Below are 57,671 nucleotides of genomic sequence, written 5' to 3' on the forward strand. Positions count from 1 at the left end.
AGTCCCGAAGAGAAGTTTGCTCGTGTCCTGCAATTTTTCCGTCTGCTTACCCGTAATGACACGCTGGAATATGACCAGGATGTCTACGATTCGGAATCTGCAACAGGCCATTTGAACCGTTCTCTTGCCTACTTTTTGATGGAAAAAGGAATTCTGCGCGGACATGTTGAGGACGTGCTGGAGGTTTACTTCAGGCATTGCGCTGTAAAATTGAACTGTACGGATTTGGCGCGTATGGGACTCGTATTAGCCTACAATGGACGTGATCCGGTCACGGATGTACCACTGATTCCCCGCCGCTATGTACAAATCGCCAAAACCTTTATGACCACATGCGGCATGTATGACGCATCCGGAGAATTCGCCATTCAGGTCGGACTGCCCGCCAAAAGTGGCGTCTCTGGCAGCATTATGACGATGGTGCCCGGACGATATGGCATTGGACTGGTCGGACCTTCTCTGAACCGCATGGGCAACAGTACAGCGGGTGTACACTTGCTGGAGACCATGTCGCGGGATTTGGATTGGAGCTTGTTTTAGTTAACGAATAAAAGGGTACTCCCAGCCTTCGCAGCTTACGGGAATACCCTTTTTTACTTACCAGATATGTTAAACGGTTTGGCCATTAACCAGCTTGATATGAATGCGGAACGGATCAGCTACATACTTGGTACCCTCACGTTCCTCTACTCCATAGCCTGCCGTAGTCAAACGGGCAACAACGGCCTCCAGTTCCTTTTGATCCGGCACAATTAACTCAAAATAATCCAACCCTGCGGCATGCTCAGGAGCTGGGAGAGCCCCTTCCCCTGCCCATATATTCAAACCCATATGGTGGTGGTAACCACCTGCGGATACGAACATAGCAGACGAGCCATAGCGACATGTAATATCAAAACCGAGCACATCGCAATAAAATTGCTGCGCCTTGAGCAAATTAGACACATGGAAGTGAACATGCCCAATTACCGTTCCTTCGGGCAATCCTTGCCAAGGTAGGTTCTCGGAAATAGCGACCAAGCCTTCTGCATCCACAGGATCTGTTCCCATAATGTAATATCCGTTAGCATCTTTCTTCCACTGATCACGAGGACGATCCGCATAGATTTCTATCCCGTTATTATCCGGATCATGGATATACAGAGCTTCACTTACATCATGGTCCCCCTGTCCGATTTCAATCTCATGAGCAAGCAGATTACGCAGTGACAGGCCCAGAACCACGCGGTTCGGTACAAGAATAGCAAAGTGATACAATCCGGCTGCGGATTGGCGTGGAAGAATAACTGCATTTTCAATAAACTTAAGGGTTAGCAGCGGTTGCTTTCCATCGACTGTCAATTCAGCGGTATCCGCCGTTTGACGCAGCAGTTGAAAACCAACGACCTCGGTATAAAATTGAATAGAGCGCTCCAAGTTACTAACCTTTAATGAAACCTGCCCGATTCTGGTGTTGTCATGGATATGTGCTCTCATGAGATTTCCCTCTTTCTACATGGATTGGAGGACTACGCTAATGATAAATTACTGTTCTGTTGAGGTACGACGGCTAAACAAAGAATCCAGAGACAAGCGAGTCGTCGGCGCAAATACCAAATGCAATGCTACCAGAATAAAGGCAATATCCAGCTCATACCCTGCTCCCTGACCATTACCCATCAGACCGCCGGACAATTTGGCTGTGAAAATCGCACCGATTAATACAATAACAAAAAGCCCAGATACATAACGGGTAAGCAATCCAAGAATTAAAGCAATTCCTCCGACTAACTCAATTACTGCAACAACATAACCTAAAAATCCTGGGACGCCAATACTGGAAAACCAGCCAGCTACATTGCCCAGCCCCATTTGAAATTTAGCAATTCCGTGCGCCAAAAACAAGATACCCAACGCCACCCGCATAATTGTTGAAATGTTTCTGCTTGCTGAACTCATATTTATCTCTCCATTCTGAATATTTTTTGCACTCGTATGAGCACATAATAATAATTATTTTATATTACTAATAATTTGGTTAAAAAATAAAATGATCTTGCTCTAAGTTGTAACTTATATAAGTACGATTCAAGCTCAAATTATTAGTAATACGAATAATTATTTTGTAATGTGAATTTATCATAAGAAACTATAGTCTGTCAACAAAATATTTGGTATAATAAATAATAAATTAGTATTTATTATATTCCCTTGAAGGAGGAACGCTCCATGGGTATAGGATGCAACATACGCGCTGCGCGTAAACGTAAAAATTTATCCATCCAGCAAATATGCGAACGAACCGGATTATCTCAAGGTTTTATGAGTCAAGTGGAAAACAATAAAACCTCCCCTTCCATTGCTACACTGGACAGCATCGCTAATGCACTTAAGGTACCCCTCGCTTTTCTGCTGCTCAAAGAAGAGGAACGGATGCAGGTGATTCGCAAGGACGAGCGACGCCAAACGATTTATGGCAAAAATAAGCTTCAGGTTGACCATTTGGGGGGCCAAGGTAACATCAAAATGATGCTGGTGGACATGCCGCCAGGCTCATCCACAGAAGAAGAGCATGCTCATGCGGGTGATGAGATTCATTTTGTTATGGAAGGCACAGTATATGTGGAGCAAGGCGAGGATTCGGCTACCCTCGAAGCAGGAGATTCCTTTAGCTGGAGAGCAGCCATTCCGCATTATGCCAAAAACATTGGAGAAAACAACGCCCGTATTTTGATTTCTGTATTTCTCGAAGCAGAGAATGACGCTTAAATTTCATCAAAAAAAGCGCGTACCGGGAAGTCGTTTTTTCACTTCCACGGTACGCGCTTTTTATATTTCAACTCTATTTTTTCTTGGCTGCGTCAATGTCTCCAGGATTCATACCTTCCCAAATGTTAGGGATACTTATGTTCTCTGGATGCTCAAATACGAGGAATGCTGTCGGTAAATACCGCTCGCCGTATTCAGATGAAGGTTTATTTACAATGGCATGATCCTTGACGAGCACGGTCGATGATCCACCATCCAGATTAGCACCGATAACCGCTCCGTGTTTAAGTAAAATGTTTTGCATATCATACAAATTGGCACCGATGCTGTAACCTGGCTGACGACCGTCGATGGTCACAAAAATAATCGCGCCGTCTGCTCTTTGCCCCATTGCCGTACGGGGAGCAATTCCCCATCCTTCGCTTGCATTGCGAATGAGACCTTTACCATTCACGATCAAGCGTGGCTGGAAGGTAACCGCTTCTTGCACATTCATTTTGGACAGCTCGGACAGCGAGTAATGCCCGGCCACCATTTTGCCTTGCTTATCAATCCCTACGATTTGGGCTGAAGCGTTTTTCCCCATATCATTGTAGTATAGCTGGCCCTGTGAAATAACAACGCCGATCGGCTTAAATCCATTCCCATTCCAGTTGGGATCGGCAAAGCCGCCGCCATTTACGCCCGCAACGGCTCCCAAGCGCTCAACCATACTGGATACTCTTTCTCCTTTACCTACCTTGGCAGGAATCCCGAGTCTGATTTTAGTGGGGTCATGCACCGTCATCACATAGCCGTGATAATTGCGACCAGATACCTCTTCTACTTCAACCAACGGCGTTTGTTGGAATTTGGTTGGTGTCAGATCAGGCAGCTTGATCGTATGTCTGTCCTTCTCCTCGCCCATTTGCTCGAAACGGGCCGAATATTCGGCCACTCGCTTCTGCGCCTCCTCCTCACCAATAAAATATTTTGCCCAGTGACGATGTTGTGTTGTGATCAGCGTATCCGCCGCCAAGTAGCGCATATCCTTGCCAGATGGCGTTAAAAACAGCCACGCGCCGCCTCCGACTCCTGCGAGCAGTAGTACAATAAAAAGCCGCGACATAAAGCGACCGAATTTTCCTTTTCGTTTCTTTTTTTTGTTATTCTGCCTGCGGGCTGCTGCACGCTGTGGCAAGACTTCCGGTTTCATTCGTCATCTCTCCTGTATGCTGACTTCTGTCTTGAAATAGCTGATAGGGTTTGTTGTTCAAGACAGCCATGCTGCTGATTCTGATCCTCAGAGGGTAACATATCGGCAGCGACATCTAACGACAATATCATAAACTAATTTTGTAGAATGATAGTGTCAATTTTTTAACAGATTCATCATACCGAAAAAGAACACAATAAACCAGCCCTCCACATGAAAGTAAAGGACCGATTGGAAAATTATATTAAAATTCACGCTTGGTCGGAACACGTTTCGTTGCCGTTGCATTCCCTTTTACGGTGCGGACTCGGGTACAAGCAGCATGAACAGTTCTTTCATTTGCTGGCGCTTGAGCTTCGGACTAAGCACATACAAAGTATCCCCCGGCTTAATCACCGTCGTGCCTCTCGGAGCTATAATTTGCTCCTCTCGAATAATAGCGGTGAACAAAATGTCATCGGGAAGCTGCATATCCTGAATCGCTGTGCCCACAATGGACATCCCCTCCTGCACCTGAATGTGATTAATCTCCGAGGTGGTTTTCCCTAGAGATACCAATTCCAGGAGCGAGGGCGACGACGTTTCGTTAGGGTCCATTAAGCCGAGCTTCACCGCCAGCCACGAAATGGTCGTACCTTGTATAATGGCCGAGGTAAGCACGACGAAGAATACGACATTGAAAAACAGCGGCCCCACATCCATTTTATCCAGCAGTGGATAGGTAGCCAGTACAATCGGTACTGCTCCCCTTAGTCCTGCCCAGGATAACAGCGTCTTTTCGCGTATAGAGTACCTGGAAAAAAGCAGGCTCAGGAACACGCCAAGCGGACGGGCTACGAGCATCAGGATGAAGGAAAGCGCCAAGCTTTGCCACACAATGCCGAGCAACTGACCGGGAAAAACCAACAGTCCGAGCAGGACGAACATCATGATCTGCACCATCCAGGCGAAGCCGTTGTTAAAATGAATAATAGACCGCTTGTAGGTCAGGTCCGAATTACCCAGCACGATGGCCATGACATATACCGCCAGCAAGCCGCTTGCCTCCAGTAAGGATGCGGCCGCATACGTTAAGACCGCAAATGCCAGCGCCATCACAGGATACAGACCGGATGAATCAAAATTCATTTTATTAATGGCATATACAGCTATGCGTCCAAGCACAAAACCAACGGCCAGACCAAAACCCATTTCCCATAAAAAAAGCAAAATATGTACCCAAATGGATTGCTCAGGGTGATGTATCAGCTCAATCAACGTTACCGTGAGAAAAACGGCCATCGGATCATTACTTCCAGATTCCGCTTCCAGCGTGGACGTAATTCGTTTCTTGATATTTTTACCACCTAAAACGGAAAACACTGCTGCCGCATCCGTCGATCCTACAATAGCTCCGAAAAGCATGGATTCCATCCAACTCACGCCTAAAATAAACTTGGCGACAACGCCAATGACCACAGTTGTAATAATGACGCCAAGCGTCGATAGTGACATCGCAGGCCGAATGACTGGCTTAACATCTGCAAATTTCGTTTGCATCCCGCCTTCAAACAGAATAACGATGAGCGCGAGAATGCCTACTAACTGCGTTATAAACGCATTATCAAAATAAATAAACTGACTGAGCACCATCCCGACTGCAATAAAAAATACGAGCGCAGGCATGCCGAAACGACTGGAGAATTTGGTAGTCAGTACGCCAACCAGCAGCAAGCCGGACAGCAAAAGCACAATAAAATTAATAACAGTTGTCTGTTCCATACGACGGCTTCTCCTATCCTGAAAATAATGTTCATTTTTTCGCCTTTTATCTATATACCCTCAAATCACACAGAATACTAATCTTAGTTTAAAAAAATATATATAATCAAAAAACCAGCTCATGAACTGTGCTAATTGGCACTCCATGAGCTGGCTTGTATGTTTCTATATAGCTCGGGCTGCGAAAGCTCCGCGCTTTATGCTTTGGGCTGAATCATATTTGCTGGAACGACATATTGGTTGAACTGCTCTTCGGTCAACAATCCGCTACGCATAGCCGCTTCTTTGAGAGACAGCCCTTCCGCATGTGCAAGTTTGGCGATTTTAGCCGCATTTTCATATCCGATATACGGATTTAATGCTGTCACCAGCATCAGTGAATTGTTCAAATTATGCTCAATTTTAGTGAGATCCGGCTCAATGCCGACCGCACAGTTATCATTAAAGGCTACAATTGAATCCGCTAGCAGATTCACGGATTGCAGGAAATTATAAATAATGACCGGCTTAAACACGTTCAGCTCAAAATTGCCCTGACTCGCAGCAAAGCCGATAGCTGCATCATTACCCATGACCTGCGTAACGACCATTGTAAGTGCCTCGCTCTGGGTCGGATTGACCTTACCCGGCATGATCGAGCTGCCCGGCTCGTTAGCAGGAATCGTGATTTCACCCAAGCCGCTACGCGGGCCGCTTGCCAGCCAGCGCACATCGTTGGCGATTTTCATCAAATCAGCAGCAAGCGCTTTAACGGCTCCGTGTACGGCAACCACTTCATCATGACTCGTCAGCGCATGGAATTTGTTTGGTGCGGATGTGAACATTTTACCAGTGAAGCTGGAAATTTCCGCAGAGGTTCGGTCACCGAACTCTGGATGAGCGTTAATACCCGTGCCCACGGCTGTACCGCCAATTGCAAGCTCCTTCATATATTGAACGGTGTCGATGATGATTCGCTTGCTTTTATCCAGCATGGCATACCAGCCGCTGATTTCCTGACCCAGTGTAAGCGGCGTGGCATCCTGTAAGTGGGTACGTCCAATTTTAATAATATCCTTGAATTGCTCTGACTTCTGCTGGAAGGTTTCTTTCAGCTTATCTATAGCAGGCAGCAAGTGATCCTCCACTGCAATCACACCCGCTACATGAAGCGCCGTCGGAAACGTATCATTCGAGCTTTGCGACATGTTCACATCGTCATTAGGATGCAGCTTCACATCCTGTCCCTGCTCTTGCAGCCACTGGCTCCCTAGATGAGCAATCACTTCGTTCACATTCATATTGGATTGCGTACCGCTTCCTGTCTGCCATACGACCAATGGGAAATGGTCATCGACCCGTCCAGCAAGAATTTCGTCTGCCGCATAAATAATGGCGTCCTGCTTCTCCTGTGGCAGCTTGCCCAACTTATAATTGCTGATCGCAGCACTCTTCTTGAGCACTGCGAAAGCCTGAATAACCTCTAATGGCATTTTCTCCGAGCCAATCGGGAAATTTTCCTTGCTGCGCTGTGTTTGCGCTCCCCACAGACGATCTGCCGGTACTTTGATTTCACCCAATGTATCTTTTTCGATGCGGTAGTTCAACTCATTTCCTCCTCTTGGCCTATGTAATTCAGACAAAATATGGTGACTTCCTTGCCTATTATACATTAAATTTCAAAGGTTATCATATATTTTGCAAGCGCTTTTTTACGATTAGGCCGGAGGAGGAATGTATCGTGAGCTACAAGCGGGCTCTCACGGGTTCAGCTAATGGAGATATTGCCTTTAGCACGAACCTCTTTTCTGCCGAGTAGCTTATTCAACGCGTCGATATAAGCTCTGGCGCTGGCTTCCAAAATATCTGTACTCGCGCCTCTTCCGCGGGCGGTGAACTCTCCTTGTCTCAGAACAGTATGCACTTCACCCAGTGCATCCTTACCGTACGTTACAGACTGGATCGAATAATCCTCCAATTCCACTTCTTCACTACTGGCCTTGTCAATAGCATGAAAAATCGCATCTACAGAGCCGTTGCCCATCGCCACTTCATCAATTGCTGTTCCATCCTGTTTAATCAGTCGAATGGATGCTACCGGAACCGACTGATTGCCATAGGATACCTGGATGGAATCCAACGTGTAAATTTGAGGAGAGGTGCTGCGGCTCTCATCCATCAGGACGAGCAGATCTTCATCCAGCACCTGTTTTTTCTTGTCCGTCAAGATTTTAAATTTACGGAACGCCTCCTGAAGCTGCTCTTCTGTCAAAGCATCAAACCCCATGTCTGCCAACTTTTCCTTGAATGCATGCCGGCCTGAGTGCTTGCCAAGTACAAGCTTACTCGTCTTCAAGCCGATGCGCTCCGGGGAAACGATTTCATATGTCGTACGCTCCTTAAGCATCCCGTCCTGGTGGATACCAGACTCGTGGGAAAAGGCATTCGCTCCAACAATGGCCTTGTTCCCTGGTACGGCCATCCCGGTGCGTTTGCTCACCAGACGACTGGTAGCATAAAATTCCTCCAGAACGAGATCCGTTTTTGCGTCATACAGCTCGGTTCTCGTATCAAGGGCGAGCGCGACCTCCTCCACCGGTGTATTTCCGGCACGTTCCCCGATGCCATTGATTGTACCTTCAAATTGATCTACACCATTACGGATAGCCGCAAGTGTGTTAGCTGTTGCCATCCCGAGATCATCATGACAGTGGGTGCTGAGCTGTATCTTTTCGATGCCAGGCACCTGGGCTTTTACCACTCTGAACATTTCACCAAACTGATCCGGTGAAGCATAACCAACAGTATCCGGCAGATTAACGACCGTTGCTCCAGCCCGGATCGCCATATCCACGACCTCGCAAATAAAGTCCAACTCGGTACGACTGGCATCCTCCGCCGAAAATTCCACCTTGTCAAAATATTTGCGCCCATAACGAATGGCTGCGGCTGCGGTTTCCAGTACCTTCGTCTTGTCCATTCGCAGCTTGTGCTGGCGGTGAATGGGTGAGGTAGCCAGAAACAGATGAAGACAAGCGTCTTCCGCTCCCCTCAGCGCCTCTCTGACCGCATCTATATCCTGCTCTTTCGACCGCGCAAAACCAACCAAGGTTGAATTAGTAACCTGTTTGGCAATCTCCTGCATGCTGAATATCTCACCTGGCGAGGTAGCCGGAAAACCGGTTTCTATCCGATCTACGCCCAATTTTTGCAGTTGAAGGGCAATTTCGACCTTTTCTGTACTGGTCAGACTAACTCCTGGTGATTGTTCTCCATCTCTTAACGTTGTGTCCAACACCCATATTTTGCGCATTCAGAACCCACCTTTGGTTTTATTGTAGGAGATGCTCGATATAAAAGATTTACAATTCAATTTATTCATCCGATCATCTGATGTTTAGGATTAAAAAAATTATGAATGTTCCAAATGCTTTTGCAGTTCCAGCTTGGTGCCGTCCAAATGCTGAATGCTGTACAGCTCGGCAGCTTTGGCATCCTGATCTCGGATCGCCTCATATATTTTCTCATGCTGAAGTGTAAAAGGATTTTGCATCGCCGGATCGGTTACGAGATTTTTTAACGCCTTCCGAATCGCCTCTACAAAGCTGCGATACACGTCTGTAAGCACTTTATTACGTGTAGCCCCTGCAACAGCCAAGTGAAAAGTGATATCCGCATCCAGATACCCGTTCAAATCTCCAGCTGCCAATGTCACGGCACGACGGTCCAGCGCCTCGCGCATCAAGCGTAAATCCTCATCCTTACGTCGTAAAGCAGCCAGCCTGGCAATTTCCAGCTCCAACACACTCCGCACCTCATAGACCTCAATAATTTCAGCTCGGCTCAGTCGGTAATCCAAAGGCTCTTGGGAAGTCGTCGGTTGGCTGACAAAGGTTCCGTGTCCTTGTTTTTTCTCTAATAGACCGGCATGTACGAGAACGCTGACCGCTTCACGCACTGTGGAACGTCCTACTCCAAAAAGCTTCATCAGCTCAGGCTCTGTTGGAATTTTTGCACCCACATCCCATTCACCAGCAGTAATTTTTCGTTGCAGCTGTTCAGCCACCTCATCGGCGATTTGCTTGCGTTTGACGGCTTGAAAAGGCAACATTTCCTGATTCATCTGATCATCTCCTGTTTCGTATCATACTATAGCGGCTTGCCATCCTGCAACCTGTTTTTATTTTCCCTTCCTCTCCTTATCAGGCTTCTGCCTGTAATACTTGTCTTCGTACCTCTCCCGTCAACCAAATAAAGCCCGTACCGTTAGAAACGATACAGGCTTATTTTGATAAAATATAGGCTAGGATTTCGATTGTGCAGGTGTGACACAATATAAACGGCTGGTTGTTTCAAAAATATGGCCTGGAGCAAGCGCAATCAGTCCGATATCCTCCGCTGGCAAATCCGGACGATTCGGCGCATTGATCATGTTCATTTGCGGCTCAGGACAGATGAATTCCTTGTTTGCTTTATTATTCCAGATCATCCAATGCTTATAGGCCGTGCCTACATCGTATACGAGAGTAGCGCCTGTCTTAGTGTGTGTCAGTTCCATATAGTTGCGTCCATTTTGCGGAGCTGCCGTGTAATGATTATCCATGGAGGCAAAATAAGGACTTACTCCCGTTGTCTTCAGCAGTTCCTCTTCCGGCGACAATGGCTGGAACTGTCCTGTGGCTAACAACCGCTCTGTCAGCTCCCTACGCTCACCGATAGTAACCTTAATTTTGTAGTCTTCCGGCGAACTATCCGGTACGAATGGAACCCGAATAGCCGTGTGAAAGGCAAACAGGTTTGGAATTGGCTGATCACCCTCGTTGTGGATCACATAACGCTGATGCAGTCCAAATTCGTCCAGGCTGTACGTCAGCTTGATGGTAAAGGTGAACGGCAAATAGTGAAACATGGGGTGTCCTTCCCTCACATGCTGATTCATTACCACATAGCTGCCCTGTTCTCCAGATCCGTAGTCCTCAACCTCCCATCGGACGGTGTGTAAAAAACCGTGCAAATGGTTGTGGGTTGCCGTTTCATTGATGGGCAGTTCATATGTAACTCCATTCCACAGGAATTTGCCATCCTCATACCGATTCGGAGGATACAGGAAAGGAATCCCATAGACTGACGGGCTTTGTTTAAAAGCCTCTATGCTGTCAGCTTCCGGCTCGCGGAGAAATGAATATCCCGTCTCATTGTCACGAAAAGAAATCAGATTTGCGCCGTTTCCCGGCAGGGCTACCGCCTCATAACGCCCAAATTTAAGGCGAATCGCCGGTATTCCATAATAAAGGTCACCAATTGCAGCATGCTGATGTGTCATCAAAAATCCTCCTTGATGAATGACGATGGTTAATGAAAGCGTTTAGCTTTTGGCTTGACTATACCATGCTGAGCAAAAAAATTCCATGCCAACGCAAAAAAACGACGCCCCGTAAGGCATCGTCCTTTCCAAGTCACTACACATAGCGCCCCTGCTTGGGTACAGCCGTATGCTCAAAATCCTCCGCCAGTCGTTCCAACTGGGTCGTCAGCTCATTTCCCTGCATGTAGTGACCGTGTCCCGTAACGGCAATCTCTGGCTTTAAACCGGACAGCAGTTCTACTGACCGCTGCGCAGCCTGCCAATCTGTCGTAAAATATGCAGGCGGACCGTGTATTTCTTTTTCCTGTAAAATAACCGCCAGCGCCGATTCCTGTTTTACGGTAATAAAAGCATCTCCGGCTACCAGCAACCGTCTGCGTTCATGAAAAAGCGATATGTGACCCGGCGTGTGCCCAGGTGTATGCAGCCACTTCCAACCAGGCGCACCAGGCACACTGCCATCCTCAGGCAGACGGGTGATGCGATCATCCAGATCAATGGCATCATTGGGATATAAAAAGGAAACGCTCGACAGCAGCCCTCCAGCCACACTGGGATCAGGTTGTTGGTAATCCTTCATCCCTGTCAAGTAAGGAAGCTCCAGAGGGTGCGCATACACAGGAGTGCCCCAATGCTGAACCAACTCAATGACCGATCCCACATGATCAAAATGCCCATGAGTGAGCACAATAGCAACGGGAGGGCCAGCGAACCGTTCCTCAGCCAAGCGAATAATCGAGTCTGTAAACCCCGCCATCCCCGTATCCACCAGTACCCAGGATCGACTTCCCGGCTCCCCGATAAAACACACATTTACAAACAGCGTCCGTAAGCTCAGAAGATCGGGAGCAGCCTCTTCATTTGCCGTCATTCCTTCGGTGAACAGATGATTTGCCAAACCGTCATCCTCCCCATTCACATGGAATTTGCTGTCATCATCGACCTATAGGCTTCCCCCATGTCGGCAGATTATGCATTATGCGGACACTGCTAAATATAATCCGCTTGTCACGAAAATAGACCATGTTTACATTACTCGGGTAATTTACTCCAAGCCGCATCAAGCAAATAATCAAATAAATCATCATTCTCTTCAATCCAGGCATCCATACGCAGCATCTCTTCCTCTACGCGTGGCTCGCCTGCAAAATGAAGACTGTAATCCCACTCCTTGCCCCTTTTGCTATGGAACGTAATTTCGTATACAGAGGTTTGTCCATCTACTCCAAACACGACCTGACCCAAGTATGCACCATTCTCATCTCTAGTCATTTGTGCCAGTTGAATATGTACTTCTTTTACTTCCTGAGATGCATTTTGATCCGTCATTCATCTATCCGCCCTTTCATCTTCTCCAAAATGTACCAAAACTAATTTGTGAACCTTTTCGTTACATTGTACAATATATAAGCCGTGTGTGGAATTTGCAAAAAACTGCGCAGGCAACCCAAGCCCTGTAAGGGCCTTTTCGTGAAATGGAGGAAAGTTACATGTCAGATTTTCAACAAAAATTGCAAAAATATGCCGAGCTAGCCGTTAGGGTGGGGGCTAATGTCCAGCCTGGGCAAACCCTCATCGTTCATGCTCCCATTCTGTCCGCTGAACTTGTGCGGCTTATTGTCAAATCCGCGTATACCGTTGGAGCAAAGCTGGTTAAGGTAAAATGGAGCGACGAAGCCATCACTCGCCTACAGTATGAACTGGCTCCTGATGAGACTTTTAATATTCCTCCCAAATGGTATGCGGCCGAAATGACCGAAGAGGTCGAGAACGGCGCAGCAGTACTGCATATCATAGCAGATAATCCGGATTTGCTTCAAGGTATCCCGTCCAGTCGCATTACTGCGGCTCAGCGCGTACGTTCACATGAATTGCGCCAATACCGTGAACTTCAAATGGCCGATAAATTCAGTTGGGCTCTGATTGCTTACCCTTCTGAAGAGTGGGCTGCTAAAGTATTCCCGAATCTGCCAGCTTCCGAACAAATGGATAAGCTGTGGGAAGCCATTTTCAGCACCGTACGTGTCGATCTCGACAACCCGGTAGAAGCATGGAAAGAGCATTTGAAGACACTCTCCAGCAAATCAGACATTTTGAATGCCAAACGCTATAAAAAGCTGCATTATTTGGCCCCGGGGACTGATCTGACCATCGAATTGGCAAAAGATCACCTGTGGGTTGCAGCCGAAAGCGTCAATCAGCAGGGACATTCCTTCGTAGCTAATATGCCTACCGAGGAAGTGTTTACTGCCCCGCTCAAAACCGGAGTGAACGGCAAAGTAAGCAGCACCAAGCCGCTAAGCTACAGCGGAAATATTATCGACAACTTTACACTGACCTTTGAAAACGGGCGCATTATAGATGTGCAGGCTGAAACAGGATTGGAGACTCTTCAACATCTCGTTGAAATGGATGAAGGCTCCCACTACTTGGGCGAAGTCGCTCTTGTGCCCCACCAGTCCCCCATTTCGGATAAGAACATTTTGTTCTATAATACGTTGTTTGATGAAAATGCTTCCAACCATCTGGCCATCGGCAATGCCTATGCATTTAACCTGAAAGGCGGCAAGGACATGAATCAGGAGCAGTTGGCAGCCAACGGCCTGAATTCCAGTCTGACACACGTCGATTTTATGATCGGCTCAGGTGAAATGGACATTAACGGCGTCACCGAGGATGGTACCGAGGAACCCATCTTCCGCAAAGGAAACTGGGCGATCTAAAAAGACAAAAAAGGCTCACGCCGCTTTTTCATGCGGAGGAGCCTTTTTTCTTCATTCAACGGGTTATGTCACAGATATTTTACAAATTACGAAGCCACTGATTCACTGTAATTCCAAAGATAATTTGTACTATGCTAATGATTAAAAAGACAATAAGGCAGCTTATGATTCTTCGATTCGTGGATTGGTGCATGGATAATGAAGATTTTACATAAAACATGCTGCCCAATATCCCAAAACACAAACCAAAGATACCCGCAAACAGCCACCCTATGACCAAGCTGACTACAACAAAAGCCCAGCTCCAGCCGGGAACTTTAGCCACAGGCACGTAAGGCTGATTGGAACCCAGATATACGCCATCCACGGCCAGATCCGCTTTGTTACCAATGACGACAACATTTACAGCTTTATTCGTCAATCTGATGGGGAAATCGACCAAATTCAAAAAAGCATTCTGGCTTTTAACCTTCTGTACGCTTCCATTCACAATAATTTTCCCTCCACCGAGGCTACGCTTGTACTCAATTTCATACTGAGTTCCATTATCTTCTACATTCCATTTTGCCATTGCTCTACTCCTTTCAAGTTTTAGGGTAGCCGTAGATATACTTCCGACATTTCCTAATTCAGCATTTTGCATCATTCGATTCCCAACGCTTGATAGACGAACTAAACCGTTTCGATCTCTATATTGCTGATTTGAAATCGCTCTTGGAATTGTTGCAAAATGCTCATTTATGTACTGTAAAAATCATAACATAAGCTGCAAGTTAAATAATGGAAAAAGGCCGCTTATTAGCGACCTCTTCGTGTATTTCATATTGTATTGGTGTTAATTCTTATGTCCAATTTTAGCTTTGTAAGCAAGGGAATACTGGTCAGCGGCTAAAATCGCATCCAACACATCGCCCGCCGTTACAGCAAATGGCAGGTTGTGAGCGGTTTCGCCTTCCTTCGTCGCCGCCTGAGCTACACGGTACAGATCCTCGCGGGAGGCTTCCTGAAGCTTGACATCCTCCAGTGTGACGGGCAGATCCAGCTTCAGATAAAAATCGATATACCGTTCCACCTCGGCCAAAGGTCTTTTTTCCAACGCAAGCTGTACCAAGGTGCCGAAAGCCACCTTCTGACCATGCGTCAGATGATGAATATCCCCTTCCAGCACGGTAAAACCGTTGTGTATCGCATGTGCGCCTGCCAAGCCACCACTTTCGAATCCTAGCCCACTCAGCAGCGTATTAGCTTCCACTACTGCTTCAAGCGCAGGTGTAACCACTTTGCGCTTCACGGATTCATAAGCTTGCAGTCCGTAATCGAATAGAACCTCTTCGCACTTGGCCGCAATCGCTTCGGCTGCCAAGGTTGGCAAGCCACCAGCCATCGTTGTAGCCCGAGCCTCGATAACCGCACGAGCTTCAATCCATGTTGCCATCGCATCCGCAATGCCAGAAGAGAGGAACAATGGCGGTGCTTGGGAAATAACCTTCGTGTCGACTAGGATCAAACTTGGATTTTTACTAAAAAATGAATACGTATCAAATGCACCCTCATCCGTGTACAAGACAGATAGCGCACTGGTTGGAGCATCCGTGGAAGCTGTCGTTGGAATAATCACAACCGAGGAACCTAGCACCTCATTAACCGCCTTGGCGGTATCCAGCGTCTTGCCGCCGCCTACACCAATGACAATATCGACATGCCCGCTTCGTCCCTGATCAGCAATACGGTTCACTTCATTTTTGGACGCTTCCCCTTGAAACTCCACCTTTACCGAAGCAAGCCCCGCTTGTTCCAGACTTTTCACTACCCGGTCGGCTGCGATACCCCATACCAGCTTGTCAGCAATAACCAGAGCAGTATGACCTAATGGCTTGACATATTCACCCGTTTTATCAAGCACATTTTTCCCTTGCACATATTTACCCGGACTAATAAATACCTTTTCACTCATCGTTCAACGCTCCCTTCCAAGTTTGTACAATTCCTATTATACGGCTGAAAGGGCACACATCTCAATTTCAAACCCCAGATCTTCAATCATTTGATGATCGGCTGTGACTTCTTGTCCATCTGTCGTTAAATAATCTCCTACGAAAATCGAATTGGCTGCATACAGGGATAAGGGCTGTAGTGTCCCTAAATTCAGCTCCCTTCCGCCTGCAACACGAATTTCCTTGGATGGACAAATGAACCGAAACAGCGCCAGTATCTTTAATGCTCTGATCGGAGATGTGCGCTTTGCTCCTTCCAGCGGGGTTCCGGGGATCGGATTCAGAAAGTTAACCGGAATGGAGTCGGCACCGAGTTCTCGTAAAGCATAACCCATCTGGACGATTTCCTCATTCGTTTCCCCCATTCCGATAATCACGCCGGAGCAGGGTGACATCCCGTGAGAATGAGCCATTTTAACCGTTTCAACACGTTGGTCGTATGTATGTGTGGTTGTAATGGACGGATAGTTGGCCTTGCTCGTATTTAAATTGTGATTGTAACGATGGACTCCTGCCTCTGCCAACCGGCGGGCCTGATCTCCTTTGAGAATCCCCAGGCATGCACAAATTTTAAGTGGCATCGTACTGGTAATTTCCTGTACCGCCTCAATTACCTGATCCAGCTCTCGATTCGTTGGGCCCTTGCCGGAAGCTACGATACAATATGTACCTGCTTTCCTTGCTAACGCTTCACGGGCTCCGGCCAGCAGAGACTCCTTGTCCAGCATACTGTATTTACTGACAGGTGCCGTGGATACGATCGATTGTGAACAATAGCCGCAATCCTCCGGACACAGGCCGCTTTTGGCATTCATAATCATGTTGAGCTTTACCTTTTTACCGTAGAAATGATGACGCACACGGAATGCAGCTTGCATAATCGGTAAGATTTCCTCATTGTCCGCTCCCAGCACCGCCAATCCTTCTTTCAGCGTCACATTGCTGCCGTGGATCGCTTTTTCTGCCAGCGAGTCCCAATCCGTAACCTCATTGGACCAATTCATACTTCATACCTCCCTAATTTAAATAAGCATCTAAACAGATATGTTTATCCAGGATAAATTGCCTTTTTTAATTGTCAACCCAATAGGTATATAGTAGGTTTACAATAATACAAACATCATATCAATTCGTGTCTTATGTGTAAAGAAGTCAAAATCAAAAAAGCGACCCTCTATCGTTCATGGGTCGCTTCAAGGATGATTTAATTATAGAATGTCTACTTTTCTGTCCGGTGAATCCTGATTTACGAGACTCCGGCTTCCTCCATAAGAATCGGCTGCTTCAACAGCCGAATACGCGAAATTCGCTTGTTCTCGATTTCTTCTACAACGAACTGACAACCTTCAAATTCTACAGACTGACCCGGCTGTGGCGGGATAATCTCAACATGCGAGTACAGCCAGCCCCCTACTGTATCATAATCCTCATGATCCAGATTCAATCCAAAGCGATCATTCACTTCATCAATTAACAGCATACCGTCAATGGAAAATTCCTCGTCATTAATCTGCTCACAACCCGGACGCTCCTGATCAAACTCATCCTGAATCTCACCAACGATCTCTTCCATAATATCCTCCAGTGTCACCATACCCGAAGTACCTCCGTACTCATCAATCAGAATCGCAATTTGTGTCTTGCTACGCTGCATGCGTTTGAGCAAATCGCTAATTTGTGTAGATTCAGGAACGGCAAGAATCGGGCGGATCATCGTACGGGTATCCAGTTTGTTCGCCCGCAGAAGATCCTTAATATGGATAAAGCCGATAATATGGTCCTTGTCCTCGGCACAGATTGGATAACGCGTTCTCATGCTTTCCGTCGCAATCGCGAGATTTTCCTCTGTGGACTCATTGCTGTACAAACAGATCATCTCGGTACGCGGAATCATGATTTCCCTGGCGGTCGTGTCGGTAAAATCAAATATATTATCAACAAGCGCCAATTCCGTATTATCAATTAGTCCGCTCTTATTACTTTCCTTCATCAGAATGCGTATTTCATCCCCCGTATGCGCGGAATCGTCATATTCAGATACCGGCTCCAGACGGAATAAACGCAGCAGGCTGTTCGCCATGCCATTCAACGCCCATATGAATGGATACATCAGCTTGTAAAACCAAGTCATCAGCATGGCCGAATACAGCGTAATGGTTTCAGATTTACGAATGGCTATCGTTTTGGGAGCCAACTCCCCCAGCACAATATGCAGAATCGTAATTACAATAAATGCAATGACCACGGCAGTACCATGTACATATACCGGTCCTAGCCCGGCGGCGGTAAATACAGGTTCGATCAAATGTGCAATGGCCGGCTCTCCGATCCACCCGAGTCCCAGCGAAGCCAGTGTAATGCCCAACTGGCAGGCAGACAGATAGGCGTCCAAATTGTGTAACATATTCGCGGCATATACGGCTTTTTTGTTACCCGCCTCTACCAATGTTTCAATACGGCTACTTCTGACTTTAACCATTGCAAATTCTGCAGATACAAAAAAACCGTTTAATAATACTAATGCAAAAACAATAATTAAGTTAAACATACTCGGTAAAGGGTCACTCAATATGCTCCCCGTCAGCCGTCATTACGGCAGACAGGCGCACCTCCTTCGGATAGTTTCATCATAGACAGAACGATAACACATCATTAGCAGCGTCAATTTCCCAACACGTTCACTCCTTCCGGCTTCCAAAAGCCTTATTCCGCATGATTGATTAAATCTTCATCAGCTTATATTCAATTATATAACTATACTCTATACAGTCAAACCACAAGCAATGTCAGAAAAATCGGTTTTCCCTAGCATTTAGGTCAGAAAGCTTCATTTTTCGCCTCTCACCACAAAGGAAGCAACTATATTTGAGAAAGTTTATAAACAAAATACATCCCCTGCCATCAGGCAGCGGATGTATTTTAATATATATGAAGGCATCAGCGAACCGGGGATGTACCCGGATTCCCGATGACGCCGGGATATTGATACAGCAAAGGCTCATCAAAAGTAGCATAGTCCAGGTTTACCATAAGTAGAATGGTGCGTCTTCCGGTAGAAGGATCACTGATAATAATGTGGTCACGACCAGCCGCTTCCAAAATACCCTTGAAAATTTTTGCGTTCCATTCCCGGTTATTTTCATAGGTCATATAAAAAGTACCCGTTTTGCCCAGATTCAGACGCAAAATATTTTCAATATAAGATTGCTCAAATTGTGGAGTCTGAGTCTGCACCACTGTACCAGTCGGTGTCATTGCGCTACCACTATTGACATGAGGGGGAAAGCCGCTCATGGGCTGCATGGTTCCCATTGGAGCCAACCTAGGCCATTCGGGGTACCCGCCGCCAGCAGGATAAGAGACAGGACGGTAAGCTTGCTGTGTAATCATGTTAATTCCTCCTAAAATGGTTTTAAATCATCCAAACTCATTTGTTACGCTTTAATAGACGGCAGGACAATCCTGTACAGTCGGGCTAAAGAAGCAATGCGCTTTGTAACGGCCGGTGTTAGTCTGGTTATACCAGGTATCCGGACAGTCCCCGGAAGGTCTGAAAAACCACAATGCATTCGAAGCCGGGCGAATCTTTTCCCCATTAATGACACGCCGGGCAAGACGAATGTCACGGTCACGGGCTCTTTGATAAAAGTACCCCTTTTGGGTAGCTTCAAATCCGCCGGGACTTTGAAACACCATGTCATTCATGAGGCGAATACCCTGAAAATCCAGGCAATTGGCCAAAATCCGATTTACTCCGACATTGCCGACCATGAGCATTCCCTGCTCTCCTTCTCCTTCAGCCTCTGCCCGCATAAGCCGGGCGAGTGTCCTTACATCCTCTGAGTTGACATTAATAACAGCCAACGTCTCTCCTCCTTGCTACTCAATCATATATCGTATCGTATGGTACAAATGCCCAATGGGTGACAGCGTGAGCGAAAAAAATAGCCCCGAAATTCGGGACTATCCTGCAGCAACGTATCCTTATATGAAAATTAAGTCGCCCATGTTCAGCCTGATTGTCAGGGCTCATAAATCATTTTTCGCGTCATACCGCCATCTACAACCAGATTTGTGCCTGTAACAAAGTCGTTGCCGGACTGGGTCAAATACAGACACGCCCGCGCGATGTCGGCAGGAGTTCCCACTCGGCCGGATGGATGCTGCTGATGGTCTTCGGGGCGTAGTTGCCCGTAATCCCCTGTCTCAATCCAACCCGGGCTAATACAGTTGACCCGAATCCCATCCTTTCCTAGCGATATGGCCATCGCGTGTGTAAGGGCTGCAATGGCTCCTTTGGATGCTGCATAGGCTTCTGTATCCGGTTCTGACATAAAAGCCCGTGTCGAAGTCATATTGACCACAGAGCCACCTTCCGGGTTACGTTTCATCACCTTGGCCGCTTCTCGTGTGGCTATAAAGCAACTGCGTACATTCGTATTCAAAATGTCGTCCCATTCCGCAACCGTTAACTCATATGGAGATTTCCATTTGGACACGCCTGCATTGTTAATCAGCGTATGAATGGTGCCATATTCTTCTTCCGTGGCACGGATCAGCGCAACAATATCTTCTTCCTTACGCACATCACAGGGAACAAAGATCGCCTGATGCCCTTCATTCCGTGCCGCAGCCGCAACAGCTGCCCCTACTTCCTCATTGTGATCGGCAAATACAACCTTGGCACCCTTGCCAGCGTAGGCCAAAGCGATCTCTCTTCCGATCCCATGTGCCGCACCTGTAACGATAACAACTTGTCCCTCAAATGACATGCTTATTCCTCCTCTATACACTTCCCTAGTATATATGTACCAAAATGTGCTGCACAAGAAACAAGAACATCCCCCCTGGCCTGTTGTATTGCAGGGGGATGCCCATGAATAAAGGGGGAATAAGCTTCTGTCTACATTTTAACCTGTTCCAAGCTATAGCGATTGAGACGCTGGAACCCGATGTACCGTGTACCCTGAAAGGTAAGACGCCCCTCATCCCCCTCGGCACATTGACCATATTCTTCCCCGCTTACCTTGAATTCCATCCGGTCGCCGCTCTCTACCTCGAAGGTTACATAATAGAAAGTATAGGTACGAGTCCCTTGCTCCTCCTGTCGCCTCTGTTGGAGATGTGTCCTTCTGGCCGTAATTCGGGAACCGACCGTCAATACAGGCTGCTTTTTATTCCGGCTCCATTCCATGACTTCCTTCCCCGCAGACAGTACGACAATACCCAACACGACTACGAAAAAAACGGGCAGTACCGTACCCAGCCAATCGAACATCCATAATGACTCAAATCCCATACACCGCACTCCTCTCCGCCAGGCATTCCACAGGGAACCGGCCGGGCATCCTCACATGACCTAAGCTTTCTGTAATAGTATATGTATGTTCCTGCCCAAATTTGATAGCAACCCTCAAGAACGCCAAGAGCCTCCGCGGAATGGTCCGGGAGGCTCAACTTATGGCGATATCAGTATGATACATCTGTTTATACATGTACAAGCTGGAGATAACGTTGTGTCTCATTCAAAACTTCATTTTCTTCTGCTTCGGCGTAACGCTCTGCACACTGCTTACAATCCTCTTCAGTCGTGCAGCCGTAGGCATCCTGGCAAGTGTAACAAAACTGAAGGTAGTATTGGGTTAACATTTGATCCTGATTCGCTCTCATGATTATCACTCCTATCGTTGTTTACAGGTTCAGTATAACAGTGGCTCATCCAGTATATTGTGATTTTTTTCACATATTGTCGTATAAAATTTAAAATCTTAAAAAATAAAACGCCCTGTGTCTCTTCGCTGTATCTGCATGGCCTTTTGAGGACGTGCAGATACAGGGAAAAGCACAGGACAATCACCCTGGTGAAGGTTATAGGATCCTCCAGTTGGCACCGCCATCCGTCGTTTTCAGCAACAATGATTTCTTATCATCCAGACGTTCCAGAAGCAGCCACCCTACCGTAGAAGAAGCGAAACGGAGCTTGACTGATCGAGGGTAATCCTTAAGCTTCGATGGCAATACTTTGCTGCCAGTAAGGGTTGTCCACGTCTTGCCCCCGTCCATCGTTCGCGTTATTCCCGCTGGGGTTACGATCCACCCTTCCTTATCATTTAGAAAAGTACGGCCGGGAATAACGGTGTTTCTATTACTGAGCAGCCCCAAAGACACATGGTTCCATTGCATGCCTGCATCAGCAGTAAACAGTCCGCTATACTTTGTACCGCTGTCTAAATAACAGAGAAGAGGAATCCAATACGAGGAACTATTTCCTTTAAAAGACTGCGGAGCTTCGGCTTTTGCTTGCGGACAACCCTGTATCTTGCTGGCTACCGGGGTCCAAGTCTTCCCTTGATTCGAAGTCTTATAAAGCTTAACACTGCTATCCAGATTAATTGCAACAAAACCCTGCTTGTTGCCATCAAAGCTCATTCCCGCCATGCTGCCCTGATCGGGCAGGCCCGAGCTTGACTCATTGGATGACAAGCCAGAACTTTGCGCAACTTTCTTCCATGTGGCTCCTCCATCAGTGGTATGATACAACAACTTTTGTTGATTCTGCTCATTCAGGTTTGTAGACGCCATAATCCATCCGGTAGACGGATTTACATATTGTATCGAGCTCACATGCTCCCCGCTTGGGAGCGCTGAAATATCCCAGCTCTGTCCCCCATCAGCGGTTCTGAGGATGACGGTTGCGGTTTTGTCCAGATTTTGACGGACAACCCATCCATGCTGGGAATCGGTAAAGCTAATATCCTTCCCATATTCAAGCTTGTCTTGAAATTGAACGTTTTCGGAAGGAGAAATATTATTCCAGGTATATCCACCATCATGCGTATAATAGAGTCGAAGCTCATTACGAGTAACTCCCCAAACGAAACCTTTGGTATCATCAATCAGATGGAAATCAGCTATTCGTGTCTGAACTACATATTTGGCATTGGGATCGCCCACCTTCGGCGTCATTGGTGGATTTATAGTTATCGTTTGTCCCTGGTCATCCGGTTCCTCAACCGGAGGTTTGGTTACGGTTTCTGCGGGTTCGGAAGAACAGCTAGCCAGCAGGATACCTGTCAGCAGCAATACTCCCCCCAGGAGCGCACGCCAGCGCAGTTTCATATAAAGATCCCCCCTCGATGGCATGCGGTAATCCCGTGCCACAAGCTTATCTGAAACAGAATTATACCATAAACGACCTTATGTGACACTTTTCGCGCACTCATACAAAAAAACCGGCCACCCTCCACGTAAGTGCAGGATGCCGGCTTTTTAGCATTCAGACAAATTAGGATTTACGGTTTAACAAACTTTTGTGATATCCATAGAAGATATAAATCAGTAGACCCAGCAGAAGCCAAACGATAAATCCAATCCACGTGCTGATATGAAGCTGAAGCATCAAACCGACGCAAACCAGGGCACTCAAAAGCGGGAGCAACGGGACCCATGGTACGGTAAAGCCTCTTTTCAAATCCGGACGTCTCTTCCGCAGAACGATCACTCCAACCGATACGACAGCAAAAGCGAACAGGGTTCCGATACTCGTCAGGTTCGTCAATGCATGTAATGGAAAAAATCCACTAGCCAATGCGATGATGCTTCCGACCAGCCAAGTGCTTCGGATTGGTGTTTGAGTTTTGGAATTGATTTTAGATAAAAATACCGGTAACAAACCGTCACGCGACATCGAGAAAATTAACCGTGTCTGACCATACAATAGTACGAGCAAAACCGTGGTCATCCCGGCAATCGCACCGACAGAAATCAATCCTGCCGCGAAATCCTGATGGATAAAGCGTAAAGCAAACGCAACAGGATCATTTACCCCTAACTGCGTATAAGGCACCATTCCGGTAAGTACAACCGAAACCGCAATATACAGCACCGTACAAATCGCAAGCGAGGAAATAATACCAATTGGCATATTCCGCTGCGGATTACGTACCTCCTCTGCTGCCGTTGAAATGGCATCGAAACCCAAGTAAGCAAAAAATACGATTGCCGCGGCACTCAAAACACCGGAAAAACCATAGGGGAGAAACGGTGTCCAGTTAGCAGGCTTAACATAAAAAATTCCGATTCCGATAAACAGCAGCACGACTCCGACTTTGACACAAACCATAACGAAATTAAATCGGACCGTTTCCTTGGCTCCGAGACTCAGCAGCAGTGTGATCAACATAATAATACACACAGCAGGCAGGTCAATAATGGTTCCCTTGGCTGAATCAAAGGCTGCGGTTAAAGCCAGTGGTAAATGTAAATCAAACCCAGCCAGCAAACCTTGAAAATAAGCAGACCAGCCACTGCTCACTGAGGCGGCCGCCACCCCGTATTCCAGAATTAAGTCCCAACCCAGCACCCAGGCCAGAATTTCCCCAAACACAATATAGCTATACGCATAAGCGCTGCCAGCAGCGGGAACCGTAGATGAAAGCTCCGCATAGCACAGGGCTGCCAGCACGCAGGCAATTCCTGCAATAACAAAGGAGATCATCAGGCCTGGACCCGCATTTTCCGCTGCTGCCTTGCCTGTGATCACAAAAATCCCGGTACCGATGATACATCCTACACCCAGCATAGTCAGATCGAAGGCGCCCATCGTTCTCTTCAAGTGACTCGTCGTTCCATTCTCCTCATGCGGGAGCAACCCTGTCTTTTTTCGAAATAAGTCCATAATCATAATCCTCTTTCCATAATGTCCTAGCGAATATTGCTACTGCAACGCTTTAGTGTGTGTCCCTGTCATCCGATTAATTATTAGCCAGCCCCTGTTTGAAGTCAAGGAGAAATGTCATATTTCTTTGCAGTGGAGGGCACATATACGGTAAACTAGGTTGGAAAGATAAATTTTGTATTATTAAAAATGAAAAGGTATACAACCCGAGAAGGAGATGAGGATTTTATGAGCTTAAAACCTTACAAACGAAGCAGAGTGGCCATTGTCGGCATGGGAGCGGTCGGTACAACGACCGGTTACACCCTCCTGCTACGCCAACGCATGTCAGAACTTGTCTTTATTGACGTTAATGTCAAAAAGGCGCAGGGGGAAATGCTCGATATGAATCATGGGCTTCCCTTTCTCGGCGGTGTCAAAGTGTGGGCGGGTGATTATGAAGACTGCCGTGATGCGGATATCATCATTGTTACAGCGGGCGCATCACAAAAACCGGGAGAAACACGCATTGATCTGCTCAAGCGTAATGCCGAAATTTTTGAAAGCATTATTGATAATATCGTCAAGGTAAACACACACGGCATTTTGCTGATCGCAACCAATCCAGTGGATATTCTCTCCTACATCTCCTGGAAACGTAGTGGCTGGCCTTCGAGCAGAGTTATCGGTTCGGGTACGCTGCTGGACAGCGCACGCTTCCGTTATTTGATTGGTAAGCAAAAGGGCATTGATCCTCGCAGCATCCACGCCCATATTATTGGAGAACATGGCGATTCCGAGCTGCCTGTATGGAGCACGGCCAACATCGCAGGAACTCCATTGGAGCTGGGCGAAGAAACGAAAAATGAGATTTTTGAAAGTACCAAAAATGCAGCCTATGAAATTATAGATGCCAAAGGCGCGACTTCTTACGCCATCGGACTGGCTCTCGACCGGATCGTAGCCGCCATTCTGGGGGACGAAGGGTCGGTACTTAATGTGTCCACTTTGCTGGAAGACTATAACGGAGTGTCTGACGTTTATCTAGGTGTTCCGAGTATCGTAGATCACAACGGTGTACGCGAAATTTTAGATCTTCCACTGAATGACAAGGAACGTCAAGGGCTGCATCAATCTGCGGACAAGCTGAAAGATCAAATCAGTAAACTCAACTTGTAGATGAACAAACTGAAATTGTAGACAAAAAGGGCCTCCAACAGCGGCGAAAATACCGTTGAGAGGCCCTTTGATTATTTCATATAAGGAGTTCAGCTTATCGTAAACAGTTTATTCAGATTACCAAGGCGGTGTATCGCCATCGGCAAACTCATCTTCTTGCTGGCGTTTCTCTTTCAAGCGCTCAGCCACCGTTTCGAACGATTCCGGTTGAAGCAGCTCAATCGGTGAAAAGCCTTTTTCAAACGTAAATGCGTCGCCTTCAATGATAAGCGCGTATCTATCATGCAGCTTCGTAATATGCAGCTTGGCCCCAAAGTCGGACAGCAGTCCACGTACAGCCGTATCATCCAGCTTGAAGCGAACTTCAATTTCCGGTTTTAGCTCAACAATATGCTGTGCAGCCTCTACGACCTGAAGGGGTTCCCATTTTCCTTGCAAATCCCGTTTTTCACTGGCCGCCCACAGCTCCAGATCACGTTCCTCTTGCTGTCTTTCCTCATTGGAAGCATCTGGCCATTTCGTCTCTACATAGTTCTGTACGAAGCCCATGACATGCTCATTAACGATTTCTGGCATGGATTGCTCGTAGGTCACAAATTTCAGAAAATCCTCAAAATACCGGGCATGCGAGGACTGGTGAATTTTAAGCTCCCACTCATCGTTCATCCCCTCCTCCAGCATGTAAGGATACATGATGGATTTCATATTACGGGCTGAAATGGCCATTTCGACCTCACTGACCAGACTGCTTTCGGTAATCCGGGCAATCTTAGGTTCAAAATCACATTTGAGCACAAAAATAAACGGATCATCGGAGTGTGTATTCAAGGTAGCCTGTACAATGATCAACGCTCCGCCGCGTACCGCGCTCGTATCCAGATACATTCGCACCAGATCGTCGCAGGCATTTTTAAAATCCTCCTTATCCTCTGCTGCCCGCAGCCGGGCGAACATATTGAAATTCGGATTACTGCTCAGTTCATGCTCCGGTTCGACGATAAAGCGGCCAATTTTGGTCGGTGCCTGCTCTGTGCTCGGATTTTTCTCGACCTTCCGCTTGCTAATGCGGGCAAATTCCCCATCCAGGAATTTCTTAACATCGCTCTCGTCATAATCATAGTCATCCATCGTAGCGTAATGCTTGTAGGACTTACCGCCCAGTCCTTCTTTTCCATCCACCTGAATTACAAAAAAAGATAAAAAGTCCACTTGAAAGTTCATTTTCGTTCCATACGCTCCTTTTCAGGCATGTACGCGTAATTATATCACTATGGATTTAAAACGTACATCGGATACAAATCCTCATTATTAAGAAATACATTTAAGTTAACATAATAATTATTATGTAAATTCATTTGTAGAATAGATTTAATTTTCTGTATCGTGTTCTCTCCTTGATCAAAAAAACATTTGACTAAATTGCGAACTGTTTCGAGGCGATGAGCAATAGCAATAACGGTTCGGCCTTGTACAAGGGGATCAATCACTTGCTGAATTTCCTTTTCATTTTCAGGATCAAGCGAAGAGGTGGCCTCATCCAGCAACACGATCGGCGAATCATTGAGAATGGCCCGTGCGATGGAAATCCGTTGCTTTTCGCCACCCGACAATGTACTGCCGCCCTCAACTAGCCAGATGTCATACCCGTTTGGCAGCTTGAAAATAAAATCGTGACAGCAAGCTTGACGGCCGGCTGCTTCGATCTGTGCCTGCGTCGCATCACTTTTACCGAATCGAATGTTATTCCCAATGGTATCCTGAAACAGATTCACGTCCTGAAACAAAATAGATACCTTACGTAACAGCGCCTCGGGGTCCATCTGCCTCATATCATCGGCGCCCAGCAGTACACTGCCCTGATTCGGGTCATAAAAACGTGCGATCATACGTAATAATGATTATCATTCTTATTTTAAAGACAAAACCTGATTTTGTAGGGCTCGGAACATTTTTAGTTAACATAATATTTATTACGTAGTCTATTTCTTGTTACGATTTGAAGCTAGGCTTGACTTCGGTGCTGACTGATAGTATAGTGCTGATATATCTGTAATCAAGGGAGAGATTTTGATGTCGGTGAACGTTCTTAACTAAGCAACTTCATATTCAGGGAAGACCATTCAGGCGCTTGTGCCCTCCGGGGACAGGTTTTTTGATATTGTGTTTTTACCCTGACATTAGTTAAGAACATGCAGATATCATAAATCGCCTCAGGGATTATTTTCTTCTAGGCCTTATTCCGTGCTGTGTTCAGCGCGGTTTTTTTGTTTTCAGATTTTGTGAAATTCCTTTATATCCTTCCTATTCATGGGCTAATTAGCTTACAAATTGGTTTACTCATGGATGATTTGGGGACGCATAAATTGGAGCTGCAAAAGCTGGAGTATAGGCTTATTTGACGATAAATTCCCTACTTCCTTCAGGGCGGAGAATGAACGATTTGTTCATTCTCCGCCCTTTTTTTATTTCACAGAGAAGGCTCTAAACAATCCTAAAATCACACACTAAAGGAGAGATTTATTCATGAATGAAACCACAATGCAGCGTTTGGAATATGATCGGATCAAAACAAGAGTTTCCGAATGTGCTTTTTCTTACCTTGGTAAGCGCCATGCCGCTTCCATGCAACCCATTACAGATATCCGTACGATCAAGATCCGCCTTGACGAAGCGATGGAAGCCCTCCAGCTCATTCGCCACGGTGCAAGTGTTCCTATCCCCTCGCTGGAAGGGATGGAACACATTCTTCACTTGCTGGGAATCGGATATTTGTTCAGCGAGCGCGATTTTTCTCACATTGCCCAATTTATCAGAAGTTGCGTTCAACTGATAAAATATATGGGTTCCAAGTCGAATACCGCTCCAAGCGTCAGTGCCTATGCTTCTTCCATGTATGATATGGAACCGCTTCTGTCTGAAATTGAAAGATGTATTTATTCAGGAAAAGTGACGGACACCGCCAGTAAGGAACTGGCTAAAATCCGCAAAAAAATAGCAGTCACGGAAGAACGGATCAAAAGAAAACTTGATTCTCTCACCAGCCGTCACCGATCCATCATGCAGGAACATATGACCAGTCAGCGTGGCGGTCGTTACGTGCTTCCAATCAAAAAAGAGTTTCGAAAACAGGTGAAAGGCAACGTGCTGGATGAATCAGGCAGTGGACAAACGGTTTACATTGAGCCTGCCGAGATTGTAAGTCTCCAATACGATCAGAGCGCGAACATCGCAGAAGAAGCAAAAGAAGCAATGAAGGTACTGGGCGACCTAACGGCACTTGCTGAGTCATACAGCCGGGAGCTGAGCATCAACACAGAGACAGTAGGCATACTCGACTTTTTATTAGCAAAAGCCAAATACGCCATGACGATGGATGCTGTGCCTGTCGAGCTTAACCTTGACGGAATTATAGACATTCGAGGGGCACGTCACCCGTTGATGGAAAAATCTATGGTTCCACTTGATTTCTCAATCGGTGAAGGCTACTCTTCACTCATCATTACCGGACCCAATACAGGTGGAAAAACGATGGCCCTCAAAAGTGTCGGCCTGTTAACTCTGATGGTACAATCCGGACTGCTGGTACCTGTTTCAGAAGGCTCACGAATGGCTGTATTCGAGAACATCGAGGTGGATATCGGAGACGGACAAAGCATCGAGCATGCTTTGAGCACCTTTTCTGCACATATTCGCAACATGATCGGTATTTTGGAAACGGCAAGCAACTCCACTCTGATCCTGATTGATGAAATGGCATCTGGAACCGATCCGGGCGAAGGCGTGGGCCTCTCTATCGCGCTGCTGGAAGAATTCCACCGCCGACAGGCAACGGTAGTAGCTACCACGCACTTTAGCGAAATTAAGCATTTTGCCGAAAATACACCTGGATTTCAGAATGCCCGAATGGAGTTTGATACCGAAACGCTACAACCATTATACCGTCTCCGAATCGGTGAGGCCGGGGAAAGCTACGCATACGCCATTGCCTTGAAGCTGGGGATGTGGAATCGGATTATCGAGCGTTCTCAGGCCATTTCTGCGGGCAGAACATCTCAGAACACACAGGAACTGTTTGTGGTCCCCCCAGCTTCTAAAGATGAGAAGCACAAAACAACAAGTGAACTCTCTCCTAAAAGAGCATCTTTAAAGCACACAGCCACAAAACAGGGGAAACAAAAACACACTGCCGAACCTATGTCGTTTGCCCTTGGCGATAGTGTTTATGTAGGCTACCTGAATCAGACTGGAATTGTGTACAAAACCGAGGATGAACGAGGGAATGTAGGTGTTTTAATCCAAGGAGAAAAGCTGAGCATGAATAAAAAGAGGCTCGTCCTTCACATCGCAGCTACTGAATTGTATCCTGACGACTATGATCTGGATATCGTTTTAGAAACCAAGGAAAACCGCAAAAAACGGAAGCTTATGGGACGCAAGCATATCGAAGGCTTGATGATTGAATCTCCCCCGGAAAATGAAATGTAGACGCACATGTATATTCTCAATTTAAAATAAGTTTTTTTGAATGTCAGTGAAATTTAATCTGCAAGCGGACACTTTGATTAGAGTGATCCACTTGCAGATTCTACTTGTTGTCATTTGAATACATTAATAGGACTCATAAATCTAGTTTAACTAACATAATATATATTATGTAATCCTATGGTTTATCAGATCATCTTTTAACATCAGCAGGGTCACGTTGTCTAGTGTATTTTTCAATCCAAAAATAGTCATCTCCATTCAAATTCACATATGGGAGTCTCAGAGCCAGCTTACTTCCAAGCGACGATACTCCCGAGCCTGAAGCTCCAAGGATAAGTATTCTGTTTTTCAAACCTCTTATATCAAACGTCTGTAACACAAAAAAGGCGTGTCCAAAGTTAAAGGCACGCTCTTTTGTTAACATTTTATTTGTTTGTATTACTCAATCCCTTACTCGTCGAAATATAACTTTTGTCATAATTCAAGATGATACGATTGTTTGTAGTTATATATAGCGCCTAGCAAATTCGCTTCATTGCCTAATTTACTTTGTTCAATATCTGCACGCACAAAATTATAGATAGATTCCATATAAAGCTTCTCCAACTCTTCCCTAATCGTAATTACCAGTAAAGGATTTTCAGATATGCCTCCCCCAATAACAAACTTTTCAGGGTCAAGAATCGATTGCAAATTAATGATTTGTGTTGCGATGTTCCTACAGTATTCATGAAAAATCGTTTGGATCGCGCGATCACCTTCTTCAATGAACTTGAATACTTGTTCACCTGTTATTGAATCTGCAGGAAGTCCTTTAGCTTTCGCAACGGTTTTTGTTAAAACAAAACTACTCCCTTGCATACCAAACAAATAATCATCATTGTCTGCATACTCGCTGTTCGTTCTGATGAAGGAGAATTCTCCAGCCGATAAATGGTGACCTTTCAGCAATTTCCCTTGAGAGATGATTCCACCCCCCATCCCTGTTCCAACTACCAGAACAACACCATCGGTAATCCCTTGTAATGAACCACGCCATGCTTCCCCAAGAGCAGCACACTTTCCATCATTTTCAATCGCTACGGGCTTGTGAAACGCTTTCTTAAAAACTTCTATCATATTTATATCATTTATATATCTTAATGAACCTCCATGCACCATATGGCCGCTTGCTGAATTCACAATACCTGGCATACTGACGGCTATACCTTCGCACTCATCCATAAACTGATTAAGAATTTGCTTTAAAGCTACAAGCAGATTCTCAAGTGAGTCCAATGGAGTTTTGACTTTACCCTTGCTCATAAATTCACCTTGAAAATACAAACTGAATTTTATAAAAGAGCCGCCAATATCAAAAACCAGTATTTTATTTTTCATACTACGTATAGTCCTTTCATTGAGCAGTTTTGAGTGGTTCTCTAAATAACGATAATTAATTTTATTGGTTTTGTAAATCCATCATTTTCTTTATCGTTAGTCAGACACCGTTCTCTTCGTTGGATTTAGTGATAAAGCTAGCTGCATTATTGGCATCGTATTACTATTAAAAAAAGCTTCTGTACCTTTACTTTATTACCTTTGTCAAGGCAATACCATACTGGCTTTTAATTCACCATTGCTTTCCAATTTATTCTGAATTATTCTAAGGTTTATCATATGACAATCGCTAAAATAAGGAGGCACATCTATTGAATATTACTGTTGAAGAACTCGCTAGGCTTATCGAGGATCATGAAAAAGAATTCTTTTCGATCTCAGAACATGAATTTAATGCCAAACCTTTCCCAGAAAAATGGTCTAAAAAAGAAATACTAGGGCATCTGTGCGACTCCGCTTCTAATAATCATCGAAGATTTATAATGATTAAGCATTCAAGGTCCCCTGAAAATTGAAGCATATGCGCAAAATGATTGGGTTGCAGCTAATCAGTATCAGGAAGCGTTCTCCCACGCGGATGTCATACATCTATGGAAACTATTAAATAAACAAATCATAAATATGTTAAACTCATGTACATCACTCGATTTTGAGAAAGAATTTCAAAAAGATGACCAGTCTACCGAAACATTACAGTGGCTAGTTGACGATTATATTCAGCATATGCAGCATCATTTGGATCAAATCAATCAAAAATAAGAATAAGTACGATGATAAAGGATACTATGTTCACAATATGGATGACACAAGTCGTTGATGCGATTTCCAAGTCAGGGTGCAATTCTTTTTTTAGTTTACATAATATTTTTTATGTAAACTCAATGTGTTTATTTTCAAAATCAACTCCTGGTATATACTTATAATCCCGTTATTGGTATCTGGACATCCAGCTTGTCCATCGCTTTTTCCTTTTCCCGATCCGTGACATGCGTGTATACAGTGGTGGTCTGAATGGAAGAGTGTCCCAGCAACTCTTGCACAGTACGCAGATCTGCACCTCTACGCAAAAGCATCGTTGCAAACGTATGACGCAGCTTATGGCTGGAGTAAGCCACTCGACCTTGCGCACCTTTATCCTGCTGGAATCGCTCGAACGTTTCTGTAGCGATCTGCTGGATAGAGCGAACCGCCAGTCGGCGGCCTTTTTGCGACACGAACATCGCATCCTCCTTCCCTCTCCACGGGGTTAATCTTTCCTCCAATGCACGATCTAAAACATCACACACAGCCTCCGGCACCGGGAGCGTACGCCACTTTCTCCCTTTACCAAACACATCCAGTGTGCGTCGCTCCCGGCTGTAATCCGGGACATTCAAAGAATGAACCTCTCCCACCCGTAATCCCATATATACCATGAGCAGAAAAATAGCCATGTTGCGATTGGCATATTTCCCTTCCACCGCGAGTAAAAATGGCCGAATTTCATTTTCATCCAGGTACACGGGCATACGATTCTTTTCGGTCTTTGCTTTTTTAATTCCGAAAGCCGGATTCGTGCTGCACAATTCAAATTCCTGTAGCGCTTTAAAAAAGCTACTCACCGCTGCATGCTTGCGGTTCCGGGTGCTATCTCCAGCTCCGCCTTCCCGAGCTTTAGACAGATACGACATCACATGAATCTTTTTCACCTGATCGAGTGGTTTATCCCGCAACGTGAGTAAGAACTGCTTCACATCCCCCGTATAGTTTTTTTGAGTATGTATCGTATACCCTGCATCTTTCATCCAAATCAAAAAAGCTTCCAGTTCCTCAGCATACACTTCATCAATATCATCTATCATATCCGGCTCCATTTGCCGTACCCCTTTTTTCACCCCGATTACCTCCGTTCCGATTCATCTTCCCAATATACTGTAAAACGTCCATTTTCGCCTACTTTTTATCGACATTCCAATCGACATCTTGTGCGTGAGGGATAATAAAAGTCGATTTAAACCTAAACTGCGTATAATTTATATTATGCGCAGTTATTTTAAGCACTTTTTAAGTATAAAATAAAGCCCTTAGCCTTGTCTACCGCCATTTTGACTGATTTTCTCCTAAGATACCGTTATCATCAGCATCAGAGAGCATATCTAAGAACCCACGGGGTGAGTAGCCGTCGGCGGGACATGGATGATGTGAAAAAGAATTTTGCTGTTTCTCTCCATTTTCCCTTCATCATTCAGCACGCTATACTTAAAGAAGTCGGAAGGCAAACTATTTTCAGCTTATATTCATTTCAAAAATGTAAGTTATTCATGACAAAGGGAGTGTTCATTTATTTATGAGTACCGAAATGCTGGAACGTCGAAGTGAAATTCTAAAACGGAACATCCATCAGTTGCTGGTTCAGGAAAATCAACACGGCGTGACGCGTCAAGAAAATTATACTTTGCACAAAATGATCAGGGAGCTTCATCAAACTTCTCACGCCTTGAATACTTCCCGTTGATATGAAAAATACGAATGTTTAAATTTTTAAATGCAAAATAACCTTCAACCCCACTTCCTTAGTGGGGTTGAAGGTTATTTTGTCGTGTATAGCTTTTAATGAATAAGTTATGATTTCTTCGCGATGTTATCCCCTGGAGCGACTTAGCAGGTATAGGAAGTATGGAGCACCAATGATGGCCACGATCAAACCTGTCGGGATTTCTTTCTGTAAAGGTAAGGATCGTGTAATTGTATCCGCCACAAGCACTAACAGTGCCCCAACCAATGCACAGGCCACTAACAGCATCTTATGTTTTGGCCCCACCAGTTTTCTCGCCAAATGCGGAGCGACTAAACCGACGAAGCCGATTCCACCGCTAACCGATACGCTGGAACTGGCCAATCCAACCGCAGCAGCGAGCAGAAGGATGCGTTCTTTTTCAATAGATGTACCTAACCCGGATGCCGTTTGATCTCCCAAATTAAGCACATTCATTACATTGGCCTTGTAGTATGCGAAAGGCAGCAGCACCACAAGCCAAGGTAACAGTGCCATTACAAATTTCCAGTTGGACCCCCATATACTTCCTGCCAACCAATTGGCAACAAACGTATAACTTTCAGGCGTAAGCTTGAGAGTTAGGATGATCATCGCAGCACTGATCCCCGCCGCTACACCAATTCCGCTTAACAGTAACCTTGTCGGAGAAATCCCTTCACCCTTTTTGTAAGAAAGAGCGTAGATCAAAATAGCAGCCGCTCCCGATCCAATCAGCGCAAGGGCAGGTAGTAAAAACAATGAATTCGTTGTTTGCATCGTTGGGAAAAGCAATACAAACAGCATAACCATCAGCCCGGCTCCGGCATTAATCCCCAAAATACCAGGGTCCGCCAAACCATTACGTGAAACTCCCTGCATGATACAGCCGGAAACGGCCAGACCTGCACCGATCAAAACGGAAATAACCATTCGTGGCAATCGGAATTCAAACAGGATTAATTCCTGCTGTGGAGCCCCTTGCCCAAATAAGGTTCTAAAAAGCTCCATTGGCGAAAGTCGAATAGTTCCTGTATTCGCACTAATGGTAAATGCAGCAATAAGCAGAATGAGCAGAACGATAACAACGATCCAATCATGGATTTTTTTACGGTGATCTGCTTTGGCAATAGCTCCAGTCGTGATGTTATTCATCTTACAGTGCCCTCCTTTCTTTACGAGCCAGATAAAGGAAGAATGGCACCCCAATCAGGGCAATAAGCACGCCTACTGGTGTTTCCTCCGGTGCATTAATCATACGCGCCGCCAGATCGGCAAACACGATGAGTAAAGCTCCCATAATGGCCGAGCAAGGAATGATCCAGCGATAATCGACACCTACCAGCTTGCGGGTCATATGAGGAATAATCAGCCCTACAAAGCCGATAGATCCTACCAGCGACACTGCCGCCCCCGCCAGAATAAGTACCAGGATCATCCCAAGCACCTTTACAATGCCAGTGCGCTGACCGAGACTGAGCGCAATTTCATCCCCCAGGCTGAGCAACGTAATAGACCGTGACAGCATAAGAGCACCGATAAAGGCTGCCACAACCCAAGGTAAGACAATCCCCAGTTGCACCCACTTGGTTCCGCTAAGTCCCCCTGCATACCAGAAGGCCAGATCCTGTCCGACATTAAAATACAAGCTGATCGCGTCACCCAAGGCAGACAGCAATGCCGTTACAGCTGCACCCGCCAATACAAGGCGTACTGGCGTAAGCCCACCCTTGGATATGGAGCTTGTACCATATACCATCACAACAGCTAAGGCCGCGCCAACAAAGGAGTACAGCATCAGTTGTAAAAAGGATGACCCGGGAAAAAGAGCAAAACAAATCGCCATCGCCAAACTAGCTCCCGAATTCAATCCAAGCAAACCCGAGTCAGCAAGCGGGTTGCGGGTCATCCCCTGCATAATTGCCCCCGCCACAGCGAAGCAGACTCCAATCAACACACCACCCAAAATCCGTGGTAGCCTGATTTCCCAAATAATTTGATGATTTTGTATTTCAGGATTAAAATGAAAGACTGCATTCCATACCTCAAACAGCCTAATTGGAGCTGCGCCAAAAGATAGGGATAAAGCGATACCGAATGCCAAAAAGGCTAGTCCGGCTGTTAAGATGAGCGAAGCCGCCCATGGACGTGAGTGGAATGGAGTCGGCGGCTGGCTATTGTTACTCTGGGCGGGACTCTCCGATGATTCTGATAATTTCATGACTATTTTTCACCCTTACTGTTGAATAGTATGTAGGCTATCACACAGACCTGCGCTCATGAAGGCATTTGATAATGAGAATTATTATCAAGCAATCTTTACTATTGTAAATTAATGCGCCAATGGCTTCAATAGTAAATTTCGACGAACCCGTGAAGCCCTGCAATTTTGTGAAAAAATAAAGCCCTTTGGCATCAATACCAAAGGGCTACCAGCAACACCTGAGTAACTACTTCTGTGAAACCTTCTCTTTATTCCGTTGGACGAGCATGTCTGCGATTTCTTCTGCTTGTCCTACAATGGCAATCGGGTCAAAGTACCAATAGCGATCCTCCTGTAACTCAAAGACCCTGCCATTTCGAACGGCATCCAGTGACTTCCATATACTGTCCCCTGTATAACCGGCGGTTTCCTTGTTAACCGTCAGAAAAATATAAGAGCCAGCATACTGATTAATCACTTCTTTCGATACGGATTTCCATTGAGTCTCACCTAATAATTCTTTTTGAACAAGAGGTGGAGGCGTCAAATCCAGTCCTCTGTATACCGCCTGCCCTCCTCTGCCAAAGTTATCGCCATATACATAATACTCCTTCGTTGAAGCCTCCATCACAGTGAAGGTATCCTCAGGTTGAATGATTCCCATTAACTTGTCGCGTGCTGCCTGCATTCGCTGATCGTATTGGGCTAGCCACGCTTTAGCCTCCTGATCCTTACCAAGAAGCTTTCCAAAAGCAGTTAATTCCTCATGTACATCCTTATACGTACCATAAGGAATAGCGACGGTCGGTGCAATTTTACTGTATTTCTCATATTCAGTAGCATCTTTGGAACCAATCAAAATCAAATCCGGCTCCAGAGTCAGTACCTTTTCAAAGGACACGCTACCACGATCTCCAATGCTGGTGACGCCCTGTACCAGATCCTTGGAAAACGGATTGTCCAAATAATACTTCACACTCCCCACGGGTTGAATACCAAGAGCTAATAAATCATTCTGATACATATCTACTACGATCCGTTGAGGATGAGTTGGGACTGTAACATCACCATGAATTGTTTTGACTGTTTTCGTTGCTGGCTTCTGCTCGGTAGAAGTTTGATTCTGCTTTCCGTCAGTCTGCCCCGTATTTCCTCCACAAGCGGTCAGAGCCAGCATGAATGACAGCAGCATCATTGCAATCCACATTTCCTTTTTCAAAACATTCATTCCTCTCTCCGCTTACATTTTATACTAGTTCATTTAGGTACCGTACTGGGCTTGATGCAGACGGCTATATGGACCTTTTACCGCCAGCAATTCTTCATGTCTACCTTGCTCGGCGATGCCCTGATCGGCAACTACGATAATGCGGTCGGCGTTTTTAATCGTTGCCAGACGATGCGCAATAACGAGCGTTGTGCGTCCTTGCGACAACTCTGTCAAAGCCTGCTGAATCGCAGCTTCTGTCTCTGTATCCAGTGCGGATGTCGCTTCATCCAAGATGAGAATAGGCGGATTTTTGAGGAACATCCGGGCAATAGACAAGCGTTGCTTTTGACCCCCGGACAGCTTTACGCCCCGTTCACCAATCATGGTATCCAAACCTTCCGGATATGAACGAACGAGGTCTTCAATCTGAGCCCGTCGGGCGGCATCCCAAATTTCTTCTTCCGAGGCACCTAGCTTGCCATATGCAATATTTTCACGAACTGTTCCATCGAACAGGAACACGTCCTGCTGTACGATCCCAATCATGGAGCGCAACGATTCCAGCTTCATTTCACGGATATCCATACCATCAATGGTAATACTGCCTTCTTCCACATCATAGAAGCGTGGCAACAAGCTGCAAAGCGTCGTTTTACCTGCTCCTGAAGGGCCGACCAGTGCTACAGTCTCTCCCGCATGGATGGATAGGTCCACTTTACGCAATACTTTGTCTTTGTTTTCATAGCCAAATGTTACACCTGCAAATTGGATTTCTCCATTGAGATGGGTAACGGTCTTGGCCCCTGGCAGATCTTCTACATCCGATTCACTTTCCAACAAATCTAGGTATCGGCGGAAGCCGGCAATGCCTTTGGGATACGTTTCAATAACGGAGTTAATCTGCTTGATTGGCGCGAGAAATACGTTGGACAGCATCACAAACGCGATAAATTCCCCGTACGTCATTTGCCCTTCAATCACAAACCATGTACCGCACACGAGTACAAACAGCGAAACCAGTTTCATCAGAATAAAACTAATTGAAGAATTCCAAGCCATAATACGGTAAGCAATTAGCTTGGTTTTACGGAATCGTCCATTGTTTTCAGCAAAGCGCTCCATTTCATGCTCTTCGTTCGAAAATGCTTGTACAACGCGGATACCACTAACGTTATTTTCGATACGTGCGTTGTAATCTGCGATATCCGAAAACATTCGATGGAAAGCAGCATTCATTTTACGGCTAAAATACAAGGACAAGTAAATCATAAGCGGCACAATAATGAACGTCAGCACTGCCAGCTTCCAGTTAATGCCGAGCATGATGCCGAAGGCCCCTCCCAGTGTCATCAACGCGATAAACAAATCTTCAGGTCCGTGGTGGGCGATTTCCCCGATATCCATCAGATCGTTAGTCATACGGGAGACGAGATGCCCTGTTTTGTTATTATCAAAAAAACGGAAGGATTGCTTTTGAATTCGATCAAACAGCTTTTTACGCATGTCCGATTCGATGTTAATTCCCAGCTTATGGCCCCAATAGGTAACCACGTAATTTAATCCGGCACTGACTACATAAATACCAAGCAGAGCTAGACAAGCATATAAAATCCACTTCCAGTTCCCGCTAGGCAGCAAATCATCGACCACCCGGTTGACGGCAAGTGGGAAAGCCAACTCCAGCAGTGCAGCCAGCAAGGCGCAAGAGAAATCAATAATAAACAAAGTCCGGTAAGGACGGTAATATTCAAAAAAACGTTTTAACATGTATATGACTTCTCCTTTCTTATTTCAAGTGATTATTTAGGATCAACGGAAAGCATGTTAACCGCTTCATCCAGCGATTTGTCAATCGCAAGCGGTGAGTACGTAAACCACGGGTCAGCTTTGATGAAATATACTTTGTGGTTTTTAACCGCAGGGAGGTTTCTCCACAGTGCGCTTTGCTCGATTTCCTTGAGGATTCCATCCTTGGTCTCTTCATCATAAACCAGCATAATAATTCGATCCCCTGACAGTTCAGGCAGCTTTTCCATTGAAATGCTATCATAAACGAAATTAAAGTTCGGGTCCTTCGCCAGCTTTTGGCGTATGTACTCAGGAGGATTCAATTCCAGTGAACGGTAAATGACATGTCCTACATTCCGCGCCCCGTACACTCTTAGCACATCCTTACCGTAAGTCATGTAAATCGTGACCGTTTCACCTTTCTTAAATTTTCCAGCCAGCTTCTTCCGCCCTTCGGCAGCCTTTTGATCCAGATTAGCAATCCACTGCTCAGCTTCCTTGTCCTTACCGAGTACGGCAGCAACATCCCGAAATTGCTTAAACACATCCCCTTTCATAAAAGAAATGACTACAGTTGGTGCAATTTTTTCCAGTTGTTCCTTCACTTCGGGAGTGGTGTCTTCTGTTATTAGGATCAGGTCTGGTTGTAGCTCCAGCACCTTTTCTACATTTGTCGGGTTCCCAATATCCGCAATTCCGTCAATCTTTCCTTTTAAATATTCGCCCTCCAACAAATGGGAAGCGGCACCTACCGGTTTAACTCCTAAGGCCAGTATCGCATCCAAATATTGCGTCGTAATAACTCGTTGCGGATTTACAGGGATATTGATCTTGTTGCCAGTGGCATCTGTATATTCACGCATGGCAACCGTTTTGGATTGTCCGGATGGATCCTTAGTGTCGATCTTTTCGTTCGGATGGTTGTTGCTAGCTGCGTTTCCACAAGCACCCAGTACAACCGTCAGCAGAACCACAAGACAAAGCGTGATTCCCCATTTTAATCTGTTACTTTGTTGCATATTACAAATCCTCCTTAGTTATATATATCCGAAAATGATAGTGATTCTCATTATCATACATTTGTTATTCTATCTTTTACTGCTACTTCTTACAACATTAAAATTAAAAACTTCCATATTATACGAAGCAAATGATTCCTGACTCATAAAAAAACGGACTGATCGCATTCTCGCATCAGCCCGGAATTTTAAATATATGGGGACATACACCCGTTTTATTTCTTCTGATCTACTAACTCCAGCTTGGCAGGAATTGATTTTTTCACGGTTTTACCTTGGAGTACATCCTGTGCCGCTCGAACCGCCAATTGTCCAATCAGTTCAGGTTGTTGAGCTACGGTTGCCGTGAGCTTGCCCTCCTTAATCGATTTAAGTGCATCCTCGTTGCCGTCAAAGCCGATCACTGGAATATTTTTACCAGAGCTTTGAATTGCTTCAATTGCCCCAAGCGCCATTTCATCATTATGGGCAAATACCGCCTGAACGTCCGGGTTGCCTTGCAGCAGGTTTTCCATGACATTCAAACCCTTGGTCCGGTCAAAATCGGCCGACTGTTTGGCAATAACGTTCAGTTCCTTATCCGCTACTTCGTGGAAGCCTTTACCCCGCTCACGGGTAGCCGATGCACCTGGTACGCCTTCCAGCTCAATGACCTTGGCACCTTTTCCGACTTGATCGATCACGTATCTGGCAGCCATACGTCCACCCTCTACATTGTCCGAAGCGACAAGCGCTTTTACATCTCCTTTGTCAGCAGAACGATCCAGCGTAATGACCGGGATGTTCAAAGCATTAGCGGATTGAACCACCGTGGAGATAGCCGACGAATCTGTAGGGTTAATTAACAATGCATTTACGCCTTGCTGGATCAGATCGTCCACATCATTGCTTTGTTTCGCCGAATCATTTTGCGCATCGACGACAATGACTTGCAATCCTTGTTTTTTGGCTTCTGCAACGACTCCGTCTTTAAGAGAAACAAAGAATGGATTGTTCAGCGTTGAGATGGACAAGCCGATTTTGATCTCCTTCAAGTTCGCACCTGCTTTGGGCTTTGCCCATTCCGGCGGTTCCAGAGAACAACCCGTCATCAGCAGGAGCAGCAAGGCTGTCATGATTAATGTAAGTTTTTTCATATATGTGATCTCCTTCTATGCAGATTAGGCGTATTAAGCTGATTTCTTACGGTCAATCAATACAGCAATGGCGATTACAATCCCCTTGACCACCATTTGATAAAAAGAGTTCACTCCCAGCAAATTCAAGCCATTGTTCAGCGTCCCGATAATAAGTACACCGATCAACGTACCTACGATTCGTCCGCGTCCCCCTGACAAGCTTGTTCCGCCCAGTACGACAGCCGCAATGGCATCCAGTTCATATGAAGTACCTGCTGTCGGCTGTGCGGAGTTCAAACGTGAGGTCAAAATAGCACCCGCCAAAGCAGAGAGCATTCCAGCCAGAGAGTAAATCCAAATTTTCACGCGCGGTACTTTAATACCGGATACAATCGAAGCCTTCTCGTTACCACCGATGGCATACGTTTTGCGTCCAAACGGCGTTTTATGCAAAATGATCCACAGTACGGCAAAGGTAATGAGCATTGTAATCGCCGGAACCGGAATGCCAAACTGGTAACCGCGGCCGAACAACTGAAATACCAGACTGTCCCCGAGTCCCGTAATCGGATTACCGTTGGTATAGACCAGTGTCAATCCTCTAAAAATAGTCATGGTCGCCAATGTTGCAATAAACGGAGCCATTTTACCTTTGGTGATCATCAAGCCATTAATCATCCCCATTACGCCACCCAGCGCACAACCAATGATAATTGCCAAAATCGGATCGAACCCGGCCAGCATCATATTCGCGACAAACGCACTGGATAGGGCTAAGATCGAACCGACAGACAAATCAATCCCGCCTGTGAGAATCACGAAGGTCATACCAAACGCAATCAGCGCATTAATAGATACTTGGCGCAACAAATTCAGAATATTAAGCGGTTCCAAAAAGCTGGGATTCAAGACCGATACGATGATGACCAAAATAATGAGTCCCAGCAACGGGCCGAGCTTTTGTGTAATTTGCGACATTTGAAACCCTTTGCCACCTTTTGTTTCATTCATGGTTGTCATATTACTGTCCTCCTGTAGCTAACGTCATAATGTGTTCTTGCGTGGCTTTTTCCCTGCTCAGTTCCCCGGTGATTTGTCCCTCATGCACCACGATAATACGATCGCTCATGCCGAGCACCTCGGGAAGTTCTGAGGATACCATGATGATCGCTACTCCGCGCTCGGTCAGCTCGTTCATCAACTGGTAGATTTCCCGTTTGGCACCTACATCCACGCCTCTTGTCGGTTCGTCAAGAATAAGTACGCTTGGGCCAATGCCCACCCATTTGGCGATCACCACTTTTTGCTGATTGCCACCTGACAAACTGCGTACCGTCGTTTCGCCTGATTGAGTTTTTATTTGTAAGCGCTTAATTAATGTATTAACAAAATCCAGCTCTTTTTTGCCTGAAATAAATCCTTTCGACGTAAAGCTGAACAGATTGGGTAGCACCATGTTTTCCCGGATCGAAAAATCCAGCACCAATCCCTCATCCTTGCGGTCCTCTGTAATAAAGCCAATTCCCAGCTTCACCGCGTCATCCGGCTTGCGGACCGTCACCTTTTTTCCACGCACATGAATTTCACCGCTATCCAAAGCATCCAGTCCAAAAAGCGCTCGCATGATTTCTGTCCGCCCCGAACCCATCAAGCCTGAAAAGCCCACAATTTCCCCGGATCGCACGGTAAAATTCACATTTTTAAAAATACTTTTGTGCGAGGCATTTTTGACCTCCAGCACCACTTCTCCCAAAGCAGGTGTTCTCGCCGGATAGCGCTCAGTTAGCTCCCTGCCAACCATTTTCCGCACAACCTCATCAAAATCAGTATCGGGAATCGCTTGGGTATCCACTGTTTTTCCGTCACGCATGACGGTAATCCGGTCGCAGATTTCGAATATTTCCTCCATCCGATGTGAAATATACACAATGGAAACGCCTTCTTTTTTCAAGGAAGTAATAACCTCAAACAGTTTTTGAATCTCCCGTTCGGTTAACGCGGCTGTTGGTTCATCCATTACGATCACTTTGGCATCCGTCATCAATGCTTTGGCTATTTCGATCATCTGCTGTTGACCCACGGAGCACTCGCCTGCTTCACCATTCAAAGGAAGATTCACGGCAAGCTTAGCGAATTGCTCGTTTGCTAACGCTTTCATTTTGGTGCTGTCGAGCAACCCCCACTTGGATGTCATTTCCTTGCCGATAAACAGATTTTCCAGCACGGTCATTTCCGGCCACACATTCAGCTCCTGGTGAATAAAAGCAATCCCCTTTTGTTCGGCCTCTTTAGGGTTAGCAAAATAAGTTTCCTGACCGTCAATGATAATCGTCCCTTCATCACGGTGATGCAGTCCGATTAAAATATTCATCAGCGTTGATTTACCTGCACCATTTTCACCCATGAGTGCATGAACCTCACCTTCACGGAGATCAAAATCCACACCGCTCAGCACCTGATTGGTACCAAAGGCTTTGTGAATTCCCTTCATTTGAATATGCATGCTGTCCCCTCCTTTTTATATAAAATTAACTTATCCAAAATAGGCTTATCCAAAATAAACTCCGGCCTGCAAAATACAATTGGCAAACGGCTTATTTTCTCCTGTGCGGATGACCACCTTGGCATGACGGGTCAACTCCTTGAATTGCTCATGCGAACAAAACTCAATGGCGGCAGTTTGCGCCGTGGTCTGCGAATTTTCTGACTCTTCCTTTGTAAATGTGCGGATAATATACTGTAGAGCTTCATCATTCTCCTGTTTCATTTCTTCAGCCAACGTTACCTTTTCGATCACCATGTCATCTGCGATCACATCAACGACATCTTGAAAGGACGGTACGCCCCATTTGAGAGCCAAATCAATTTTAGTAACGCCTTCAGGAATAGGTAAGCCGGCATCGGCCACGACAATATAGTCCGTGTGGCCGAGATCCGACAGTACCTTGGATATATGACTGTTCAGAATTCCATGTTTTTTCATATTATAATTGTTCCTCCACTTCACGCCGTGTTGGCATACCACCCTGTGCTCCAAATTTGGTAACGGACAGCGATGCAGCACGATTGGCGAATTTCACACTGTCTGCCAGTGATTTCCCCTCAGCCAGCGCCACGGCAAATGCAGCGTTAAATGTATCCCCTGCACCTGTCGTATCCACGGCTTCTACTTTATAGGTAGGAACAACGACCTCCTGTTCTCCGTCGAAAAACCGTACACCGTTGCTGCCTTCAGTAACAAACAGCTTGTTCGGATATTGACGCAGAGCCTCTTGAAGGCTTTGGCCCTTGAACATAATAGCGGCTTCATGCTCATTGGGAGTAATATATGTCGCATTCTCAATCACACTTACTTCCACCTCACGAGCCGGAGCGGGATTCAGCAACAGCGGCACCTCATACTTGGCGCAAATTTTGCTCACGTATGCGACCGTTTCCTCCGGTATTTCCTGTTGGATGAGCACCATATCCGAATTTCGGATTACATCGAGCGCTTCTTCTACATAGGCTGGAGTTATTTCATTATTCGCTGCTTTTACAACGACAATACTGTTATCCCCTTCAGCCAGTACAATATGTGCTGTGCCGCTTTCCATATGTGTAACCGGTTTCACATAGCCGACATGAACACGATTTTCTTCAAAGTTCCGTAAAATCTGTTGGCCAAAATGATCATCCCCTACGCGTCCAATCATCGTAACGTCCGCTCCAAGACGGGCTGCGGCTACTGCCTGATTGGCTCCTTTCCCTCCGGGTACGGTTGCAAAGCTTTCACCCAGTACGGTTTCTCCTGCGCCGGGGCGCTTGGAGGTAGTCACTACAAGATCCATCGAGCTGCTTCCGACAATCGTGATTTTAGCCATGATAATCCACCTTTCTGGTCGTTTCCCGTTCAATGAATTTGACGGGCAATTGTATGCTTGAATGGGTAAGTATACTCGAATGAAGATTAGGTATGCTTGACTTTGTAGCTTGTGACTGCTCAATCAGTTGAATCAGCAATCCTGCTGCTTCCCAACCCATTTCGTAGGCAGGCTGACGGATCGTTGACAATGGCGGGAATAACAAACTGCTTAACGGTATATCATCAAACCCGATAATCTGAACATCCTCCGGGATTTTCTTTCCTAATCGATGTGCCTCATGCATTACCGCTGTAGCCACAATATCGTTACTCGCAATGACTCCGTCCGTATCAGGATGCTTGTTGAACAGCTCTTTGGCCCACAGCTCAGCTTCCTTGAACGAAAAGGACGTTGTCTTGACGACATGATAAGCAATATTCGATTGCTGAAGCTCTTCAACCGCTCCGCGAAAACGATCCTGCGCCGGACGAATATGTGCCGGGCCTTGCAAGACCGTAATTTGTTTACTACCACGGGCAATGATTTCCTGCGCTGCAAGTCGACCACCATGAGCGCCATCCGCATATACCGAGGGACTGTCATTGGACGTCCGATCGAGAAAAACAACAGGGATTTTCAGCTTGGCGTAGCAATCAGCATTGGGATCATTTGTAGATGAAATGACGCCAACGACATTATTTTGTAAAAAGGTATCCATGTAATCCAGTTCTTTTTGCCGATCCTCATCACTATTGCCAAAAATAATTCGAAAATCATTTTCCTGCATTCGATCCTCTACTCCGCGAGCTAGCAAGGGAAAGTAAGGATTCGTAATATCCGGCAGAAGCAGACCGATTAATTTTGATTTCTTTTTGTACAGAGAACGAGCAACTTCGTTGGGTTTGTAATTTAGTTGCTTTACAGCGGCCTCAACCTTGCGGCGTGTATCCTCATGCACATATCCCGTTTCATTAATAACTCTGGATACAGTCGCTACGGAAACGCCTGCATAGCTGGCGACCTGTTTAATTGTTGTCATTGTGTAATTTCAGCTCCTGTGTAACCGGTTACACATATAAAATATCACAGCATTTATTTTTTGACAAGCATTAAATATTTGCACATAGCAGGTTTTGGCCTTATAATTCTTATTGTAACTGGTCAAGTTTCACCTTTGACATGCTAAACGTGAACTTGTTTACTCCCGGTTACTCGATAAAATACGTATATATGGAGGCTTTTCCTTATGAATATCGAAGTTTGGTCTGATTATATGTGTCCGTTCTGTTATATTGGCAAACGCCGTTTGGAACAAGTAGTGAAGCAATTCCCGCACCACGATGAGGTGAAATTGACATTTAAGAGCTTTGAGCTGAACCCGGACGCTGTAAAAGATAGTGGTAAAACGATCAATGAAGAGCTGTCGGCCAAATATGGCGTCAGTCTGCAAGAGGCTCAGGCTATGAATGATCGTATGAACGAAAATGCACGCTCGGCGGGTCTGGAGTACAATATTCATGCGATGGTGCCAACCAACTCGCTGGATGCCCACCGCTTAACGCTTTGGGCTCAAACACAAGGCAAAATGCTGGAGCTGAGCGAGCGCTTATTCCAGGCTGTGTTCATAGAAGGCAAGCATACAGGTGACCCTGAAGTGCTGGCGGCGCTGGCTGCCGAGGTTGGCCTGGATCGAGACGAAGCCGCTGCTGTGCTGGCCAGTGATCACTATACGGATGAAGTTAGAGCCGATGAAGCCGAGGGTGCTGGGTTGGGCGTTCGGGGTGTGCCGTTCTTTGTTTTTGATCGTAAATTTGCTGTTTCGGGCGCTCAGCCGGACGAGGTATTCCATAATGCTCTGCAAAAAGCATGGGATGAACGCTCTCCGTTCACGATGGTAAGCGCAAGCTCCTCCGCAGACGATACAGGTGGTGTATGCACCGACGACGGTTGTGAGCTTCCACGCCGCAAGAACTGATCGGTTAGTGAACAGCGATTCACAGCTTCTTAACTAACCCTCCTAAAAAAGCGTGCTGACATCTGTTTCATTATGATGCTGGCACGCTTATTTTATATTGGTTACAACGATTTGATCATCCCGCCATCAACAAGAATGGTGCTGCCTGTCAAATAGGACGAGGCTTCAGATGCCAAAAAAGCAACCACTCTCCCGAACTCTTCCGGCTCCCCATATCGTCCCAACGGAATACCCTCTTCTGCTTGTTTACGAACCTGATCTAAAGTTTGCCCGGTCTTCTCGGCCCGATGCTCGTCCAAGCTTCGCACACGATCGGTTGCGATTCTTCCCGGCGCTACGGTATGTACCAGGATATTGTAAGGAGCTAATTCCAGAGACAGTGTTTTCGCCAATCCAGCGACACCCGTACGTAGTGTATTCGAGATAATAAGACCCGGAATCGGCTGCTTAACCGACGAGGATGCAATATTTAAAATTCGGCCGCTTTGTTGTTTTTTCATATATGGTAGAGCTTCACGAATTAACCGGATATGGCTAAGCAAATTTTGCTCAAAGGCTTGCAGCCAAACTTCATCCGTAAAATCATCAAAGGTTCCCGCAGGAGGCCCGCCCGCATTGTTAACTAAAATATCGACGGTGCCGAACAAATCTGCTGTACGACGGATAGCTTCGAAAATTTGTTCAGGTTTCGTTACATCGCAAACCACATATTCGACGCGCCCGCTGGCCGTTTCCTGGAGTTCAGCCTGTGTATGTTGAAGCTCTGCTTCGTCCCGTCCCGAAATCACGATATTCGCACCTTCACGTGCCAGCTCCCGTGCGCTTGCCTTGCCAAGTCCTTTGCTGGAGCCTGCAACAAAGGCAGCTTTTCCCGTTAATCCTAAATCCATCTACGCCATTCCCTTTTCTCTGTGTTCTCAATGTAATTGTACACATGACCAGCACGTAATGCGAGTGGCCTCTCTTGGGTTATATAAAATTTCATTATACGTCCAACCTATTTCCACAGTATAATGGACAATGCACATGCATTTTTAAGAAATCGCACAATAGAAAGAAGATGAACCAGATATGTTCGGCACCATTCTTTTGGACGTGGTTTTACCTATTTTTGTACTCATCGGTTTTGGTTGTATCATGCAATATTATTTTCGACTGGATTTGTATACTTTAGCTAAGATCAATTTTTACTATATTACCCCTGCGGTTGTGTTTACCGGACTGTATAATTCGGAAATTTCGTTATTGCTTATGGGTGAGGTTTCTCTTTTTTATGCCTTGTACATAGCCATTCTGTACGTCATCAGTACGACTGTTGCCAGATCTCTAAAATACAGTCCCGGAATGCGGGGAGCTTTTACAAACAGTGTCATGCTTGATAATTCGGGGAATTACGGTCTGCCGATCAATCAGTTAGTATTCAAAGGTGATCCGCTGGCTACGTCCGTTCAAGCACTGATTATGACCTTTCAAAGCTTTGTCACCTTTACATACGGTACCTTTGTTGTACAGAACGGTAAGGCCGACACTCGAAAAATTCTGATTAATTTTTTGAAAATGCCGGTTCCTTATGCCCTCGTGCTGGGCTTGCTGCTAAATCTGTTACACAGTCCATTGCCCAATTTACTGGCAGAGCCATTGAATTATATCAGCCAGTCGATGGTTGCCGTTGCTCTGCTTACCTTGGGAGCGCAAATTGTGCAATATCCCTTTCGTCTGCGGCGTACAGCCGTGTATATCAGTATGGTGTTGCGTCTGATTGCCGGTCCTGCGGTCGGTTTTCTGCTCGTACTCTTGCTTGGGCTTAAAGGGATTCCAGCACAAGCCCTGCTGATTGCATCCGGTATGCCTACCGGTGTTAATACAAGTATTTTGGCTGAGGAATATAAAAATGAACCCGATTTCGCAGCTCAAACGGTACTGCTCTCAACCATTGTGAATGTCATTACGATGACGCTGTTGATTTCAGCATCCCGGTACCTTGTTTGATTGGATTATACAAGCCGAATAGTGCTTCCCATCGCCACCACTTCGCTTGTACAGCACTATTCCGCCTACTCCGTTTTTAACGTTCATTTTTTCGTGTTCGACTTATATAGAACCGCTTTTGTCTGAGGACAAGAGCATTTTTTTCTAAGAAAAGAACATACGTTCGGGATAATTTGCCTTTTTCCTGATTCAAGTGGTATGTGTGTTTTGTGCAGATCGTATGCGAGAAAGAATTTTTTTATCTATTTTGAATTTTTCATATAGTGAATATTTATATAGGTGTGTTATTGGAGCTTTATCGATTTCTATTTTCATTTGTCGTTTGGTCTGTTCCCGAAAAATCGACTAAGCGTCAACAAGGCCAACAAAAATAAAGCCAGCTCGCTCATCAGGAGTGGCTGGCTTTAGGATTATTCTTATGCTAAATGCTGCAAAGCAGTTAGCCATTTTAGCAAAGTCCCCTTTTCGTTCGGATTTCGCTTACCTTATCAGGGTTTACGGCTCTATTCCCCATTGCTTGCTTCCAGACAAGTAAGAAGTTACCCTAGTGGAATCTTTTAAACTGGTTGCTGTGGCGTCAAAGGAATAATCATCGGTTTGAGTGTAATTGCTCCAGTCCGTTTTGGATACCCTCGTTTGTAGCTCCACACTTTGACTGGGATTTAAAGAACCCGCCCCTGGCTTAAAGCCCATTTCCACATAAGAATCTGCTCCCGGTTTTGGATTGGACAGTGTTTTGAAGCTGGCAATCACATTCTCAGGACCAACGCTTGACCAATCTGCGAAGAAATTTTGGGACTTCTCCCCATTTATAGTGTAATAATAACGTAGCGTCACATTCGCAAGGGAAACGGATGAGGTTCCTGTATTCGTAATTTTAAACTTGGAGCTGATCGTATTACTTGTTTCGGATACATTCCCATTGAAGGTCTGTACCTTGAGAACACCCTGTTCTGTTCCCGGCTCGCTTGGTGTATTTTCCTTTACTGTCACCGTGAACAGCACATCGCTACCTGCATTAAAATGAAACATTAACGCTGTGTCTCCTTTAGGGAGTTTAGACAAATACTTATTGGAGAAGGTAACCGTTTCGCCATCGAGCGTATAATCTTCACCTTTTTTCAGTACCACGCTGCCCTGCTGGATGGCGTCTAACGTATTACCGTTCAGTGTAAGCTTGACGGAAATATCGGTATTTGCGTTATCCTGTCCATAGGTTGCAGTCGTCGGCGTAATGCTAGAATCACCTACAGATGGTTGATCACCTCCCACTCGATCTGCCACCAGAATACCGCGGCCATTTGTTCCCAGATAAGCACGCCCATAAACTCGGGGGTCACCGATAATGGTCGTCACCCGTGCATATTGATGCTTGTCGTCATTAATGCGTACCCAGTTTGCGCCAGCATCGTCCGAACGGTAAAATCCGCGTGTACCGTCGATTTTACCAACGATGAATACAGTTGCATTGGTACGATTCTGTGCTGCTTTACCAAAGCCTACAAAGTCTGCCTCCTGCACATTAGCGAACTTGGTGAACGTAACGCCGGAATCCTTGGAATGCCACAAGCCGTATGGCCCTCCATCCTCAGAGCCTCCAGCGAACCATACATCCCCTTCTGCTCCACGTACTGCATCAATATCGGCATTACCTTCCGTTGGTAAGCCTGATACCGCGGAAGCTGTGAACGATACGCCCCCATTGGTGCTGACATATATTTTTCCGTTGGCGAACGCATAGTATTTGTTAGAATTCACCCGATCCGAGGCAATCTTCGCGTTCGCTGGAATACCTGTACTTGCGGTCCATGAGTTGCCGCCTGTTTTGGAGTAATATACACCTTTGTCCGAGGTGCTCCAAAGCAAGCCATTACCATCTGCCGCAACAGCTATGCTTCCCCCTCCTACTGTGCCGGAAGGTTCGCTGTTCGCTTTATACCAGTTTGCTCCGCCATCATTGGAGAAGCCGATGGATTTGGCATTCGGATCCTTTTGGTAATCGGCTTTGCCTACCCGCGCCATAAAGGCTGGATTCAGTTCAGCATAATCGATACTTTCACTGCTTGTAAAAGTGGGATTATCCAGCATTTTAGCGGGAGCCTTGAACAGATCGTCATGTCTGAAACCGGAGACATCCCCTACTGCGCTCACCAAAGGTGCACCGGTTGGAGGGCTTACAAGATCCAAAATCGCCGTTTCCTCTACCCCCTTAGCTGCTACCGAAATGTCCAGCTTACCACCCTTGTCCCAGTTCGTCACATTTTTGGAGCCGTAAATCGTAGCTCCTGTGCCGTATAACATATGGTCTGAATTAAATGGATCAATCTCCAGATCCCCGATCATCCAGCCCAGCTTAGGCGATACTTCCGGCGGAGCAGGGTTGGTATTGAAAGTTAGCCAAGGTGCAGCTGTTATATCCAAATTATATTTCAGCTTGCGAGTTGGATAACCATCGAATTCCCAAATAGGGCTCCAGGTTGCCCCGCTGTCGGTGCTGCGATAAATCGTTGCATCCGGCCACCAGGAATTCAGCGTAGCCACCATCAGAGTACCCGGTTTCTGCGCATCTACTGTCAGTCCACCATATCCAAAATAATTGTCCGTGCTGCTACTGGCAACAGGACTTATATTGGTCCATTGACCGCTGGCTGTATTCAATTTCCACACATCACCCTTTGTCCCGTCATATGGACCTGCTCCATCGCTATACGAGATGTACAAATTACCATCTGACGATAACACCCCATGATGCGGCAAATAGCCCGTTGGTTGTCCTGCTACAGCGGACCAGGTCGTCCCCCCATCTGTACTGCGATAGACACTTTGCTTTTTATCCGCAACACCTACATAGATCGTCTGTGTTGCTTTACTGGCAGAGCCCGTCTTTTTGTCAAACGTAATCCAGGCTAAACCGACGATATCACTGGTGTACTCATTGGAAGGGTCCTGTACATACGTGCCTGGATTCGGGAAGCTGCTCACCTTGCTCCAGGTTGCCCCATAATCCGAGCTTTTCCATAATCCATTGCCGCTCCGTGCCCCGAAGAACAAAATATTGTTCTTATTGGGATCAATCGTCAGACGTTCACCCATCGAGCGTCCTGGCATATTGCCTCCCACCTTAAAAGGAAGCTTCGTTGTCTGCCACGTATTGCCCCTGTCGGTCGACCGCATAATCTGCCCATTTTGCTTGTCCCAGGAATTGGTATACGTTCCTGTAGCTATATATACACGATTCGGATCAACAGGATCAGTCGCCAACGCATCTACGCCATTTTTGTTCCAATCTTCCCAACCCACAGAATCCGTCAACGGAATCCAGCTCTCGTCAGCAGGATTCCAGCGGTAAGCACCTCCGATATCCGTACGGGCATAGATCAGATTTTTTTCCTTCTCATTAAAAATGATACCTGGCACAAAACCGCCACCGCCACCCGTGACCACACTCTTCCAGGTGTACTCATCACTTGGAGCGGCAGCATGTGACGGCGTTATCAACCCTGTCCAGGAAGCGCCCGCTACCACAAGCGCCAAACACGCGATCCTAAACCTGCTTTTTGCCTTAGTCAATGAATTCAACCTCCTTCACTATTTTTTTAATATACAAATATTTTCCAGATGAAAGAACTCAGTCGATTCCAGATTCGTTCCTAATCATTGTCTTTCCAACAACCAACATAGTCTGATAAAAGCTTCTCTCGGCCTCACCTCCAGTTGTTATAATTGAAATACAGCAGGAATTACATTTTATAAAGCGCTTCCATTTTGTCTCGCTCAATAGATTCGTCATCCTTTTCACATTTCCTTGTGTAAAAAATCAAGATTATGTTAAGATCATTACTTGCTTCGTAGCTTACTGTGTGGACCTGATCCTTCGCTTGCCGTTGATACCTTTTATGTATACTATTATGAATTTTTCATATATTGAAATAATCATTTAATATCTCATTCTTTAATATCTGTCAAAAGCTTTAATATACGCCAAAAAACCGCGCTATGCGCGGTTCCGTCTTACGTGAATGCCGTCGATAAACTTTAAATATTCCTTTATTATTGCAAATATTCAAGCGCCAGCGCCAAAAATATGTGTCCTGACACAAGCAATGCACGCTCATCAATATCAAAATGAGGATGGTGGTGAGCATAATGTGTTCGTTCATCCTCATTACGCGCCCCCACATGAATGAAAGCTCCCGGCCGTTTCTCCAAATAATAAGCAAAATCCTCTGCTCCCATGACCGGCTTCAGATCTAGAAAAGCGTCACCTCCAAACAGCCTGCAGACAAGCTCGCGTACACGTTCGGTTTCGGCTTCAGCATTCACCAAAGAAGGATAGCCATTCAGATAGTCAATTTCATATCCTGCATGATAAGCCTCAGTCAAACCCTTGACGATACTGCGAATTTCATTCTCGACTTCCTTGCGCACTTCTTTATTGAACGTACGCACGGTCCCTTCGATTTTAGCCTTATCCGCAATGACATTGAAGGCGGTTCCCGCCTGGAAAACACCAATGGTTAGTACCGCTGATTCAATAGGGTCCACCCTGCGACTGACCACCTGCTGCAATCCGTTCACAATTTGGCTACCGATGACAATAGAATCTACCGTCTGATGCGGTCGTGCGCCATGGCCGCCTTTGCCATTAATCTGGATCGTAAACGCATCGACTGCCGCCATGGCAGGCCCGCTCTTTAATCCAATTTTACCAAGTGGAATTTCAGAAGCGAGGTGAATACCGTATACCGCCTCCACTCCATCCAGACAGCCATCCTCAATCATAAACTTGGCTCCGCCGGGTGGCTTTTCTTCAGCATGTTGAAAAATAAACACAAGCTTGCCCTTCAGTGCCTTCCGGTTATTGCTTAATACACGTGCCACTCCAAGCAGCGCAGCCGTATGACCATCATGTCCGCAAGCATGCATAACACCAGGAACCGCGGATTTATAGGGCGCATCCTTTTCATCCTGAATAGGAAGCGCATCAAAGTCAGCGCGAAACGCAATCGTTCTACCCGGCTGGCCGCCATCTAAAAATCCGAGCACACCGTTTCCACCCACATTCGTTCTTATCTCAATACCAAAAGAGCGCAATTGATCGGCTATAAATGCAGACGTATTCGTTTCTTCAAAAGAAAGCTCGGGATGCTGATGCAGATGTCTTCTCCACGCAATCAGGTCTTGCTCACCATCTTTTAATTCCTGGACCCATTTCTCTAGCATAATACCCTCTTTTCCTATTGAATTTATATACTTTATCCTTATCTTACCATGAATTTACTGGAGAATCTTCTATCCTGCCGATATCAAGTCAAAGAAGATATGTCTTTGATTTAGGCCGGGTAGTGACAAGCGGCATAATGTCCTGTGCCAATCGCTGTCAGTTCCGGCGCTTCCTCACGGCAACGCGAGGTTGCCAGCGGACAGCGGGTATGAAAACGACAGCCGGACGGTGGCTTCGCAGGCGAAGGAATCTCACCTTGTATCGTAATCAGCTCCCGCCGGTTTTTAGGATTCGGATTGGGGATGGAAGCAACAAGCCCTCGGGTATAGGGATGCGCCGGATGTCGGAAAAGCTCCTCGCTTGGCGCGATTTCTACAAGCTTACCCAAGTACATGACCCCAATCCGATCCGATATATGCCGAACGATGTGCAACCCGTGCGCGATAAACAAATAGGTCGTATCCAGCTTACACTGTAAATCCTGAAGCAGATTGACAATTTGCGCCTGAACGGAAACATCCAAAGCCGACACTGCCTCATCCGCCAAAATAAACTGCGGTTGCAGCGCAATTGCACGGGCAATCCCGATCCGCTGGCGCTGGCCTCCCGAAAATTCATGCGGAAACCGCGTGATCAGCGAAGGAGACAATCCGACTGAACTTAGTAGTTCCCCAACCCGTTCCCGTTTGGCCTTGCCACTCAGCCCTTCATGAACCGCAAGCGGTTCACCGATAATATCCCCCACATTCCAACGGGGATCAAGTGATCCGTAAGGGTCTTGAAAAATCATCTGCATATCACGGCGTGCAGCTCGTAATTCGGAATTCCCTAACTTTGTCAGCTCCCGATCCTGAAACCATACCTGCCCTGAGGTTGGACGTTCCAACTGCATCAGAAGACGGCCTAAGGTAGATTTACCGCTGCCAGATTCACCGACCAGTCCAAAGGTTTCACCCTGACGGATTGAAAATGATACATCATCCACCGCCCGGATGGAAGCACCTGCCCGACCGGGAAAGCTTCTTTTCACCGGATAATACTTGCGAAGCCCATCCACCCGAAACAAATCCTGCTTGTTCTGCCCGGTGTCCGTGACAGTTACATTGGATATTACAGATTCCTTTACCTGTAAGCCATCACCGTTCACCATGATCCCATCAACAGCAGATACGTACGTCACTTCTTTCTTTACTTCTGCCGCTTCTTCAACAGCATCTGCCGGGACTCGCCCTTCCACCGATAGCTCTGAAATGCGCCAATCACCGGACGCAGCCAACTGCTTCGAATGCCAGCAGGCTACCTCTCGTCCATCCTTGGTAGCTAACGGAGGCGCTTCGTTTTTGCATTGATCCGTCGCATGCGGGCAACGCGGGTGAAACAAGCAGCCAGATGGCAACGCACTCAGGCTGGGGATGGCCCCCGGGATCGAAAACAGCTTGCTGCTTCGATCTGTATCCAGCGTTGCCACCGAACTAAGCAAACCTCTTGTGTACGGGTGCAACGGTAGCTCGAACAGCTCTTCCGTTGCGGCCTGCTCCACGACTCGCCCGGCATACATCACAACAATTCGATCCGCAACCTCCGCCGCAATACCCAAATCATGCGTAATCAACAGAATCGACATGTTGAATTCCACCTTTAATTCCTGAAGCAACAGCAAAATTTGCGATTGAATCGTTACATCCAGCGCCGTTGTTGGTTCATCTGCAATCAGCAGCTCAGGTCCACATGACAGCGCCATCGCAATCATCGCCCGTTGCAGCATCCCGCCAGACAGCTCTCCGGGATACTGCTTCATACGGATTTCCGGCTCAGGAATCCCTACCCTGTTCAGCAAATGAACCGCATGAGCCCACGCTTGCTTCCGTTCCTTCCGATCATGCTCCATAATGATTTCCATCAGCTGATATCCAATAGTGTACACCGGATCAAACGCCGCCATTGGCTCCTGAAATACCATCGCCATCTTTTTACCGCGAAGCGAGCGTAATTCCTGCTGCGATAAAACGGTCAAATCTATACCCTTCAACCGAATTTGCCCTTGGGCAATTCGTCCGCCCTCATAATCAATCAGCCGCATAATCGCCTTGGAGGTAATCGTTTTTCCGCTACCGGATTCACCAACAAGGCAGACCGTCTCCCCCGCCCCGATCGTCAGCGATACGTTGTCGAGAGCTTGCAGCAAACCTTTTTTAGTGTGAAAATCCACCGACAAATGTTCAATCTCCAGCAATGATGACAAACGAACTCCCTCCTTCTATAGTACTCACGAATAGGCTTCCTGATGCTAGTTTGCATTCATTTTCGGGTCCAGCTCATCTCTCACCCTGTCGCCCAAAATATTGACCGACAGCACGAACAACGTAATGGCTAGACCAGGAAAGGTGCATATCCACCAAGCCACTGTCAAATATCCACGTCCCTGAGACAATACCGTTCCCCAATCCGGAATTTCCTTTACCGTGCCAAGACCCAGAAAGCTTAATCCCGATCCGGCCAAAATAGCGCTGCCGATTCCAAGCGTCGCCATTACGAGCAGAGGGGACAGGGAATTGGGAAGCACATGTCGCCAAAAGATACCAAAAGGTGTAACTCCGATGGAGCGTGAAGCCGTAACGTAAGAACGTCCTTTTATGCTCATAATCTGCCCCCTCATCACCCTTGCATAACCCGGAATAGCAGATATGGCTACCGCCAGTACGATATTAAACAAGCTCGGCCCGAGAGCTGCCGCAATCGCCAAGGCCAGCAGAATGCCGGGAATGGTCATCAAAATATCAATTAATCGCATCAGCACTGTGTCCACGATCCCACCGATGTAGCCTGACAGTGCTCCTATAATTCCACCAGCCAGACCACCGACGAGCACCGACATAAAGCCGATAAACAGGGAATCCCTACTTCCATGAACAACCAAACTGAATACATCCCGTCCAAAATAGTCGGTTCCGAACCAGTGAGCAGCGCTTGGACTCTGTAAAATCTGGTCGCTTAACATTTCTGTTGGCTCATAGGAAGCAACCCATTGCGGAAACGCTGCACAGGCGATCACGAACACGATAATCAATCCTGCCGCATATACGAACCCATCCGACACTCCCCCAAACCGCAATCTTCCGGTTTTCCGAGCTACCCGCTGCTTTCTTTCCTTCCAGACTGTTTTGGCCGCCATTGTTTCTCTCAACTGTTCTTCCTCCTCCCTGATTCCTGACGACTTACGCCGAGCGTCTAACCCTTGGATCAATAAATTTATAAGATATATCCACCAATAGATTTACGATCACGTACATGATGGCAGAGAACAACACAACTCCCTGCACAAC

At 46.2% G+C, this 57,671-nt stretch carries 50 protein-coding genes and 1 pseudogene (1 of these 51 only partly in view); 9 read left to right on the forward strand and 42 right to left on the reverse strand.

Annotated features, from left to right (window positions below; translation table 11 throughout):
* Positions 1-540, forward strand: a 540-nt coding sequence (locus C1I60_RS25890) for a glutaminase (protein ID WP_252361798.1), incomplete at its 5' end; no start/stop codon positions are given.
* A gap of 69 nt (positions 541-609) precedes the next feature.
* On the opposite strand, the gene C1I60_RS19575 is transcribed toward C1I60_RS25890, so the two are convergent.
* Positions 610-1,476, reverse strand: a complete 867-nt coding sequence (locus C1I60_RS19575; RefSeq protein WP_137063217.1) for a VOC family protein — start codon at positions 1,474-1,476, stop codon at positions 610-612.
* 48 nt (positions 1,477-1,524) lie between these two features.
* Positions 1,525-1,938: a DoxX family protein gene (locus C1I60_RS19580; RefSeq protein ID WP_137063218.1), complete on the reverse strand. Its 414-nt coding sequence runs from the start codon at positions 1,936-1,938 to the stop codon at positions 1,525-1,527.
* A gap of 270 nt (positions 1,939-2,208) precedes the next feature.
* On the opposite strand from C1I60_RS19580, the gene C1I60_RS19585 reads away from it, so the two are divergent.
* Positions 2,209-2,748 carry a helix-turn-helix domain-containing protein gene (locus C1I60_RS19585; RefSeq protein ID WP_137063219.1) on the forward strand — a complete coding sequence of 180 codons (540 nt, stop codon included), beginning with the start codon at positions 2,209-2,211 and terminating at the stop codon, positions 2,746-2,748.
* A 73-nt stretch (positions 2,749-2,821) separates the two neighbouring features.
* On the opposite strand, the gene C1I60_RS19590 is transcribed toward C1I60_RS19585, so the two are convergent.
* From C1I60_RS19590 to C1I60_RS19625, 8 genes are all read right to left on the reverse strand, one after another.
* Positions 2,822-3,943, reverse strand: coding sequence for a phosphodiester glycosidase family protein (locus tag C1I60_RS19590; RefSeq protein WP_137063220.1), 1,122 nt, complete (start codon positions 3,941-3,943; stop codon positions 2,822-2,824).
* 294 nt (positions 3,944-4,237) lie between these two features.
* Positions 4,238-5,704, reverse strand: coding sequence for a potassium/proton antiporter (locus tag C1I60_RS19595; protein ID WP_137063221.1), 1,467 nt, complete (start codon positions 5,702-5,704; stop codon positions 4,238-4,240).
* Between the two features lie 197 nt (positions 5,705-5,901).
* Positions 5,902-7,290 carry a class II fumarate hydratase gene (gene fumC, locus C1I60_RS19600; protein WP_137063222.1) on the reverse strand — a complete coding sequence of 463 codons (1,389 nt, stop codon included), beginning with the start codon at positions 7,288-7,290 and terminating at the stop codon, positions 5,902-5,904.
* A 161-nt stretch (positions 7,291-7,451) separates the two neighbouring features.
* Positions 7,452-8,996: a 2-isopropylmalate synthase gene (locus C1I60_RS19605; RefSeq protein WP_137063223.1), complete on the reverse strand. Its 1,545-nt coding sequence runs from the start codon at positions 8,994-8,996 to the stop codon at positions 7,452-7,454.
* A 99-nt stretch (positions 8,997-9,095) separates the two neighbouring features.
* Complete coding sequence (locus tag C1I60_RS19610) at positions 9,096-9,806, reverse strand: FadR/GntR family transcriptional regulator (RefSeq protein ID WP_137063224.1); 711 nt, start codon at positions 9,804-9,806, stop codon at positions 9,096-9,098.
* A gap of 180 nt (positions 9,807-9,986) precedes the next feature.
* Complete coding sequence (locus C1I60_RS19615) at positions 9,987-11,006, reverse strand: aldose 1-epimerase (protein WP_137063225.1); 1,020 nt, start codon at positions 11,004-11,006, stop codon at positions 9,987-9,989.
* 136 nt (positions 11,007-11,142) lie between these two features.
* Complete coding sequence (locus C1I60_RS19620; protein ID WP_137063226.1) at positions 11,143-11,946, reverse strand: MBL fold metallo-hydrolase; 804 nt, start codon at positions 11,944-11,946, stop codon at positions 11,143-11,145.
* A gap of 134 nt (positions 11,947-12,080) precedes the next feature.
* Positions 12,081-12,377 (reverse strand): hypothetical protein, encoded by a 297-nt coding sequence (locus C1I60_RS19625; RefSeq protein WP_137063227.1) that lies wholly within the window; start codon positions 12,375-12,377, stop codon positions 12,081-12,083.
* Between the two features lie 161 nt (positions 12,378-12,538).
* On the opposite strand from C1I60_RS19625, the gene C1I60_RS19630 reads away from it, so the two are divergent.
* Complete coding sequence (locus tag C1I60_RS19630; protein WP_137063228.1) at positions 12,539-13,771, forward strand: aminopeptidase; 1,233 nt, start codon at positions 12,539-12,541, stop codon at positions 13,769-13,771.
* A gap of 79 nt (positions 13,772-13,850) precedes the next feature.
* Here C1I60_RS19630 and C1I60_RS19635 read toward each other — a convergent pair whose 3' ends face one another.
* From C1I60_RS19635 to bcaP, 11 genes are all read right to left on the reverse strand, one after another.
* Entirely contained in the window at positions 13,851-14,342 is a 492-nt protein-coding gene (locus C1I60_RS19635) for a hypothetical protein (RefSeq protein ID WP_137063229.1), read from the reverse strand.
* A gap of 264 nt (positions 14,343-14,606) precedes the next feature.
* Entirely contained in the window at positions 14,607-15,725 is a 1,119-nt protein-coding gene (locus tag C1I60_RS19640) for a glycerol dehydrogenase (protein WP_137063230.1), read from the reverse strand.
* A gap of 36 nt (positions 15,726-15,761) precedes the next feature.
* Complete coding sequence (bioB, locus tag C1I60_RS19645) at positions 15,762-16,769, reverse strand: biotin synthase BioB (RefSeq protein WP_137063231.1); 1,008 nt, start codon at positions 16,767-16,769, stop codon at positions 15,762-15,764.
* Between the two features lie 242 nt (positions 16,770-17,011).
* Positions 17,012-18,313, reverse strand: a complete 1,302-nt coding sequence (locus C1I60_RS19650; protein WP_137063232.1) for a hemolysin family protein — start codon at positions 18,311-18,313, stop codon at positions 17,012-17,014.
* Positions 18,314-18,702: 389 nt separating this feature from the next.
* Positions 18,703-19,155, reverse strand: a complete 453-nt coding sequence (gene gerQ, locus C1I60_RS19655) for a spore coat protein GerQ (protein ID WP_137063233.1) — start codon at positions 19,153-19,155, stop codon at positions 18,703-18,705.
* 51 nt (positions 19,156-19,206) lie between these two features.
* Positions 19,207-19,629: a cell wall hydrolase gene (locus tag C1I60_RS19660; RefSeq protein WP_137063234.1), complete on the reverse strand. Its 423-nt coding sequence runs from the start codon at positions 19,627-19,629 to the stop codon at positions 19,207-19,209.
* Positions 19,630-19,787: 158 nt separating this feature from the next.
* On the reverse strand, positions 19,788-20,537 hold the full coding sequence (locus C1I60_RS19665) for an SDR family NAD(P)-dependent oxidoreductase (protein ID WP_137063235.1): 750 nt from the start codon (positions 20,535-20,537) through the stop codon (positions 19,788-19,790).
* A gap of 131 nt (positions 20,538-20,668) precedes the next feature.
* Positions 20,669-21,064, reverse strand: coding sequence for a DUF2500 domain-containing protein (locus C1I60_RS19670; protein ID WP_137063236.1), 396 nt, complete (start codon positions 21,062-21,064; stop codon positions 20,669-20,671).
* Positions 21,065-21,252: 188 nt separating this feature from the next.
* Positions 21,253-21,435 carry a hypothetical protein gene (locus C1I60_RS19675; RefSeq protein ID WP_137063237.1) on the reverse strand — a complete coding sequence of 61 codons (183 nt, stop codon included), beginning with the start codon at positions 21,433-21,435 and terminating at the stop codon, positions 21,253-21,255.
* 198 nt (positions 21,436-21,633) lie between these two features.
* Positions 21,634-22,884: a WD40/YVTN/BNR-like repeat-containing protein gene (locus C1I60_RS19680; RefSeq protein WP_137063238.1), complete on the reverse strand. Its 1,251-nt coding sequence runs from the start codon at positions 22,882-22,884 to the stop codon at positions 21,634-21,636.
* A 166-nt stretch (positions 22,885-23,050) separates the two neighbouring features.
* Positions 23,051-24,442: a branched-chain amino acid transporter BcaP gene (gene bcaP / locus C1I60_RS19685; RefSeq protein WP_137063239.1), complete on the reverse strand. Its 1,392-nt coding sequence runs from the start codon at positions 24,440-24,442 to the stop codon at positions 23,051-23,053.
* 228 nt (positions 24,443-24,670) lie between these two features.
* Here bcaP and C1I60_RS19690 point away from each other — a divergent pair, with 228 nt between their 5' ends.
* Entirely contained in the window at positions 24,671-25,600 is a 930-nt protein-coding gene (locus tag C1I60_RS19690; RefSeq protein ID WP_137063240.1) for an L-lactate dehydrogenase, read from the forward strand.
* Positions 25,601-25,717: 117 nt separating this feature from the next.
* Here C1I60_RS19690 and C1I60_RS19695 read toward each other — a convergent pair whose 3' ends face one another.
* Together C1I60_RS19695 and C1I60_RS19700 are read right to left on the reverse strand one after the other, a co-directional pair.
* The gene (locus C1I60_RS19695) at positions 25,718-26,821 is read right to left on the reverse strand and encodes a DUF3900 domain-containing protein (protein ID WP_137063241.1); all 1,104 of its coding nucleotides are present in this window, start codon (positions 26,819-26,821) and stop codon (positions 25,718-25,720) included.
* Positions 26,822-27,018: 197 nt separating this feature from the next.
* Positions 27,019-27,498, reverse strand: a pseudogene (locus C1I60_RS19700) (ATP-binding cassette domain-containing protein); the annotation flags it as partial.
* A 625-nt stretch (positions 27,499-28,123) separates the two neighbouring features.
* Here C1I60_RS19700 and C1I60_RS19705 point away from each other — a divergent pair.
* Entirely contained in the window at positions 28,124-30,085 is a 1,962-nt protein-coding gene (locus C1I60_RS19705; protein ID WP_137063243.1) for an endonuclease MutS2, read from the forward strand.
* 474 nt (positions 30,086-30,559) lie between these two features.
* Here the strand turns inward: C1I60_RS19705 and C1I60_RS19710 are convergent, their stop codons facing one another.
* Positions 30,560-31,465 (reverse strand): ROK family protein, encoded by a 906-nt coding sequence (locus C1I60_RS19710; protein WP_137063244.1) that lies wholly within the window; start codon positions 31,463-31,465, stop codon positions 30,560-30,562.
* 311 nt (positions 31,466-31,776) lie between these two features.
* Here C1I60_RS19710 and C1I60_RS25895 point away from each other — a divergent pair, with 311 nt between their 5' ends.
* Positions 31,777-31,980 (forward strand): hypothetical protein, encoded by a 204-nt coding sequence (locus C1I60_RS25895; RefSeq protein ID WP_252361799.1) that lies wholly within the window; start codon positions 31,777-31,779, stop codon positions 31,978-31,980.
* A gap of 402 nt (positions 31,981-32,382) precedes the next feature.
* On the opposite strand, the gene C1I60_RS19720 is transcribed toward C1I60_RS25895, so the two are convergent.
* The gene (locus tag C1I60_RS19720) at positions 32,383-33,318 is read right to left on the reverse strand and encodes a tyrosine-type recombinase/integrase (RefSeq protein ID WP_434784424.1); all 936 of its coding nucleotides are present in this window, start codon (positions 33,316-33,318) and stop codon (positions 32,383-32,385) included.
* A gap of 473 nt (positions 33,319-33,791) precedes the next feature.
* On the opposite strand from C1I60_RS19720, the gene C1I60_RS24575 reads away from it, so the two are divergent.
* Positions 33,792-33,959, forward strand: a complete 168-nt coding sequence (locus C1I60_RS24575; RefSeq protein WP_007432475.1) for a hypothetical protein — start codon at positions 33,792-33,794, stop codon at positions 33,957-33,959.
* A 126-nt stretch (positions 33,960-34,085) separates the two neighbouring features.
* On the opposite strand, the gene C1I60_RS19730 is transcribed toward C1I60_RS24575, so the two are convergent.
* From C1I60_RS19730 to C1I60_RS19780, 11 genes are all read right to left on the reverse strand, one after another.
* On the reverse strand, positions 34,086-35,132 hold the full coding sequence (locus C1I60_RS19730) for a FecCD family ABC transporter permease (RefSeq protein ID WP_137063247.1): 1,047 nt from the start codon (positions 35,130-35,132) through the stop codon (positions 34,086-34,088).
* A 1-nt stretch (position 35,133) separates the two neighbouring features.
* The gene (locus C1I60_RS19735) at positions 35,134-36,198 is read right to left on the reverse strand and encodes a FecCD family ABC transporter permease (RefSeq protein WP_137063248.1); all 1,065 of its coding nucleotides are present in this window, start codon (positions 36,196-36,198) and stop codon (positions 35,134-35,136) included.
* A gap of 229 nt (positions 36,199-36,427) precedes the next feature.
* Positions 36,428-37,408, reverse strand: a complete 981-nt coding sequence (locus tag C1I60_RS19740; protein WP_137063249.1) for an ABC transporter substrate-binding protein — start codon at positions 37,406-37,408, stop codon at positions 36,428-36,430.
* Positions 37,409-37,441: 33 nt separating this feature from the next.
* The gene (locus C1I60_RS19745) at positions 37,442-39,157 is read right to left on the reverse strand and encodes an ABC transporter ATP-binding protein (protein WP_137063250.1); all 1,716 of its coding nucleotides are present in this window, start codon (positions 39,155-39,157) and stop codon (positions 37,442-37,444) included.
* Positions 39,158-39,189: 32 nt separating this feature from the next.
* Positions 39,190-40,197, reverse strand: a complete 1,008-nt coding sequence (locus C1I60_RS19750; RefSeq protein WP_137063251.1) for an ABC transporter substrate-binding protein — start codon at positions 40,195-40,197, stop codon at positions 39,190-39,192.
* A gap of 215 nt (positions 40,198-40,412) precedes the next feature.
* A complete protein-coding gene (rbsB, locus tag C1I60_RS19755; protein ID WP_137063252.1) occupies positions 40,413-41,333 on the reverse strand; it encodes a ribose ABC transporter substrate-binding protein RbsB in 921 nt (306 codons plus the stop codon).
* A 33-nt stretch (positions 41,334-41,366) separates the two neighbouring features.
* Positions 41,367-42,335, reverse strand: a complete 969-nt coding sequence (gene rbsC, locus C1I60_RS19760) for a ribose ABC transporter permease RbsC (protein ID WP_014281544.1) — start codon at positions 42,333-42,335, stop codon at positions 41,367-41,369.
* Between the two features lies 1 nt (position 42,336).
* Complete coding sequence (locus C1I60_RS19765; RefSeq protein WP_137063253.1) at positions 42,337-43,818, reverse strand: sugar ABC transporter ATP-binding protein; 1,482 nt, start codon at positions 43,816-43,818, stop codon at positions 42,337-42,339.
* A 45-nt stretch (positions 43,819-43,863) separates the two neighbouring features.
* On the reverse strand, positions 43,864-44,298 hold the full coding sequence (gene rbsD, locus C1I60_RS19770) for a D-ribose pyranase (RefSeq protein WP_137063254.1): 435 nt from the start codon (positions 44,296-44,298) through the stop codon (positions 43,864-43,866).
* 1 nt (position 44,299) lies between these two features.
* Positions 44,300-45,178: a ribokinase gene (rbsK, locus tag C1I60_RS19775; RefSeq protein ID WP_137063255.1), complete on the reverse strand. Its 879-nt coding sequence runs from the start codon at positions 45,176-45,178 to the stop codon at positions 44,300-44,302.
* Positions 45,171-46,199, reverse strand: a complete 1,029-nt coding sequence (locus C1I60_RS19780; RefSeq protein ID WP_137063256.1) for a LacI family DNA-binding transcriptional regulator — start codon at positions 46,197-46,199, stop codon at positions 45,171-45,173. Before C1I60_RS19780 ends, rbsK begins: the two co-directional genes overlap by 8 nt.
* A gap of 207 nt (positions 46,200-46,406) precedes the next feature.
* On the opposite strand from C1I60_RS19780, the gene C1I60_RS19785 reads away from it, so the two are divergent.
* On the forward strand, positions 46,407-47,135 hold the full coding sequence (locus C1I60_RS19785; RefSeq protein ID WP_137063257.1) for a DsbA family oxidoreductase: 729 nt from the start codon (positions 46,407-46,409) through the stop codon (positions 47,133-47,135).
* 101 nt (positions 47,136-47,236) lie between these two features.
* Here C1I60_RS19785 and C1I60_RS19790 read toward each other — a convergent pair whose 3' ends face one another.
* A complete protein-coding gene (locus C1I60_RS19790; protein WP_137063258.1) occupies positions 47,237-48,025 on the reverse strand; it encodes an SDR family oxidoreductase in 789 nt (262 codons plus the stop codon).
* 181 nt (positions 48,026-48,206) lie between these two features.
* Between C1I60_RS19790 and C1I60_RS19795 the strand changes: the two genes are divergently transcribed.
* Positions 48,207-49,124: an AEC family transporter gene (locus C1I60_RS19795; RefSeq protein WP_137063259.1), complete on the forward strand. Its 918-nt coding sequence runs from the start codon at positions 48,207-48,209 to the stop codon at positions 49,122-49,124.
* Between the two features lie 495 nt (positions 49,125-49,619).
* Here C1I60_RS19795 and C1I60_RS19800 read toward each other — a convergent pair whose 3' ends face one another.
* The 5 genes from C1I60_RS19800 to C1I60_RS19820 form a co-directional block, all read right to left on the reverse strand.
* On the reverse strand, positions 49,620-52,694 hold the full coding sequence (locus C1I60_RS19800) for a cellulose binding domain-containing protein (protein ID WP_137063260.1): 3,075 nt from the start codon (positions 52,692-52,694) through the stop codon (positions 49,620-49,622).
* Positions 52,695-53,174: 480 nt separating this feature from the next.
* Positions 53,175-54,347, reverse strand: a complete 1,173-nt coding sequence (locus C1I60_RS19805; RefSeq protein ID WP_137063261.1) for a M20 metallopeptidase family protein — start codon at positions 54,345-54,347, stop codon at positions 53,175-53,177.
* Between the two features lie 110 nt (positions 54,348-54,457).
* Positions 54,458-56,590 (reverse strand): ABC transporter ATP-binding protein, encoded by a 2,133-nt coding sequence (locus C1I60_RS19810; RefSeq protein WP_137063262.1) that lies wholly within the window; start codon positions 56,588-56,590, stop codon positions 54,458-54,460.
* 45 nt (positions 56,591-56,635) lie between these two features.
* The gene (locus C1I60_RS19815; protein ID WP_137063263.1) at positions 56,636-57,532 is read right to left on the reverse strand and encodes an ABC transporter permease; all 897 of its coding nucleotides are present in this window, start codon (positions 57,530-57,532) and stop codon (positions 56,636-56,638) included.
* A 31-nt stretch (positions 57,533-57,563) separates the two neighbouring features.
* Positions 57,564-57,671, reverse strand: partial view of an ABC transporter permease gene (locus tag C1I60_RS19820; protein WP_137063264.1) — the 3' end only. It continues 819 nt past the right edge of the window; only the last 108 of its 927 coding nucleotides appear in the window; its start codon lies off the right edge, out of view — the gene reads right to left on this strand; it ends in the stop codon at positions 57,564-57,566.

Source organism: Paenibacillus terrae, from assembly GCF_005217525.1.
Lineage (GTDB): Bacteria > Bacillota > Bacilli > Paenibacillales > Paenibacillaceae > Paenibacillus > Paenibacillus terrae_C.

Bases quoted from the DNA above. Each gene is read 5' to 3' on its own strand.
- C1I60_RS19780 (WP_137063256.1), bottom strand. From the start codon at position 46,199: ATGACAACAATTAAACAGGTCGCCAGCTATGCAGGCGTTTCCGTAGCG.
- C1I60_RS19650 (WP_137063232.1), bottom strand. From the start codon at position 18,313: ATGTTTAACTTAATTATTGTTTTTGCATTAGTATTATTAAACGGTTTT.
- C1I60_RS19590 (WP_137063220.1), bottom strand. From the start codon at position 3,943: ATGAAACCGGAAGTCTTGCCACAGCGTGCAGCAGCCCGCAGGCAGAAT.
- C1I60_RS19695 (WP_137063241.1), bottom strand. From the start codon at position 26,821: ATGAACTTTCAAGTGGACTTTTTATCTTTTTTTGTAATTCAGGTGGAT.
- C1I60_RS19615 (WP_137063225.1), bottom strand. From the start codon at position 11,006: ATGACACATCAGCATGCTGCAATTGGTGACCTTTATTATGGAATACCG.
- C1I60_RS19720 (WP_434784424.1), bottom strand. From the start codon at position 33,318: ATGGAGCCGGATATGATAGATGATATTGATGAAGTGTATGCTGAGGAA.
- C1I60_RS19765 (WP_137063253.1), bottom strand. From the start codon at position 43,818: ATGCATATTCAAATGAAGGGAATTCACAAAGCCTTTGGTACCAATCAG.
- rbsK (WP_137063255.1), bottom strand. From the start codon at position 45,178: ATGGCTAAAATCACGATTGTCGGAAGCAGCTCGATGGATCTTGTAGTG.
- C1I60_RS19750 (WP_137063251.1), bottom strand. From the start codon at position 40,197: ATGCAACAAAGTAACAGATTAAAATGGGGAATCACGCTTTGTCTTGTG.
- C1I60_RS19610 (WP_137063224.1), bottom strand. From the start codon at position 9,806: ATGAATCAGGAAATGTTGCCTTTTCAAGCCGTCAAACGCAAGCAAATC.
- C1I60_RS19740 (WP_137063249.1), bottom strand. From the start codon at position 37,408: ATGAATGTTTTGAAAAAGGAAATGTGGATTGCAATGATGCTGCTGTCA.
- C1I60_RS19625 (WP_137063227.1), bottom strand. From the start codon at position 12,377: ATGACGGATCAAAATGCATCTCAGGAAGTAAAAGAAGTACATATTCAA.
- C1I60_RS19680 (WP_137063238.1), bottom strand. From the start codon at position 22,884: ATGAAACTGCGCTGGCGTGCGCTCCTGGGGGGAGTATTGCTGCTGACA.
- C1I60_RS19665 (WP_137063235.1), bottom strand. From the start codon at position 20,537: ATGTCATTTGAGGGACAAGTTGTTATCGTTACAGGTGCGGCACATGGG.
- C1I60_RS19635 (WP_137063229.1), bottom strand. From the start codon at position 14,342: ATGGCAAAATGGAATGTAGAAGATAATGGAACTCAGTATGAAATTGAG.
- bioB (WP_137063231.1), bottom strand. From the start codon at position 16,769: ATGAATTGGTCCAATGAGGTTACGGATTGGGACTCGCTGGCAGAAAAA.
- C1I60_RS19675 (WP_137063237.1), bottom strand. From the start codon at position 21,435: ATGAGAGCGAATCAGGATCAAATGTTAACCCAATACTACCTTCAGTTT.
- C1I60_RS19575 (WP_137063217.1), bottom strand. From the start codon at position 1,476: ATGAGAGCACATATCCATGACAACACCAGAATCGGGCAGGTTTCATTA.
- C1I60_RS19730 (WP_137063247.1), bottom strand. From the start codon at position 35,132: ATGAATAACATCACGACTGGAGCTATTGCCAAAGCAGATCACCGTAAA.
- C1I60_RS19580 (WP_137063218.1), bottom strand. From the start codon at position 1,938: ATGAGTTCAGCAAGCAGAAACATTTCAACAATTATGCGGGTGGCGTTG.
- C1I60_RS19735 (WP_137063248.1), bottom strand. From the start codon at position 36,198: ATGAAATTATCAGAATCATCGGAGAGTCCCGCCCAGAGTAACAATAGC.
- C1I60_RS19670 (WP_137063236.1), bottom strand. From the start codon at position 21,064: ATGGGATTTGAGTCATTATGGATGTTCGATTGGCTGGGTACGGTACTG.
- C1I60_RS24575 (WP_007432475.1), top strand. From the start codon at position 33,792: ATGAGTACCGAAATGCTGGAACGTCGAAGTGAAATTCTAAAACGGAAC.
- gerQ (WP_137063233.1), bottom strand. From the start codon at position 19,155: ATGATTACACAGCAAGCTTACCGTCCTGTCTCTTATCCTGCTGGCGGC.
- C1I60_RS19785 (WP_137063257.1), top strand. From the start codon at position 46,407: ATGAATATCGAAGTTTGGTCTGATTATATGTGTCCGTTCTGTTATATT.
- C1I60_RS19690 (WP_137063240.1), top strand. From the start codon at position 24,671: ATGAGCTTAAAACCTTACAAACGAAGCAGAGTGGCCATTGTCGGCATG.
- rbsC (WP_014281544.1), bottom strand. From the start codon at position 42,335: ATGACAACCATGAATGAAACAAAAGGTGGCAAAGGGTTTCAAATGTCG.
- C1I60_RS19710 (WP_137063244.1), bottom strand. From the start codon at position 31,465: ATGAAAAATAAAATACTGGTTTTTGATATTGGCGGCTCTTTTATAAAA.
- rbsD (WP_137063254.1), bottom strand. From the start codon at position 44,298: ATGAAAAAACATGGAATTCTGAACAGTCATATATCCAAGGTACTGTCG.
- C1I60_RS19630 (WP_137063228.1), top strand. From the start codon at position 12,539: ATGTCAGATTTTCAACAAAAATTGCAAAAATATGCCGAGCTAGCCGTT.
- C1I60_RS19790 (WP_137063258.1), bottom strand. From the start codon at position 48,025: ATGGATTTAGGATTAACGGGAAAAGCTGCCTTTGTTGCAGGCTCCAGC.
- bcaP (WP_137063239.1), bottom strand. From the start codon at position 24,442: ATGGACTTATTTCGAAAAAAGACAGGGTTGCTCCCGCATGAGGAGAAT.
- C1I60_RS19640 (WP_137063230.1), bottom strand. From the start codon at position 15,725: ATGAGTGAAAAGGTATTTATTAGTCCGGGTAAATATGTGCAAGGGAAA.
- C1I60_RS19705 (WP_137063243.1), top strand. From the start codon at position 28,124: ATGAATGAAACCACAATGCAGCGTTTGGAATATGATCGGATCAAAACA.
- C1I60_RS19595 (WP_137063221.1), bottom strand. From the start codon at position 5,704: ATGGAACAGACAACTGTTATTAATTTTATTGTGCTTTTGCTGTCCGGC.
- C1I60_RS19605 (WP_137063223.1), bottom strand. From the start codon at position 8,996: ATGCGCAAAATATGGGTGTTGGACACAACGTTAAGAGATGGAGAACAA.
- C1I60_RS19745 (WP_137063250.1), bottom strand. From the start codon at position 39,157: ATGTTAAAACGTTTTTTTGAATATTACCGTCCTTACCGGACTTTGTTT.
- C1I60_RS19795 (WP_137063259.1), top strand. From the start codon at position 48,207: ATGTTCGGCACCATTCTTTTGGACGTGGTTTTACCTATTTTTGTACTC.
- C1I60_RS19805 (WP_137063261.1), bottom strand. From the start codon at position 54,347: ATGCTAGAGAAATGGGTCCAGGAATTAAAAGATGGTGAGCAAGACCTG.
- C1I60_RS19585 (WP_137063219.1), top strand. From the start codon at position 2,209: ATGGGTATAGGATGCAACATACGCGCTGCGCGTAAACGTAAAAATTTA.
- rbsB (WP_137063252.1), bottom strand. From the start codon at position 41,333: ATGAAAAAACTTACATTAATCATGACAGCCTTGCTGCTCCTGCTGATG.